General features: G+C 66.6%; 53 protein-coding genes (2 of these 53 only partly in view). 29 read left to right on the forward strand and 24 right to left on the reverse strand.

The window, feature by feature from the left end:
- The 8 genes from ACLD02_RS09070 to ACLD02_RS09105 form a co-directional block, all read left to right on the forward strand.
- Positions 1-589, forward strand: partial view of a bifunctional prephenate dehydrogenase/3-phosphoshikimate 1-carboxyvinyltransferase gene (locus ACLD02_RS09070; protein WP_410298522.1) — the 3' portion only. Its footprint begins 1,670 nt before the window's first position; only the last 589 of its 2,259 coding nucleotides appear in the window; its start codon lies beyond the left edge, outside the window; its stop codon occupies positions 587-589.
- Positions 586-1,257: a (d)CMP kinase gene (gene cmk / locus ACLD02_RS09075; protein WP_203100985.1), complete on the forward strand. Its 672-nt coding sequence runs from the start codon at positions 586-588 to the stop codon at positions 1,255-1,257. Before ACLD02_RS09070 ends, cmk begins: the two co-directional genes overlap by 4 nt.
- Before the next feature lie 211 nt (positions 1,258-1,468).
- Entirely contained in the window at positions 1,469-3,148 is a 1,680-nt protein-coding gene (gene rpsA, locus ACLD02_RS09080) for a 30S ribosomal protein S1 (protein ID WP_203100986.1), read from the forward strand.
- A 67-nt stretch (positions 3,149-3,215) separates the two neighbouring features.
- The gene (ihfB, locus tag ACLD02_RS09085; RefSeq protein WP_203100987.1) at positions 3,216-3,578 is read left to right on the forward strand and encodes an integration host factor subunit beta; all 363 of its coding nucleotides are present in this window, start codon (positions 3,216-3,218) and stop codon (positions 3,576-3,578) included.
- 24 nt (positions 3,579-3,602) lie between these two features.
- A complete protein-coding gene (locus ACLD02_RS09090; protein WP_203100988.1) occupies positions 3,603-3,842 on the forward strand; it encodes a DUF1049 domain-containing protein in 240 nt (79 codons plus the stop codon).
- A complete protein-coding gene (lapB, locus tag ACLD02_RS09095; protein ID WP_203100990.1) occupies positions 3,839-5,017 on the forward strand; it encodes a lipopolysaccharide assembly protein LapB in 1,179 nt (392 codons plus the stop codon). Before ACLD02_RS09090 ends, lapB begins: the two co-directional genes overlap by 4 nt.
- Complete coding sequence (pyrF, locus tag ACLD02_RS09100) at positions 5,014-5,709, forward strand: orotidine-5'-phosphate decarboxylase (RefSeq protein ID WP_410298523.1); 696 nt, start codon at positions 5,014-5,016, stop codon at positions 5,707-5,709. Before lapB ends, pyrF begins: the two co-directional genes overlap by 4 nt.
- A gap of 119 nt (positions 5,710-5,828) precedes the next feature.
- Positions 5,829-6,179 (forward strand): ComEA family DNA-binding protein, encoded by a 351-nt coding sequence (locus ACLD02_RS09105; protein ID WP_238400813.1) that lies wholly within the window; start codon positions 5,829-5,831, stop codon positions 6,177-6,179.
- A 150-nt stretch (positions 6,180-6,329) separates the two neighbouring features.
- Here ACLD02_RS09105 and nth read toward each other — a convergent pair whose 3' ends face one another.
- From nth to rsxA, 8 genes are all read right to left on the reverse strand, one after another.
- The gene (gene nth, locus ACLD02_RS09110; RefSeq protein ID WP_410298524.1) at positions 6,330-6,968 is read right to left on the reverse strand and encodes an endonuclease III; all 639 of its coding nucleotides are present in this window, start codon (positions 6,966-6,968) and stop codon (positions 6,330-6,332) included.
- A 94-nt stretch (positions 6,969-7,062) separates the two neighbouring features.
- A complete protein-coding gene (locus ACLD02_RS09115) occupies positions 7,063-7,593 on the reverse strand; it encodes a glycine zipper 2TM domain-containing protein (RefSeq protein WP_203100996.1) in 531 nt (176 codons plus the stop codon).
- 162 nt (positions 7,594-7,755) lie between these two features.
- Positions 7,756-8,466: an electron transport complex subunit E gene (locus tag ACLD02_RS09120; RefSeq protein WP_203100998.1), complete on the reverse strand. Its 711-nt coding sequence runs from the start codon at positions 8,464-8,466 to the stop codon at positions 7,756-7,758.
- Positions 8,459-9,106: an electron transport complex subunit RsxG gene (gene rsxG / locus ACLD02_RS09125; RefSeq protein WP_410298525.1), complete on the reverse strand. Its 648-nt coding sequence runs from the start codon at positions 9,104-9,106 to the stop codon at positions 8,459-8,461. The genes ACLD02_RS09120 and rsxG overlap by 8 nt, the downstream gene beginning before the upstream one ends.
- Entirely contained in the window at positions 9,103-10,110 is a 1,008-nt protein-coding gene (gene rsxD / locus ACLD02_RS09130) for an electron transport complex subunit RsxD (RefSeq protein WP_410298526.1), read from the reverse strand. The genes rsxG and rsxD overlap by 4 nt, the downstream gene beginning before the upstream one ends.
- On the reverse strand, positions 10,107-12,560 hold the full coding sequence (gene rsxC, locus ACLD02_RS09135) for an electron transport complex subunit RsxC (protein WP_410298527.1): 2,454 nt from the start codon (positions 12,558-12,560) through the stop codon (positions 10,107-10,109). Before rsxC ends, rsxD begins: the two co-directional genes overlap by 4 nt.
- Positions 12,560-13,144 carry an electron transport complex subunit RsxB gene (gene rsxB, locus ACLD02_RS09140; RefSeq protein ID WP_203101006.1) on the reverse strand — a complete coding sequence of 195 codons (585 nt, stop codon included), beginning with the start codon at positions 13,142-13,144 and terminating at the stop codon, positions 12,560-12,562. Before rsxB ends, rsxC begins: the two co-directional genes overlap by 1 nt.
- Complete coding sequence (gene rsxA / locus ACLD02_RS09145) at positions 13,141-13,725, reverse strand: electron transport complex subunit RsxA (RefSeq protein WP_194863958.1); 585 nt, start codon at positions 13,723-13,725, stop codon at positions 13,141-13,143. Before rsxA ends, rsxB begins: the two co-directional genes overlap by 4 nt.
- Positions 13,726-13,953: 228 nt before the next feature.
- On the opposite strand from rsxA, the gene ACLD02_RS09150 reads away from it, so the two are divergent.
- Positions 13,954-14,412: a Spy/CpxP family protein refolding chaperone gene (locus ACLD02_RS09150; RefSeq protein WP_238400814.1), complete on the forward strand. Its 459-nt coding sequence runs from the start codon at positions 13,954-13,956 to the stop codon at positions 14,410-14,412.
- Positions 14,413-14,680: 268 nt separating this feature from the next.
- On the opposite strand, the gene metG is transcribed toward ACLD02_RS09150, so the two are convergent.
- A complete protein-coding gene (metG, locus tag ACLD02_RS09155) occupies positions 14,681-16,705 on the reverse strand; it encodes a methionine--tRNA ligase (protein ID WP_410298528.1) in 2,025 nt (674 codons plus the stop codon).
- Between the two features lie 116 nt (positions 16,706-16,821).
- Complete coding sequence (locus ACLD02_RS09160) at positions 16,822-19,524, reverse strand: 7TM diverse intracellular signaling domain-containing protein (RefSeq protein WP_410298529.1); 2,703 nt, start codon at positions 19,522-19,524, stop codon at positions 16,822-16,824.
- Between the two features lie 182 nt (positions 19,525-19,706).
- On the opposite strand from ACLD02_RS09160, the gene ACLD02_RS09165 reads away from it, so the two are divergent.
- The 4 genes from ACLD02_RS09165 (at position 19,707) to ACLD02_RS09180 (ending at position 23,542) form a co-directional block, all read left to right on the forward strand.
- A complete protein-coding gene (locus ACLD02_RS09165) occupies positions 19,707-21,128 on the forward strand; it encodes an alkaline phosphatase D family protein (RefSeq protein WP_238400816.1) in 1,422 nt (473 codons plus the stop codon).
- A 198-nt stretch (positions 21,129-21,326) separates the two neighbouring features.
- A complete protein-coding gene (locus ACLD02_RS09170) occupies positions 21,327-21,638 on the forward strand; it encodes a DUF2288 domain-containing protein (RefSeq protein WP_203101015.1) in 312 nt (103 codons plus the stop codon).
- 157 nt (positions 21,639-21,795) lie between these two features.
- Positions 21,796-22,842 carry a PA0069 family radical SAM protein gene (locus ACLD02_RS09175; protein ID WP_203101017.1) on the forward strand — a complete coding sequence of 349 codons (1,047 nt, stop codon included), beginning with the start codon at positions 21,796-21,798 and terminating at the stop codon, positions 22,840-22,842.
- A gap of 34 nt (positions 22,843-22,876) precedes the next feature.
- Complete coding sequence (locus ACLD02_RS09180; RefSeq protein ID WP_203101020.1) at positions 22,877-23,542, forward strand: alpha/beta family hydrolase; 666 nt, start codon at positions 22,877-22,879, stop codon at positions 23,540-23,542.
- On the opposite strand, the gene ACLD02_RS09185 is transcribed toward ACLD02_RS09180, so the two are convergent.
- Entirely contained in the window at positions 23,517-23,990 is a 474-nt protein-coding gene (locus tag ACLD02_RS09185) for a hotdog fold domain-containing protein (protein WP_203101022.1), read from the reverse strand. The two genes, ACLD02_RS09180 and ACLD02_RS09185, sit on opposite strands and share 26 nt — an antisense overlap.
- A 180-nt stretch (positions 23,991-24,170) precedes the next feature.
- Here ACLD02_RS09185 and ACLD02_RS09190 point away from each other — a divergent pair, with 180 nt between their 5' ends.
- Positions 24,171-27,059 carry a DUF748 domain-containing protein gene (locus ACLD02_RS09190; RefSeq protein ID WP_410298530.1) on the forward strand — a complete coding sequence of 963 codons (2,889 nt, stop codon included), beginning with the start codon at positions 24,171-24,173 and terminating at the stop codon, positions 27,057-27,059.
- Positions 27,059-27,805 (forward strand): hypothetical protein, encoded by a 747-nt coding sequence (locus ACLD02_RS09195; RefSeq protein ID WP_203101026.1) that lies wholly within the window; start codon positions 27,059-27,061, stop codon positions 27,803-27,805. Before ACLD02_RS09190 ends, ACLD02_RS09195 begins: the two co-directional genes overlap by 1 nt.
- A 104-nt stretch (positions 27,806-27,909) precedes the next feature.
- Here ACLD02_RS09195 and htpX read toward each other — a convergent pair whose 3' ends face one another.
- Entirely contained in the window at positions 27,910-28,806 is an 897-nt protein-coding gene (gene htpX, locus ACLD02_RS09200) for a protease HtpX (RefSeq protein ID WP_410298531.1), read from the reverse strand.
- A gap of 150 nt (positions 28,807-28,956) precedes the next feature.
- Between htpX and ACLD02_RS09205 the strand changes: the two genes are divergently transcribed.
- A complete protein-coding gene (locus tag ACLD02_RS09205; protein WP_410298532.1) occupies positions 28,957-29,850 on the forward strand; it encodes a class I SAM-dependent methyltransferase in 894 nt (297 codons plus the stop codon).
- Positions 29,851-29,926: 76 nt separating this feature from the next.
- Here ACLD02_RS09205 and ACLD02_RS09210 read toward each other — a convergent pair whose 3' ends face one another.
- On the reverse strand, positions 29,927-31,156 hold the full coding sequence (locus ACLD02_RS09210; protein WP_203101030.1) for a pyridoxal phosphate-dependent aminotransferase: 1,230 nt from the start codon (positions 31,154-31,156) through the stop codon (positions 29,927-29,929).
- Between the two features lie 84 nt (positions 31,157-31,240).
- On the opposite strand from ACLD02_RS09210, the gene ACLD02_RS09215 reads away from it, so the two are divergent.
- The 8 genes from ACLD02_RS09215 (at position 31,241) to ACLD02_RS09250 (ending at position 39,869) form a co-directional block, all read left to right on the forward strand.
- On the forward strand, positions 31,241-31,909 hold the full coding sequence (locus tag ACLD02_RS09215; RefSeq protein ID WP_203101031.1) for a DNA-3-methyladenine glycosylase I: 669 nt from the start codon (positions 31,241-31,243) through the stop codon (positions 31,907-31,909).
- A 107-nt stretch (positions 31,910-32,016) separates the two neighbouring features.
- Positions 32,017-33,951 carry a cytochrome c/FTR1 family iron permease gene (locus ACLD02_RS09220; RefSeq protein ID WP_203101032.1) on the forward strand — a complete coding sequence of 645 codons (1,935 nt, stop codon included), beginning with the start codon at positions 32,017-32,019 and terminating at the stop codon, positions 33,949-33,951.
- A 166-nt stretch (positions 33,952-34,117) separates the two neighbouring features.
- Positions 34,118-34,942: a hydroxypyruvate isomerase family protein gene (locus ACLD02_RS09225; RefSeq protein ID WP_203101033.1), complete on the forward strand. Its 825-nt coding sequence runs from the start codon at positions 34,118-34,120 to the stop codon at positions 34,940-34,942.
- Positions 34,942-35,769 carry a co-chaperone DjlA gene (gene djlA / locus ACLD02_RS09230; protein WP_203101036.1) on the forward strand — a complete coding sequence of 276 codons (828 nt, stop codon included), beginning with the start codon at positions 34,942-34,944 and terminating at the stop codon, positions 35,767-35,769. The genes ACLD02_RS09225 and djlA overlap by 1 nt, the downstream gene beginning before the upstream one ends.
- A 107-nt stretch (positions 35,770-35,876) precedes the next feature.
- The gene (locus ACLD02_RS09235; protein ID WP_203101038.1) at positions 35,877-36,116 is read left to right on the forward strand and encodes a YdcH family protein; all 240 of its coding nucleotides are present in this window, start codon (positions 35,877-35,879) and stop codon (positions 36,114-36,116) included.
- Between the two features lie 61 nt (positions 36,117-36,177).
- Positions 36,178-37,167, forward strand: coding sequence for an LLM class flavin-dependent oxidoreductase (locus tag ACLD02_RS09240; protein WP_203101040.1), 990 nt, complete (start codon positions 36,178-36,180; stop codon positions 37,165-37,167).
- Positions 37,168-37,254: 87 nt separating this feature from the next.
- Positions 37,255-39,150: a sensor histidine kinase gene (locus ACLD02_RS09245; RefSeq protein ID WP_203101041.1), complete on the forward strand. Its 1,896-nt coding sequence runs from the start codon at positions 37,255-37,257 to the stop codon at positions 39,148-39,150.
- The gene (locus tag ACLD02_RS09250; protein WP_203101043.1) at positions 39,150-39,869 is read left to right on the forward strand and encodes a response regulator transcription factor; all 720 of its coding nucleotides are present in this window, start codon (positions 39,150-39,152) and stop codon (positions 39,867-39,869) included. Before ACLD02_RS09245 ends, ACLD02_RS09250 begins: the two co-directional genes overlap by 1 nt.
- Positions 39,870-40,101: 232 nt before the next feature.
- Here the strand turns inward: ACLD02_RS09250 and ACLD02_RS09255 are convergent, their stop codons facing one another.
- The 8 genes from ACLD02_RS09255 to ACLD02_RS09290 form a co-directional block, all read right to left on the reverse strand.
- On the reverse strand, positions 40,102-41,394 hold the full coding sequence (locus tag ACLD02_RS09255) for a DUF1835 domain-containing protein (RefSeq protein ID WP_203101044.1): 1,293 nt from the start codon (positions 41,392-41,394) through the stop codon (positions 40,102-40,104).
- A gap of 105 nt (positions 41,395-41,499) precedes the next feature.
- Positions 41,500-41,742, reverse strand: a complete 243-nt coding sequence (locus ACLD02_RS09260) for a hypothetical protein (RefSeq protein WP_203101045.1) — start codon at positions 41,740-41,742, stop codon at positions 41,500-41,502.
- A gap of 140 nt (positions 41,743-41,882) precedes the next feature.
- Positions 41,883-42,749 carry an AraC family transcriptional regulator gene (locus ACLD02_RS09265; RefSeq protein WP_410298533.1) on the reverse strand — a complete coding sequence of 289 codons (867 nt, stop codon included), beginning with the start codon at positions 42,747-42,749 and terminating at the stop codon, positions 41,883-41,885.
- Between the two features lie 11 nt (positions 42,750-42,760).
- A complete protein-coding gene (locus tag ACLD02_RS09270; protein WP_410298534.1) occupies positions 42,761-43,726 on the reverse strand; it encodes an XdhC family protein in 966 nt (321 codons plus the stop codon).
- A complete protein-coding gene (locus ACLD02_RS09275; protein ID WP_203101052.1) occupies positions 43,713-44,336 on the reverse strand; it encodes a UbiX family flavin prenyltransferase in 624 nt (207 codons plus the stop codon). The genes ACLD02_RS09270 and ACLD02_RS09275 overlap by 14 nt, the downstream gene beginning before the upstream one ends.
- Positions 44,323-45,264 carry a LysR family transcriptional regulator gene (locus ACLD02_RS09280; protein WP_203101053.1) on the reverse strand — a complete coding sequence of 314 codons (942 nt, stop codon included), beginning with the start codon at positions 45,262-45,264 and terminating at the stop codon, positions 44,323-44,325. Before ACLD02_RS09280 ends, ACLD02_RS09275 begins: the two co-directional genes overlap by 14 nt.
- Before the next feature lie 20 nt (positions 45,265-45,284).
- Positions 45,285-46,727 (reverse strand): aldehyde dehydrogenase family protein, encoded by a 1,443-nt coding sequence (locus tag ACLD02_RS09285; RefSeq protein ID WP_410298535.1) that lies wholly within the window; start codon positions 46,725-46,727, stop codon positions 45,285-45,287.
- Positions 46,728-46,793: 66 nt separating this feature from the next.
- Positions 46,794-48,218 carry a UbiD family decarboxylase gene (locus ACLD02_RS09290; RefSeq protein ID WP_410298536.1) on the reverse strand — a complete coding sequence of 475 codons (1,425 nt, stop codon included), beginning with the start codon at positions 48,216-48,218 and terminating at the stop codon, positions 46,794-46,796.
- Positions 48,219-48,580: 362 nt separating this feature from the next.
- Here ACLD02_RS09290 and ACLD02_RS09295 point away from each other — a divergent pair, with 362 nt between their 5' ends.
- The 5 genes from ACLD02_RS09295 (at position 48,581) to ACLD02_RS09315 (ending at position 53,015) form a co-directional block, all read left to right on the forward strand.
- Positions 48,581-49,477, forward strand: a complete 897-nt coding sequence (locus ACLD02_RS09295) for a TRAP transporter substrate-binding protein (protein ID WP_238400818.1) — start codon at positions 48,581-48,583, stop codon at positions 49,475-49,477.
- 65 nt (positions 49,478-49,542) lie between these two features.
- The gene (locus ACLD02_RS09300; RefSeq protein ID WP_410298537.1) at positions 49,543-50,112 is read left to right on the forward strand and encodes a TRAP transporter small permease; all 570 of its coding nucleotides are present in this window, start codon (positions 49,543-49,545) and stop codon (positions 50,110-50,112) included.
- A 4-nt stretch (positions 50,113-50,116) separates the two neighbouring features.
- On the forward strand, positions 50,117-51,376 hold the full coding sequence (locus ACLD02_RS09305; RefSeq protein ID WP_203101058.1) for a TRAP transporter large permease: 1,260 nt from the start codon (positions 50,117-50,119) through the stop codon (positions 51,374-51,376).
- An 11-nt stretch (positions 51,377-51,387) separates the two neighbouring features.
- Positions 51,388-52,146 carry an SDR family NAD(P)-dependent oxidoreductase gene (locus ACLD02_RS09310; protein WP_410298538.1) on the forward strand — a complete coding sequence of 253 codons (759 nt, stop codon included), beginning with the start codon at positions 51,388-51,390 and terminating at the stop codon, positions 52,144-52,146.
- Positions 52,147-52,223: 77 nt separating this feature from the next.
- Complete coding sequence (locus tag ACLD02_RS09315; protein ID WP_203101062.1) at positions 52,224-53,015, forward strand: sterol desaturase family protein; 792 nt, start codon at positions 52,224-52,226, stop codon at positions 53,013-53,015.
- A 90-nt stretch (positions 53,016-53,105) separates the two neighbouring features.
- On the opposite strand, the gene ACLD02_RS09320 is transcribed toward ACLD02_RS09315, so the two are convergent.
- The 3 genes in view from ACLD02_RS09320 to ACLD02_RS09330 are tightly spaced (at most 36 nt apart) and all read right to left on the reverse strand, a layout consistent with a single transcriptional unit that may run on beyond the window.
- Entirely contained in the window at positions 53,106-54,746 is a 1,641-nt protein-coding gene (locus ACLD02_RS09320; protein WP_410298539.1) for a thiamine pyrophosphate-binding protein, read from the reverse strand.
- Positions 54,743-55,738, reverse strand: coding sequence for a TAXI family TRAP transporter solute-binding subunit (locus ACLD02_RS09325; RefSeq protein ID WP_410298540.1), 996 nt, complete (start codon positions 55,736-55,738; stop codon positions 54,743-54,745). The genes ACLD02_RS09320 and ACLD02_RS09325 overlap by 4 nt, the downstream gene beginning before the upstream one ends.
- Positions 55,739-55,774: 36 nt before the next feature.
- Positions 55,775-55,910, reverse strand: the end of a protein-coding gene (locus tag ACLD02_RS09330; protein ID WP_410298541.1) for a TRAP transporter permease. The gene runs 1,832 nt beyond the window's last position; only the last 136 of its 1,968 coding nucleotides appear in the window; its start codon lies off the right edge, out of view — the gene reads right to left on this strand; its stop codon occupies positions 55,775-55,777.

The following is a 55,910-nucleotide window of genomic DNA, read 5'->3' on the forward strand; positions in this document are numbered from 1 at the left end:
CGCCAGCATCGCCGAGGGCGCCGAGGTGACCCTGCCGCATGTGGGCGTGAACCCCACCCGCACCGGCGTGATCGATATCCTGCGCCTGATGGGCGCGGACATTCGCCTGGAAAATCAACGGGATGCGGGCGGTGAGCCGGTGGCGGACCTGGTCGTGAAAAGCGCCCCGCTGAAGGGCATCGTGATCCCCGAGGAACTGGTGCCCCTGGCCATCGACGAGCTGCCGGCGGTGTTCATCGCCGCCGCCTGCGCCGAGGGCGAGACCGTGCTGCGTGGCGCCGAGGAGCTGCGCGTGAAGGAATCCGACCGCATCCAGGTGATGGCCGATGGCCTGGCCACCCTGGGCGTGGAACACGAAGTGTACGAGGACGGCATCCGCATCGTCGGTGGCGCCTATGGCGGCGGCGAGGTGGAATCCCACGGCGACCACCGCATCGCCATGAGTTTCGCCATGGCGGCGCTGCGCGCCTCGGCGCCGATCACCATTCACCATTGCGCCAACGTGGCCACCAGCTTCCCCGGCTTCGCCGAGCTGGCCCGGTCCGCCGGGCTGGCCCTGGACGTGCGCGCTCCTCAGGAGAGTCAATGATTCCAGTCATCACCATCGACGGCCCGGTATCCTCCGGCAAGGGCACCGTGGCGCGGCGGGTGGCCGCCCGCCTGGGCTGGCATCTGCTGGATTCCGGTGCCCTCTACCGGGTGCTGGGGCTGCACGCGGAGCGCCGTGGCGTGCCCCTGGACGACGAGATGCGCCTGATCGACCTGGCCGAACAGTTGCCGGTGGAGTTCCGGGAAGGCGAGGGCGATACCGCGGTGTTGCTGCAGGGCGAGGACGTCAGCCAGCTGATTCGCGAGGAGCGGGTGGGCGAGCTGGCCAGCCAGGTGGCGGTGCTGCAGCCGGTGCGCGACGCCCTGTTCGCCCGCCAGCGGGCCTTCGCCCAGCGCCCGGGGCTGGTGGCCGACGGCCGTGACATGGGCACCGTGGTGTTTCGCGACGCCCCGCTCAAGGTGTTTCTCACCGCCAGCGCCGAGGAGCGCGCCCGGCGGCGCCACGCCCAGTTGAAGGAAAAGGGCTTTGGTGCTACCCTCGCCACCCTTATCGAGGACATCCGTACCCGGGACGAGCGCGATATGAAGCGCGCCGTGGCGCCGCTCAAGCCGGCCCCGGACGCGGTGGAAATCGATTCCACCGAGCTCAGTGTGGAGCAGGTGGTGGATCGTATTCTCGATGAAGCCGCTGCCCGGTCGCTGACCTGACGGCACCGGTGGTCCAGATTACCCCGTAGGAGCGGCTTCAGCCGCGATACCGTGCCCGCCGGCCGGTTTCGCGGCTGAAGCCGCTCCTACAATGGTGTTCTGATTTTATCAAAACAGGCTGCCCGGTTTCTGACAGTAAACCAGCTTGGAACCGCGGCCTTTTACGAATAACCCATGTCTGCTGGTTGGCATGTGTATCACGAGATTATCCATGACTGAATCTTTTGCCGAACTTTTCGAAGAAAGCCTCAAGGACCTGGACGTTGCCCGCGGCTCCATCATCAAAGGCACCGTGGTCTCCATCGACAGTGACTGGGTCACCGTCAACGCCGGTCTGAAGTCCGAGGGCATCATTTCCCGCAACGAGTTCATCAGCGAGAGCGGTGAACTGGAAATCGTCGAAGGCGACGAAGTGGAAGTGGCCGTCGACGCCATTGACGATGGCATGGGCTTCACCCGCCTGTCCCGCGAAAAAGCCAAGCGCGCCGAAGTATGGGCGGAGCTGGAAGTGGCATTCGACAAGGACGAAATCGTCAAAGGTCAGATCTCCGGCAAGGTCAAGGGTGGCTTTACCGTCGATATCGGCCCGATCCGCGCGTTCCTGCCCGGCTCCCTGGTGGACATCCGTCCGGTACGCGACGTTACCCACCTGGAAGGCAAGGACCTGGACTTCAAGGTCATCAAGCTGGATCCGAAGCGCAACAACGTGGTGGTTTCCCGCCGCGCAGTCATGGAAGCCGAACACTCCGCCGAGCGCGAAGCGCTGCTGGAGTCCCTGCAGGAAGGCATGGTGGTCAAGGGGATCGTCAAGAACCTCACCGACTACGGTGCGTTCGTGGATCTGGGCGGCATCGACGGCCTGCTGCACATCACCGACATGGCCTGGAAGCGCATCAAGCATCCCAGCGAAATCGTCGAAGTGGGCCAGGAAATCGAGATCAAGGTTCTCAAGTTCGACCGCGAGAAAATGCGCGTGTCCCTGGGCCTCAAGCAGCTGGGCGAGGATCCGTGGCACGACATCGTGCAGAAGTACCCGGAAGGCTCCAAGGTCCGTGCCCGCGTCACCAACCTGACCGATTACGGCTGCTTCGCCGAGATCGAGGAAGGCGTGGAAGGCCTGGTTCACGTGTCCGAGATGGACTGGACCAACAAGAACATCCATCCGTCCAAAGTGGTCGAGATCGGCGACGAAGTGGAAGTGATGATCCTCGATATCGACGAGGACCGCCGCCGTATTTCCCTGGGTATCAAGCAGTGCATGTCCAACCCGTGGGAATCCTTCGCCGAGAACTACCAGAAGGGCGACCGCATCAGCGGCAAGATCAAGTCCATCACCGACTTCGGCATCTTCATCGGCCTGGAAGGTGGTATCGACGGTCTGGTGCATCTGTCCGACATCTCCTGGGAAGAGCAGGGCGAGGAAGCCGTGCGCAACTTCAACAAGGGCGATGAACTGGAAACCGTGGTTCTGTCCATCGATGCCGAGCGGGAAAGAATTTCCCTTGGAATCAAGCAGTTGACAGACGATCCGTTTGCTCAGTATGTTGCTGCCAATGAGAAGGGCAGCATCGTGAAGGGCACGGTGACGGAAGTGGACGCCAAGGGCGCCACCGTGGAGCTGGCCGAGAACGTGGAAGGCACCCTGCGTGCCAGCGAGATCAGCCGCGACCGCGTCAGCGATGCGACCCAGGTTCTCAACGTGGGCGATGAAGTGGAAGCGCGTATCACCAACGTCGACCGCAAGAACCGGGCTATCAACCTGTCCGTGCGTGCCAAGGACCAGGCACAGGATCGTGAAGCCATGGACAACCTGCAGAATCAGGACGCCAATGCACCCAAGACCATTGGTGATCTGATCAAGCAGCAAATGGAAAACAGCAACGAGTCATAATGGCTCCTCCCGGGGGCCGGCCACTGGCCGGCCCCGCTGGGCAGGGAGCCCAGGGGAGTAGGTTGCAATGGCGTCAGCGTTAACCAAGTCGAAACTGATTGCCCGTATTGCCAAAAGAAATGAGCATCTGTCTCCCAGGGACGTGGAGCTGGCCGTTAAACACCTCATCGAAGTCATGGCCGATACCCTCTCCGAGGGAGGTCGTATAGAAGTTCGCGGCTTCGGCAGTTTTTCCCTTCATTTCCGTGCCCCGCGCCTGGGTCGCAACCCCAAGACCGGCGCCAGCGTGAACCTGCACGGGAAATACGTTCCGCATTTCAAGTCCGGCAAGGAATTGCGTGAACGGGTCAATGAATCCATGCTTGATCATCCCTCCGGTAGCGATCAGGACGACCGGGATCATCCCCGTGGTGAAGCGGCCAACGGCTGATCCATCCGGGCAGGACGAAGTGTGATGCGAAATCTCTACCGTATTTTTCTGATTCTGGTCTTGCTGGCGGTGTTCGGCCTGGCCTTTCTGTTCGTGACCGTGAATACCCAGCCCGTTACCCTGTCGCTGCCGGTTTCCGGCCTGCAATGGCAGGTGACCCTGGGCGCGCTGGTGGTGCTGTTGCTGGCCGCCGGTCTGCTGCTTGGGCTGGTGACCGGACTGGGCCTGCGGGGTATGCGTGGTCTGTTCGGGTCCCGTTCATGAGTGAACCGCTTTGGCTCATTCCGCTGTTCTTCTTCGCCATCGCCACCGGCTTCTACCTGGGGCGGCGGGAAGGTAAACGCCGCCAGCGCCGGCGGATGGAATCGCTTTCCCAGGAGTACGTGGCCGGCCTCAACTTCCTGCTCAACGAAGAGCCGGACAAGGCGGTGGAAGCCCTGCTCAACAGCCTGGAAGTATCCGACCAGACCCTGGAAACCCACCTCAGCATGGCGCGGCTGTTCCGCAAACGCGGTGAGTTCGACCGCGCCACCCTGATTCACTCCCACCTGTTGGAGCAGGGCGAACTGCCGCGCCCCACCCAGGAGCAGATCCAGCTGGAGCTGGCCGAGGACTATCTCGCCGGTGGTCTGTTCGACCGCGCCGAGGAGGTGCTGCTGGAGATGCTGGATCAGGATTGCGAAAAGCGCGAGCCGGTGGTGCGCCAGCTCACCCACCTCTACGAACAGGAGCGGGACTGGAGCAGCGCTATCTCCATGGGAGAGCAACTGGTCAAGAGCGACCCCAAGATCGCTCCGATCCTGGCCCATTACTGCTGCGAGGAAGCCGACGCGCAGATCGCCCGTGGCGAGTTCACCCCGGCGCGCCGCATGCTGCGCCGGGCCCTGGGCTTCGACAAGCAGTGCGTGCGCGCCAGCGTCGTTCAGGGGCGCCTGGAAATGCGCGAGGAGCAATGGAACGAGGCCATCGACGCGTTCAAGCGCATTTGGAAACAGGACCCGGATTTCTTCGACGAAGTGCTCGACGAGCTGCGCCAGTGCTACCAGCACCTGGAAAAGGAAGAGGATTTCATCAAGCTGCTCGCCGACATCAGCGCCGAACGGCCCTCCACCGCCCGGGTGCTGCTGCTGTCCGAGCAACTGCGTGAACGCTACGGCGACCGCGAGGCGGCGGATTTCATCGCCGACTACATGAAGGCCAACCCCTCGGTGCGCGGTCTGCACCGGATCATCGACATGAACCTGCAGGGTTCCGCCCAGGGCGAGGCCCGCGAGCACCTGGGCATGCTCAAGGAACTTACCGAGCGGCTCACCTCGGACAAAACCGTTTATCAATGCCGCCGCTGCGGCTTCCAGACCCCGCTGCTGCAATGGCGCTGCCCGAGCTGTCGCCGTTGGGGCACCATCAAACCCCGCTCCGAAGGAGGCAGCCAATCGTGACCGCCGACAGCCCCATCATCGTCGCCCTGGACTACGCCGAGCCCGAGGCCGCTCTGGCCATGGCCGACCGGCTGGACCCGGCCCGGGTCCGGGTCAAGGTGGGCAAGGAGCTGTTCACGCGGGGTGGCCCGGCGGTGGTGGAGGCGCTGCGTGAGCGCGGCTTTCAGGTGTTTCTGGACCTGAAATTCCACGATATTCCCAACACCGTGGCCGGCGCCATCCGCGCCGCCGCCGATCTCGGCGTGTGGATGGTCAATGTGCACGCCAGCGGCGGCGGGCGCATGCTGGACGCGGCCCGCGAGGCGCTGGCCGGCCTGGCCACGCCACCGCGTCTGATCGCGGTCACCGTGCTGACCAGCCAGACCGACGAAGACCTCAGGGAAATCGGCCTGACCGACAGCGCCGAGGCGCAGGTGCGCCGGCTGGCGACGCTGACCCGCGACCATGGCCTGGACGGCGTGGTGTGCTCGGCCCGGGAGGCCGTCATGCTGCGAGAGCTGTGCGGGTCGGACTTCGACCTGGTGACGCCGGGCATCCGCCCGGCGGGCAGCGCCGGCGACGATCAGCGCCGCGTGGTGACGCCCCGGGAAGCCCGGGACCTGGGCGTAAGCCACATGGTGATCGGTCGTCCCATCACCCGTGCGCAAAATCCTACGGCGGTGGTGGACGAGATCCTACACAGTCTTTCCTGAAACACGCGCAGAAACTCACAGCATTCGCTGACAGCCAGTCTCCGTCTTCTTTCCTACAGTGAAGTGGCTTTTACGCAAACCCACTTTTCAAGGAAATGGAAAAGGAAGAAAGGAGAATCATGATGCGATTTCTGATCAATGGATTGACCCTGCGCGGCGCCGCGCCCATGCGACGGCTGGCCTTCACCCTGATGCTGGGCATGCTGCTGGTGACCGGCGCGCCGTTGGCCCAGGCTGCTCCGGAGGCCCCCGCCGCCAGCGCCGGTGCCGCCGCCAGCGCGCCGGTGAACCTCAATACCGCCAGCGCCGAGGAGCTTCAGGCCCTGCGTGGCGTGGGCCCCAAGACCGCCGAGCTGATCGTGCGCTGGCGGGAGGAGGAGGGCCCGTTCCAGTCCGTGGAGCAGTTGCTGGCGATCAAGGGCATTGGCGAGAAGACCCTGGCGCGCCTGCGCGACCAGATCACGCTCTGATCGGCGACACCCCGCTTTAGCGCGGAAACGCCCTCCCTGCGAGCTCTCCGACGATTTCCGCGTGTCCGGCCTCCCTGCCCCGGGGTGGCCGGCTTTTTCGTTGGCGTGGGCCAGCACGCGGTGGAAGCGGCTTCAGCCGCGATCATCGGCTTAAGCCGGGCGTTGGGAAAGGGGAAACTCGCACAGGTCGGCGATGATGCATTCCCCGCATTTGGGTTTGCGCGCGGTGCAGGTGTAGCGACCGTGCAGGATCAACCAGTGGTGACAGTCGCGCTTGAACTCCTCGGGCACCACCCGCAGCAGGCGCTGCTCCACCTCCTGCACGTTCTTGCCCGGGGCGATGCGGGTGCGGTTGCTGACCCGGAAGATGTGGGTGTCCACGGCGATGGTGGGTTCGCCGAAGGCGGTGTTGAGCACTACGTTGGCGGTCTTGCGCCCGACCCCGGGCAGGGCCTCCAGGGCGGCCCGGGAGCGCGGCACCTGACCATCGTGCTGGTCCAGTAACTGGTCGCACAGCTTGATGATGTTCTCGGCCTTGGAATTGAACAGGCCGATGGTCTTGATGTACTCCTTGAGCCCGTCCACGCCCAGGGCGCGGATCGCCGCCGGGGTGTTGGCCACCGGGAACAGGCGCGCGGTGGCTTTGTTCACGCCCACGTCGGTGGCCTGGGCGGACAGCACCACCGCCACCAACAGTTCGAAGGCGGAGGCGTAGTGCAGCTCGGTGGTGGGTTCCGGACGCTGGTCGCGCAGCCGGCGGAAAATCTCGGTGCGTTTCTCGCGGTTCATAATGACGTTTGGCGCCTGGGGCGGGTCGGCGAAAACGCGCAGTATAACCGGGAAGGGCAGGGGCGGCGATGCCGCCCCGGGGGTGGGGCGTCGTTCAGTCGGTGATCACCTGGCCGTTTTCCACCGGCAGACGGTCGCCGGGTTCGTCGTCCATGCGCACGGTATGGGTCTGGCCGTCCAGGCGATAGGTGACGTTGTAGCCGTTTTTCTCGGTGCGGGTGTTCATCACCGTCTCGCAGCGCTCCTCGGTGGTGGTGTAGGTGTTGCCTTGCTGCATCCGCTCCTGGGTTTTGTTGCCGGCGTAGCCGCCGGCGATGGCGCCCGCCGCGGTGGCCGCGTCCTTGCCGCTGCCGCCGCCGAACTGATGGCCGATGACGCCGCCCACCACCGCGCCGATCACGCTGCCGGCGACCTGGTGCTCATCCTTGACCGGCTTCTGGCGCTGCACCGTGACCTGCTGGCAGCGTTGCTCCGGCTCCTGATAGCTCTTGGTGGCCGGTTCCACCTTGACCACTTCCGCGTAGCGATCAGCGTCACCGCTGATCGCCTGGTAACCGCCGTAGCCGACGCCGACCACCGCCAGGGTTCCGACCACGGCCAGTGCCACGGTTGCTGGTGTATTCATCGCAGCCTCCTTTTTTCTTCATGGCTTGGCGGATGTTTTAACCGAAACCGGGCGTGAAGGTTGTATAAGGTCGTTAAAAAAGGCGCGCGCCATCGCGGCTTAAGCGGAACGCGGTCGTGGTAGGAGCGACTTCAGTCGCGATAAGGCCGGCGACAGGCTCACCTACACCTTTCCGGTGGTGCGTACCCGGCGGCTGGCTTTAGGCGCCTCCGCTTGCCGGGCCTTGCGGGCTTCCTTGAGGCGGCGGTCGATGACGTTCTTGCCGGCGATGATCAGGCCCAGGCCCAGGAAGGCCCCGGGCGGCAGCACGGCAAGCAGGAAGCCGGGGTAGTCGGGCACCACCTCCAGGCGCCAGCCGGCGGCGGCGGGGCCGAACAGAAGCTGCATGTTGTCGAACAGGGTGCCCTGGCCGAGCACCTCGCGCAGGGCGCCCAGGATCACCAGGATCACCAGGAAGCCGGCGCCCATCATGAAGCCGTCCACCAGGCTGGGCAGCACCGGGTGCTTGCTGGCGAAGGCGTCGGCGCGGCCCAGCACGGTGCAGTTGGTGACGATCAGCGGGATGAAGATGCCGAGGATTTCGTAAAGCTCGAAGGTGAAGGCGCGCATCAGCATCTCGATGATGGTCACCAGGGCGGCGATGATCATCACGAAGGCGGGCAGCCGCACGGCGTCGGTGACGTAGCCGCGAATCATCGACACCGCGCCGTTGGAGCCCATCAGCACCACCAGGGTGGCCAGCCCCAGGCCCAGGGCATTGACCACGGTGCCGGTGACCGCCAGCAGCGGGCACAGACCGAGAATCTGCACGGTGGCGGGGTTGTTGGTCCACAGGCCGTCCCGGGTGATTTTCTTGTAGTCCACGTCAGCCATCACAGGTCTCCGTGTCGTGGGGCAGGGCGGGGGCGGCGAACAGCTCGTCGCGGTGGGTGTGGAAATAGCGCAGCGCCCGGTGCACGGCGCCGACCACGGCGCGCGGCGTGATGGTGGCGCCGGTGAAGCTGTCGAAGTGGCCGCCGTCCTTTTTCACCGCCCAGCCGTCCTGGTCCGGATTGTCCAGGGAGGTGCCGTTGAACGACAGTATCCAGTCCGACTTGCGGCGTTCGATTTTGTCGCCCAGGCCCGGGGTTTCATTGTGCGGTGGTACCGCGCGCACGCCCAGGATGCGACCGTCCATGTCCACGCCGACGATCAGGTTGATGGCGCCGCCGTAGCCGTCCGGGGCGGTGGCTTCCAGCACCGCGCCGCTGGGGGCGCCGTCGCGGCGGGCCCGGTAGAGGGTCTTGTCGCCGCGCCCGAGCAGTGGGTCGCGGGCCGCCACCCGGTCGTCGAGCAGCACGTTGTCGTGGTGGTCGGCGGGCATCACCTGGGCCAGGGAGCCGATCAGCGCCTCCTGGCGGTTGCATTCCACCCGTGCCAGGGTGGCCTGGTTGGTGAGCGCCAGGGCGGCGGCGGTGCCGATGGCGAACAGCCCCAGGATCACGGCGTTGCGGGTCACGGCCTGGCGGATCATGAGCGGGCTCCCTTGTGCCCGTAGGCCCGTGGCCGGGTGTAGTAATCGATGAAGGGCGCCGCCAGGTTGAGCAGCAGCACCGCGAAGGCCACCGCGTCCGGGTAGCCGCCGAAGGTGCGGATTACCCAGATCAGCACGCCGATCAGCAGGGCTTGGACGAAGCGGCCCAGGCGGCTGGTGGCGGCGCTCACCGGGTCGGTGGCGATGAAGAAGGCACCTAGCATGGCGCCGCCGGAAAACAGGTGGAACAGGGGGCCGGCGAACCGCGCCGCGTCGATCTGGTGGGCGATCAGTGCCGGCACGCCGAGGCCGGCCAGGAACGCCACCGGAATGTGCCAGCCGATCACCCGGCGCGCCAGCAGATAGAGACCGCCGATCAGGAACGCCAGGTTCACCCATTGCCAGCCGCGACCGGCCAGCACGCCCTGGAGGATGCCGTGCTCCGCCAGGGCGCCGGCGTCGCCGGCCCAGGTGCGGAAGGTGTCCAGCGGGGTGGCGCCGCTGAAGGCGTCCGCCGGTGTCTGGCCGAGGAACAGGGAGAGGCTGTCCGCCAGGGTCGGCGCCTGGCCCGGGGCGATCCACTGGGTCATGGCCACCGGGAATGAAATCAGCAGCAGCACATAGCCCACCATGGCCGGGTTGAACGGGTTCATGCCGAGCCCGCCATAGAGCTGCTTGGCCACCACGATGGCGAAGGCCACGCCGATCAGCGTCAGCCACCAGGGTGCCGTGGGCGGCAGCGCCAGCCCCAGTAGCACGGCGGTAACCAGGGCGCTGCCGTCACGCAGATGGAAGCCCACCGGCTTGCCCCGGGCACGCAGGAACAGGGCCTCGGCGGCCAGCGCCACGGCGGCGGCCCAGAGTACGTTGAACAGCACTCCGGCGCCGAACTGCCAGACCAGCACCGCCAGACCGGGCAGGGTGGCCAGGATCACCCGGCGCATCACCGCGCCGGTGTCGGTGCGTTCCCGGGTGTGCGGGGAGGGGGCGTTGATCAGGCTCATTGGTCGTCCTCCACCAGCCCCTGTTCCTGCACCGCCTGTTTCAGGGCGCGACGGGCCACCTGGGCTTCTTCGTCCAGGGCGCGCAGTTCGCCGTCCAGGGTTTCCAGGGTGTCGGCGTCGGCGGTGTCGCGCAGCCGGGCCAGTTCGTCCGCTTTCTGGCGCAGCGCGGTTTCGGCGCGGGCCGCTTCCAGCTTGAGGGTCTTGAGGTCCTTGCCGGTGTGGGCGCGGATGTCCGCCTTGGCTTCCTCCACCAGGGCGTTGAGGGCGTCGCGGCAGTGGTCGGCCTTGGCCTTGAGCTTGTCCACCTTGGCGGCCAGGGCGTCCAGCCGCTCGCGGTCGTCGTCGCCGGCGTCGCGCTCGGTCCGCTCCAGAGCGGCGTGGGCTTCCTTGTACTGTTTGTGGGCCATGTTGTAGGCGGTCTTCAGGGCCTTGAGGCGTTTCTGGCGTTTGGCGGCGGCCTCCGGGTCCGCCTCCGGCGCCGAGGTGGTGGCGTCCCCGGTGGCCGGGGCGTTGTCCTGTGCCTTGCCAGTGGGCGCCAGTTTCACCACCGCGCCGGGGTTGGCCGCCTTGGCGTCGCGCAGCTCCGCCTTTAGGCGGTCCGCTTCCGCTTTGAGGGTGTCCGCCTTGGCGCGCAGATCGTGGGCGTTGTCGGTACCCTCAGCCTCGGCGGCCTTGGCCGCCTTCACCGCGGCCTTATAGGCACCGGAGGCCTCGCCCACGGCCTTCTTCAGGTCGGCCAGTAGATCCGTGGGCGCCGGTACCGGGGCGCCGGCCTTGGCGTCGCGCAGCTCCGCCTTGAGGTGGTCCGCCTCGGCCTTGAGCTGGTCGGCCCGGGCGCGCAGCTCGGCGGCGTTGTCCGTTTCCTGGGCCTCGGCGGTCTTGGCGGCTTTTACCGCCGCCTTGTAGGCGCTGGAGGCCTTGCCCACCGCTTTCTTGAGATCCGCCAGGCGGCGGTCGTCGCCGGCCGGGGCGGCGGCCTGCTTCTGGCGGTTGGCCTCCAGGCGCGCCCGGCGGCGGGCTTCCTTCTCTTCCCGTTCCTTCTCCAGGCGTGCCTGGCGGGCTTCGAAGCGCTCCCGGGCGCGGTCCGCCTTGAGCTGTTCGGCGGCCTGGTGGCGGATTTCGCCCTTGGCATAGCGGTAGTACTGCACCAGGGGGATGTGGCTGGGGCACACATAGGCGCAGGCGCCGCACTCGATGCAATCCATCAGGTCGTGCCGTTGGGCGCGCTCGAAGTCGTCGCTCTTGGCGTACCAGTACAGCTGCTGGGGCAGCAGGCTGGCCGGGCAGCTTTCCGCGCAGGCGCCGCAGCGGATGCAGGCCTGCTCCGGCGGTGGCTCGGGCAGCTCCTCCAGGGTGGCGGCGATCAGGCAGTTGCTGGTCTTGACCACCGGCACCGCCGGGTCGTGCAGGGTGAAGCCCATCATCGGGCCGCCCATCACCAGCCGGCCCAGGCGTTCGCCGTCCACGCCGGCGTGGCGCAGCAGGTCGCGCACCGGGGTGCCGAGCAGGGTTTCGTAGTTGCCGGGCCGGGCCACGGCGTCGCCGGTCACCGTTGTGACGCGGCGGATCAGCGGCTCGCCGTCGTGGGCCGCCCGCTTGATCGCCCAGGCGGTGCCCACGTTCTGGCACACCACGCCGCATTGGGCGGGGAGCGCGCCGCTGGGCACCTCCTTGCCGGTGAGCAGTTGGATCAGTTGTTTCTCGCCGCCGGAGGGGTACTTGGTGGGCACTACCCGCACTTCCATATCGGAGCCGGCGCAGGCGGCGCGCATGGCGGCGATGGCCTCGGGCTTGTTGTCCTCGATGCCGATCAGGGTGTGCTGGGGGTTGAGCAGGTACTGCAGCAGGCGGATGCCGCCGGCGATCTCATCGGCCCGTTCACGCATCAGGCGGTCATCGGCGGTGATGTAGGGTTCGCACTCCACCGCGTTGATGATCAGTTGCTCCACCCGCTGCTGGTCGCCCAGGGTCACTTTCACGGCGGTGGGAAAGCCGGCGCCGCCCAGGCCGGCCACGCCGGCCTCGCGCAGCAGCGCCACCAGGCCGTCCGGGCCCAGGGCCGCCGGGTCCGCCACCGGGCGGCGTTCGATCCAGCGGTCCTCGCCATCCGGTTCCATGACAATGCAGAGCGCGTCCATGCCGGAGGGGTGTTGGATCGGGCGCGGGCCGATTGCCACCACGGTGCCGGAGGTAGGGGCGTGCAGGGCGGCGCTCACCGCGCCCACCGGCTCGGCGATTTTTTCACCCTTGAGCACCCGGTCGCCTTCCGCCACGCAGGGTTTGGCCGGCGCGCCCAGGTGCATATTCAGCGGCAGCACCAGTTGCGCCGGCAGCGGGCCAGGCTGGATCGGGGTGCCGTTGGAACGGCCCTTGTGCTGCGGTGGGTGGACGCCGCCGGGGAAGTCGAATACCGGTGCGGGTGGGCGCGCTTTACCAAACAGACCGAACATCACAGGTTGACCACCTCGATACGCTCTTCCGGCCGCCGGCCGATGCCGGCGGGACGATCCCAGCTCCAGGTGGCCAGGGTGGTGGCCCGGGGCAGCATGTCGATGCAGTCCACCGGGCACGGCTCCACGCACAGGTCGCAGCCGGTGCATTCATCGGCGATCACGGTGTGCATCTGTTTGGCGGCGCCGACGATGGCGTCCACCGGGCAGGCCTGGATGCACTTGGTGCAGCCGATGCATTCGTCCTCGCGGATAAAGGCCACCCGATCCTCGCCGGCGTCCTCGGCGCCGTCGTCGTCCAGGGGCAGTACCTCGCGGCCGAGAAGGTCGGCGAGGGCCTCCACGGTGGTCTCGCCGCCCGGCGGGCAGCGGTTGTGCTCCTCGCCCTCGGCGATGGCCTCGGCGTAGGGGCGGCAGCCGGGGTGGCCGCACTGGCCGCACTGGGTCTGTGGCAGCAGGGCGTCGATCTGGTCGACGATCGGGTCGCCTTCCACCTTGAACTTTTCCGAGGCGAAGCCCAGGGCGGCGCCGAATACGGCGGCCAGGGCCAGCAGGGCGGCGATCGCGATCAGCACCGTGGTCATAACTTGATCAGCCCGGAAAAGCCCATGAACGCCAGGGACATAAGCCCGGCGGTGATCAGGCCGATGCTCGGGCCGCGAAATGCCTCGGGCACGTCGGCCACGGCGATGCGCTCGCGCAGGGCGGCGAACAGCACCAACACCAGGGAGAAGCCCAGGGCGGCGCCCAGCCCGTAGGTCAGCGAACTCATGAAGGTGGCGTCGGCCTGGCGCACGTTGAGCAGCGCCACGCCCAGCACCGCGCAGTTGGAGGTGATCAGCGGCAGGAACACGCCCAGCACCCGGTACAGCAGCGGGCTGGCTTTCTTGACGAACATCTCGGTGAACTGCACCGCCACCGCGATCACCAGGATAAAGCTGATGGTGCGCAAGTATTCCAGGTCGAAGGGCACCAGGATGTAGGCCCAGGTCAGGTAGGACAGCACCGAGGACAGGGTCAGCACGAAGGTGGTGGCCAGGGACATGCCCATGGCGGTTTCCACCTTGTTGGACACGCCCATGAAGGGGCACAGGCCCAGAAACTGGACCAGCACGAAATTGTTCACCAGCACCGCGCTGATCAGGATCAACAGGTATTCGGTCATGGGTGGCGTCGTTCTTGGGCTTCCGAGGGCGCGAGTTTAGCAAAATTTTCCGTTTCCGAGTGACCCCCGGGACACCGCGCCATGACTGGGGCGCACCGGTGAGTGGGTACTCCGGGAGCGGCCCGGGTCGGCAATTCGCGGGGAACGGGGGTGAAGAACCGTTGCCTGATCCGGTAGGGTGGTCCTCTCGCGGATCACGGATCCTGTAAAGACTGAATGGAGAACACTATGACGATCGTTAAGCGACTGAGCATCACGCTGCTGATGGCACTGGGTCTGGGGGGCATGGTCCACGCCCAGCAGGCGCCGTCCCAGGCGGATCGCGTTGATCAGCTCGACCAGATCGTGGGGCTGAGCGACGATCAGAAATCGGAGATGCGTGAATTCATGCAGGAGTCCGAGAGCAAGATCAACAGCAAGCGCATGGAAGCCCAGGAACTGCAGCAATCCCTGAGCGAACAGATCGGTCCCGGCTATGACGAAGGCGACATCCGTGATCAGGCGGAAGAGCTGGGCGACGTGACCGGCGACATCGCCGCCGAGACCGTGCTGCTCCAGGCCCGCATCCAGGACACCCTCACCGAGGAACAGCGTGCCACCCTGGAAGAGCGCGCCCGCCAGCAGCGTGAGCAGATGCGCCAGATGCAGCAGCAAATGCAGCAACAGCAGCAGGGCCAGCAAAAATAAACCCGACGCTGACACGCTGACCAAAGGAGCGGCCCCCGGGCCGCTTTTTTTATGGTCGCTTTTTATGCGCGCTTCAGACAGTCGGGGAGCCGGACTCTCCATCCGGGCCGCGTCTCGTCGTGGTCCCCCTTCCGGGAACGCCGCGAGTACGTCCCTGTAGGCTCCCGGTTTGACATCCTGTCAAACAGGGTCCCGGAAGGGGGACCACGACGAGACGCTACGAGGTAGCATCCCGCGCGGCTCCGTAGGTTGAATATCGCGGCAGGAGCTAGCGGACTTCCATGCCCGGTTCGGCGCCGCTGTCGGGAGACAGCAGGAAGATGTCGTCGCCGCCGGGGCCGGCGGCCAGCACCATGCCTTCGGAGAGACCGAACTTCATCTTGCGCGGCGCCAGGTTGGCGACCAGCACCACCATCTTGCCTTCCAGTTCCTCGGGCGCGTACTTGGCCTTGATGCCCGCGAACACATTGCGCTGGCCCAGCTCGCCCACGTCCAGGGTCAGTTGCAGCAGCTTGTCGGCGCCTTCCACGTGTTGGGCCTGGACCACGCGGGCGGCGCGCAGCTTGACCTTGAGGAAGTCGTCGATGGTGATGGTGTCGTCCCCGGTGTCTTCTTCCTGGTTGGCGCCGTTGTCGGCCGGGGCCGCCGGGTTGGTGTCCCGGGAGTCCGCCAGCATGGCCTCGATGTGGCCCATGTCGACCCGCGCCATGAGTGGCTTGAACTTGTTGATCGGGTGCTCGAGCAGCAGCTTGTCGGCGTCCTGCCAGGTCAACGGCTCGATGTTGAGGAACGCCTCGGCCCGTTCCGCCAGGCCCGGCAGCACCGGCTTGAGGTAGAGCGCCAACAGGCGGAATACGTTCAGAGCGGTGGTGCAGATTTCCAGCACCTCGCGGTCCTTGCCTTCTTCCTTGGCCAGGCTCCAGGGGGCCTTGTCGGCGATGTAGCCGTTGGCGTGGTCGGCCAGGGCCATGATCTCGCGCATCGCCTTGCCGAACTCGCGCTGCTCGTAGAAGGCCGCGATATGGGCGGCGGCTTGCTGCGCTTCCTGCACCAGCAGCGGGTTGTCCGGGTGGGCACTGAGGGTGCCGCCGAATTTCTTCACGAAGTTGCCGGTGCGGCTGGCGATGTTGACCACCTTGCCGACCAGGTCGGTGTTCACCCGCTGGGCGAAGTCTTCCAGGTTGAGGTCGAAGTCATCGACCCGGCTGTTGAGCTTGGCGGCGAAGTAATAACGCAGATATTCCGGGTCCAGATGGTCCAGGTAGGTGCGCGCCATGATGAAGGTGCCGCGTGACTTGGACATCTTGGCGCCGTTGACGGTGACGAAGCCGTGGCTGTAGATGGCGGTGGGTTTGCGCAGCCCGGCGCCTTCCAGCATGGCCGGCCAGAACAGGCCGTGGAAGTTGATGATGTCCTTGCCGATGAAGTGATACAGCTCGGCGCTGGAATCCGCTTTCCAGTATTCGTCGAAGTCCCAGCCTTCACGGTCGCACAGGTTCTTGAAGCTGGCCATGTAGCCGATCGGTGCGTCCAGCCAGACATAGAAGTACTTGCCCGGGTAGCCGGGAATCTCGAAACCGAAGTAGGGCGCTTCCCGGGAGATGTCCCAGGGCTGCAGGTCTTCCATCCATTCCTGCAGTTTGTTGGCGACCCCTTCCTGGAGCGAGCCGGAGCGGGTCCATTCGCGCAGCATGGGCTCGAACTGGGGCAGGTCGAAGAACAGCTGCGTGGTCTGTTTTTCCACCGGCGTGGCGCCGCTCACCGCGGAGTAGGGGGCGATCAGCTCCGACGGTGAATAGGTGGCGCCGCACACTTCGCAGTTGTCGCCGTACTGGTCCTCGGCGCCGCATTTCGGGCAGGTGCCGCGCACGAAGCGGTCGGACAGGAACATGCCCTTTTCCGGGTCGTAAAGCTGGGTGATCTCCTTTTCAATGATGTAGCCGGCGTCCTTGTTGCGCTGGAAGATCATCTCGGAGAACGCCCGGTTTTCCGGGCTGTGGGTGCTGTAGTAGTTGTCGAAACGGATCTGGAAATCGGCGAAGTCCCGTTCGTGGCTTGCCTTCACCTCGGCGATCTGCTGCTCCGGGCTGATGCCCTTTTCCTCCGCCTTGAGCATGATGGCGGTGCCGTGGGCGTCGTCGGCGCACACATAGGTGCATTGCTGTCCGCGCAGCTTCTGGAAGCGGACCCAGATGTCGGTCTGGATGTATTCCAGCAGGTGGCCCAGGTGAATCGGGCCGTTGGCGTAGGGCAGGGCGCTGGTGACCAGGATCTTGCGGGGTTGTTCGCTCATGGGGCCTTCAGTCTTCGACGGGAAATCAGGCCCGCTATGATACTGGCCCCGACGCGCGGTTGAAACTGCCAGGCCGGATCGTGGCTGAAGCCGCTCCTACCGAGTGTTGGGGCGGGTCAGCCGCCGCTCATGGCGCGGTTGCGCTGCAGCGCCTCCAGCACCTGGTTGCGCGATACCGGCTTGCTCAGGTAATCGTCCACGCCGGCGTCGCGGGCCTTTTGCACGTAGTCACCGGTGGCGTGGGCGGAAAGGGCGATGATCCAGCACGGGTCCACGTCCAGCCGGGTTTCCAGCAGGCGGATCTCGCGGGTGGCGGCGTAGCCGTCCAGCACCGGCATTTCGCAGTCCATGAAGATCACGTCCCAGTTGCCCGGGCTGGATTCCATGCGCCGTACCGCCTGGCCACCGTCGGTAAGCAGGGTGGCTTGGATGCCGATCGAGCGCAGGATGCTGTCGATCACCAGCTGGTTGACGGCGTTGTCCTCCACCACCATCACATTGAGCCGCGACAGGCTCGGGTGGCCACGGGGGGGAGGCGCCACCACCGGGTTGGTCGCTTCCTCGCGCTCGCGCAATTGGGTGCACAGGCTGTGCTTGAGGGCCCGGGACGACACCGGCGTTTCCACCAGCAGCAGGTCGCCGGGCAGCTCACCGGTGATCTCCGCGCCGGTGGCCTGCAGGATCAGCAGCGGTGGATTACCGAGCCGCTCGCGGATCACCTTGAGATCCTCGCGGCGGGCCAGGTTGGCTTCCGAGGCGAGCAGCAGGTCCGCCGACGCTTCGTCGGCGTCCAGGCCGGCCAGGGCCTGCTCGCAATCGGCGTATTCCTGCACCGTCAGGCCCCAGCGGGTCATCAGTTGCGACAGGCTCAGGGCCAGGGACGGATCGTTGTTGATCATCAGCACGCGGTGGCCGGTGAGGGCCTTCTCCGGTCGCGCCGGCTCCCGGGCCACGGTGGGCAGGGTTACCCAGAAGGTGGCGCCCCGGCCCAGCGAACTGGACACGCCGATCTCGCCGCCGAGCAGTTCGGTGAGCCGCTTGCAGATGGTCAGGCCCAGGCCGGCGCCCTGCTGGCGGTGGCGGCCGCCGCGGCTGGACTGGCCGAACACCTGGAACAGATTTTGTTGCTGGGCCTCGTCCAGGCCGATGCCGGTGTCCACCACCTCCAGCATGATCACGCAATGGCCCTGTTCGTCCGGTGGCTGGCGCACGCCCAGGTGCAGTGCCACCTGGCCCCGCTCGGTGAACTTGTAGGCGTTGCCAAGCAGGTTGGTGAGGATCTGCTTGACCCGGATCGGGTCGGTGCGGATGCGCCGGGGTACCCGGGAATCGATGTAGGTATACAGCGACACACCGCTTTGCGTGGCGCGCACCGCGAACAGCCGCACGCAGTCATCCAGCAACTGCTCCAGATCCACGTCCTGGTATTCCAGCTCTAGCTTGCCGGATTCGATGCGTGAGTAGTCGAGAATGTCGTTGATCACCGTGACCAGGGACTGGGTGGACTGGTGGATGGTGTCCACGTACTGGGCCTGCTGGCCGCTCAAATCAGTGCGCCGCAGCAGGTCGGTCATGCCGATGATACCGTTCATCGGCGTGCGGATTTCGTGGCTCATGGTGGCCAGGAACTCGCTCTTGGCCTGGTTGCGGGCGCCGGCCTTGAAGGCGTCCATCTCGGCGATGGCCTTGTCGCGCACCGACAGCGCGTGGGCCTCCTTGAGCCGGTTGATACGGCGCGCCAGGGCCAGCGACAGCAGAATCACCTCCAGGAACACGCCGACTTGCAACAGGTTCTCGGTGAGGTCGGTGCGTGGCAGCACGCCGTACTTGTTTAGCGACATGGCCGCCGCGCCGACAATGAAGCACAGCCAGGCCAGGGTGAAGATACGCGCGTCCGGGTCGCCGGCGGCGCTGCGCAGCAACCCGGCCAGCAGGATGCTGAAGTCCATCGCCAGCACCGCCAGCACGGCCACCGGAATCAGCCACTGGCGGCTCACGAACGGCGCCGCCAGCAGCAGCACCACGCCGGTGGTCACCAGCCCCTTGAGCAGGCGCGCCAGTGGCGGCGCCCGGGCCGGCAGATCAAGGAAATGCAGGGTGAACAGCGACGGCAGGATCACCAGCACCGGCAGCAGGTAGTGCAGCACGTACTGGCTGAGCAGCGCCGAACCGGGCCACAGGTACTTCTGCGCGTAGCCGTGCAGCACCGCCATGAACAGGGTGATGGCCAGGGACCAGAGCACGTACAGCAGATAGGCCCGTTCGCGGATCGAGAAGAACAGCGACAGGTTATAGAGGATCATCACCAGCATGCCGCCGAAGAACACGCCCTGGACCAGGGTGTGGCTGAGCAGCGACTGGTCGTAGGCGGACTTGCTCATCAGCCGCAGGGGCAGTTGAATGCTATGAGGCGACGATACCTTCATCAGCACGGTACGCTCGGCGCCGGGGGGCAGGTCCAGGGGAAACGCCGGCAGCGCTTCCGGTGCCGGGCGCACGTTGAAGGGGCGGTCCATGCCGCTGCGGTAGTCGGCCACCACCCGGTCGCCGTCGAGCACGTGCACGTCCAGCTCGCCGAGCATGGCATACTCCACCACCAGCCATTCCCGCAGCGGCTGGTCGGAGGCGTTGCGCACCGGCAGGCGGAACCAGCACTGGTCGGCGGTGAAGCCCAGGTTGGGCATGCCGGTGGCGCGCCGCCAGGGCCAGGCGTCCGGGTCGCTTTTCAGGGCTTCCAGAGCGGGGGACTGTTCCGGGGGCGAACAAAAATAACCGAGGGCCGCGTAAGGTCGCAGAGTGTCGGTCTGGCCGTCGATCACGGCGCTTTCCTGGCTCCACGCGGGGGCGGGAAGGAGCCCGATCAGGAGTGTCAGTACGGCGAACCGCAGAAGGTAAGAAACCGCGTCCTGCATCAAAATAAAGGGTATCCCGTCGTTGGCCTTTATGGATGCTAGCAGCGCGCATGCGGGGGCTCAATCAGCGATGGCCCGGGGAGGGAACCTTGACCACACCTGTCGCACCATTCGCGGTGGGGCCGATCGTCGGCACCGCCGGTCGCACCCATATCCGCATCCTCGGCGTGATGCCGTCCGCCGCCCTGCCGGCCGGCCGCAAAGCGCCCCATGGCCGCATCCGCTGGCGGGCGGTGGGCGAGCCGCACTGGCGCGGGCCCCGGCACTTCCGCATCAACGGTAATTTCGACAGCAGCGGCGTGGTGGTGCTGCGCGATCTTCGTCCCGGCACCCGCTATGAATACCAGGCCGGCTATGTGGACAAGGCGGACACCGTCGACACCCAGCTCGACTGGCACCGCCTGCCCCTCGGGCACTTTCGCACCGCGCCGGAGGACGACTGGGCGCCGGTGAGTTTCCTGTTCGGTTCCTGCTGCTATCGCTTCGTCGGCCTCGATCACGAGGTGGAGGACGATCGCGCCGACCGTATCTTCGACGTCATGGGCCGGCAGACCGCCGACCGGCATACCGACTTCGTCATGTACGCCGGCGACCAGGTCTACGCCGACGCCACCTGGAAGCTGGGCGCCGCCTCCTCCCAACAGCAATACTTCGACCTCTATCGGCAGAGCTTCGGCCAGCCCAATATCCGCCGGCTGATGGCCAATCACAACCACCATATGATCCTCGACGACCATGAGATCGAGAACAACTGGCCGGCGCGGGCCAACCCGGATTTGTGGACCAGCAAGTACCCGGCGGCCATGAAGGCCTACCAGATCTATCAGGCTTCCCATTCCCCGGCGGTTCCCCTGAACGCCGCGGGCAGCCGCCTGGACCGGGATCCGGAGCGGCTCTGGTATCGCTTCCGTTGGGGCTGTGCCGATTTCTTCCTGATGGATCTGCGCACCGAGCGCGCCCTGAGCCGCTGGCCCTGGCAGCGCGACATTATGTCCCGGGAGCAGGAGGAGGCGGTGCTGGCCTGGCTTAACGACAGCCCGGACCGGGTCAAATGCCTGGTCTCCTCGGTGCCGCTGTTTCCCGAACAGCGCTGGCCGTTTCGTGGCGAGGACAGTTGGGAGGGCTTCCGCGCCCAGCGCCAGCGGCTGCTGGACGGCATCCGCGCCAGTGGCGCGCGGCGGCTACTGGTGCTCAGCGGCGATGTACACGCGTCCCTGTACGCGCGCCTGGACGGCTTCGGCAAGGCGCCGCTGCACGCCTGGATCTGCTCCGGACTGTTCTGGCCCACGGCGTTGATGGCGTTCCGCTGGTACCGGCCGATGATCCGCGATAACCACCGCCTGCGCGGCCTGTGGAAGCCGTCCCTGGGCAAGGTGCGGGTACCGGGGCCGGTGTACAGCCGTGACGCCTTCTCCCGGGTCAGCCTGGACGAGCGGGGCGCGCGGCTGGAGCTGTTCGACCGGGATGGCGACCTGGTCCCCGATGTCGGCGCGAACATACAGTGGGAATAGCGAATTTCCTACACGAATCAGAGCAAATGTCTGATCGATAACCGGCGTCGCCGCTCTTATAGTGGTTTTGCAAGGACGCGAAAGAACAAGGAAGTTCATTCGGCCCGGTACAGCCCCGCCCGCCCTCCCCAGGCGGGCGTTTCTTTTTGCGGCCCTGGTCCCCATAATGGCGCCCCCGCCAACCCCGGAGGACCCGCCATGGCCGACACCCGCGACACGGACATCCTCAAAGCCAAGCTCAACCAGGAAACCGCCCGCGCCCATTGGGCGGAATTGCAGCCGTTTTTTGCCCGGGGCCAGACCGTGGCCGTGGCCGGCGACCTGGACCTGATCGAGGTGGCGGTGGCGTTCGCCGAGGACCGGGCCGGGCAGCTCCAGCAGTGGCGTGCCCAGGGGCGCGTGGACGGCGTCCAGGACGAACAGGCGCGGGCCTGGTTCGAGGCCGGCCAGGAACTGTGGACCGTGGTGGTGATGCCCTGGGTGCTGGTGCAGCCGGTGCGCCCGCACTGAGCACCGCCCCGACCAATCGCGACTGAAGTCGCTCCTACAGGGGAGCCCCCGTAGGAGCGACTTCAGTCGCGATCCCCACCGCTCCGGGGGGTAACACGTTGCAGTCCCGTCCGCCCTGGATATACTGTCCATAAGAACAGTATTCCGGAGCTTTCCCATGGCCACCAGCACGTCCAATCGTGGCACCCTGAACCGGCGCCCCGGCCGCTTCGCGGTGACTCACAGCGAGCATGACGAACCGGCGGCGGCGCGGCCCACCCGCTATCATCGGGAGATCGCCCGCTCGATTCTCACCCGCAACCAGAGCCCGGACCTGCATTTCGACACCAGCCTCAACCCCTACCGGGGCTGCGAGCACGGTTGCATCTACTGTTTCGCGCGTCCCAATCACGCCTATGTGGATCTATCCCCGGGGCAGGACTTCGAGAGCGAGATTTTCTGCAAGGACAACGCCGCCGAGGTGCTGCGCGATACCCTGCGCAAGCCCGGCTACCAGTGCCGTCCCCTGGTCATCGGCACCGCCACCGATCCCTACCAGCCGGTGGAGCGGGAGCGCCGCATCACCCGGGAGATCCTGCAGGTGCTCAGCGAATGCCGGCACCCGTTCAGCCTGATCACCAAGAGCGCCCTGGTGCTGCGCGACCTGGATCTGATCGGCCCCATGGCCCGGGAGGGGCGCGCCTCGGTGGCGGTGTCGGTGACCACCCTGGACAACCGCCTCAAGGGTCAGCTAGAGCCCCGCGCCAGCGGCGGCCGGGAGCGGCTGCGGGCGGTCCGTGAGCTGGCCCGTGCCGGGGTACCGGTGACGGTGCTGGTGGCGCCGCTGATTCCCTTCATCAACGACCATGAAATGGAGGACATCGTCGAGCAGGTGGCCGCCGCCGGCGCGCGCAGCGCCGGCTATGTGATCCTGCGTTTGCCCCACGAACTGGGCGGGCTCTGGGAGGAGTGGCTGGAAACCCACTATCCGGACCGGGCCGGCAAGGTGATGGCCACGGTGCGGGAGCTGCACGGCGGCGCCGTCTACGACAGCGCCTGGCATCATCGCCACCGGGGCCAGGGGCCCTGGGCGCAATTGCTTTCGCGGCGTTTCCGCACCGCCTGCCAGCGCGCCGGTCTGGCGCCCCGGGAAGCCTTCACCCTGGACACCGGTGCTTTCCGGCCACCGGGGCTGGCCGGGCAACTGCATTTGTGGGACGGTTAGCGGCCCCGATTCACCACCCCCGGAGAGCCCCGATATGACCGATGTTTCCACGCCGCTGTGGAATCGACCCGAGGGCCCGATCCGGGCCACCCTGGTTCTGGCCCACGGCGCCGGCGCGCCCATGGACAGCCCGTTCATGGCGCGCATGGCGACGTTGTTGGCGGAGCGGGGCGTGGCGGTGGCGCGCTTTGAATTCGACTACATGGCACGGCGCCGGGAGGAAGGCGTGAAGGCGCCGCCGGACCGGGCGCCGAAACTGCTGGCTCGCTTCCGGGCGGTGCTGGAGGCGGTGGCGGCGGACACCAGCGGCTCGCTCTGGGTGGGAGGCAAGTCCATGGGCGGGCGCATGGCCACGCAATTGCTGGCGGCGCCGAGGGCGCCCGGGGACACGGTGGCGCCCGCCGGGGCGGTGGTGTTTGGCTATCCGTTCCATCCGCCGGGCAAGCCCGAGCGCACCCGGCTGGATCACTTCCCGGACCTGGCCGGGCCGGTGCTGATCTGCCAGGGGGAGCGGGACCCGTTCGGCAAGCGCGAGGAGGTGGCGGGCTATGCACCGGCGGCGGCGGTGACCCTGCACTGGGTGTTCGACGGCGACCACGACCTCAAGCCGCGCAAACGCAGCGGCGGCGACCATGACGCCAACCTGGCCGCCGCCGCCGACCGCGCCGCTGCCTTTATGAGCGGGCCGGCTTCTCGGTGACCCAGAGGTGGATGGTGCCTTCCACCACCGGGGTGCCATCGGCGCGCCGGGCGGTCACCGCCACCGGCACGTCCGGGCCGTTCTCCCAGGCGCCGGCTTCCACCTCCGCCACGGCGCTGATGTCGCTGTCCGCCTTGGCGGTGTAGCGCACGTCCATGCCCTTGGGAATCCAGCGCAGGTGCTTGGGAATGGAGGCCTCCGCCATGGCGCCCATGGCCGCTTCCAGGGCGTTGCAGATGGCGATCACGTGCACGGTGCCGATGTGGTTCTGCACCGCCTTGCGTTTCTTGAAGGTGACCCGGCAGTAGTCGGGGCGCAGTTCCTCCACCAGGGGGCGCACGGTGCCAAAGTAGGGCGCCTGTCGGGCGAACAACCGCGAGAACAGGACCTTGCCCTTGGGCAGGCGGGCGGTGCGTTGATAGAGCTTGAGCAGGTAATTGTCGCTCATGGAAACCTCCCGATCGGAAAGCGCCCATTGTCGTCGCCGTTGGAACACGGGCAATGGCCGGCGAGGCACCCCGGGGCGGGCGCCGGGGACCATGTCGGGCCGTCTGGCGACGACCAGGCCGGGGCATGGCGGTGAGTTGGGTGTTAGGATACGGCGTTCTTCGAATAAGGAAGGTGATCCATGCAGACACCGGCTCGGTGGTGGCGCTCGCGGGGCTGGGGCGCCCGCGTCCTGGCGATCCTGGCGGCGCTGTACGTGCTCTACGCCCTGGTGGTGTTTTTCCTGTTGCCCGGCTGGGTCCGGGACCAGGCCCGCGAACGCCTGACCGGGCTGCTGGACCGGGACGTGACCCTGGAGCGGGTGGCGCTCAACCCCTTTACTTTGTCGCTTACCGCCGAGGGTTTCTCGGTGGCGGACCCGGACACCGGAACCCTGGCCCGTTTCGACCGGCTCTACGTTAACGGCGAGCTGTGGGCCTCCCTGTTCCACTGGCGTCCCTGGGTCGGTGACCTGGACCTGGATGGTCTGCGCGTGCGCCTGCGTCGCGAGGCGGACGGCACCCTTAATCTGGATGACATCATCGCCCGCCTGAGCCAGGACGATCCGCAAGCCGACGACGAGCAAACGCCGGAGCAAGATCAGGAAACCGGCCCGCCGGCCTTCACCGTGAGCCACCTGAGCTTGAGCAACGGCGGCGTGGACCTGATCGACGCCGCCGGAGAAGAGCCGGTGACCCTGGCCCTGCCCATGGCCTTCACCATCGACGATCTGACCACCCGTGGGGTCGGCGAGGACGACAACCGCTATCAGTTGCGCGTGGAAGGCCCGGACGGCGGCACTCTGGACTGGGATGGCCGCTTCCATTTCGCGCCGTTCAGCGTCGATGGCCGGCTGCGCATGGACAAGGTTGATCTGGTCGCCTTTGGCCAACTGCTGGCCCCCCATTTCCGCTTCGCGGTACCCGCCGGGGTGCTCGGTCTGGGCGCGGATTACCGGTTCAGCGCCGAACCCGGCCAGGGCCTGACCGTGGACAACGGCGAACTGACCCTCGACGGCCTGCGCATCCGCCCCCGGGACGGCGACGAGGACAGCCTGGTGGTACCGGAACTGGCGGTCACCGGCGTCGCCCTGGACACCGCCGGGCGCACCCTCACCGTGCCCGAGGTGACGGTGCGCGAGCCCGCCGCCCGGGCGGTGCTCACCGACCAGGGCCTGGATCTGGCCACCCTGTTTCTGCCCGAGGACCCCAAGCAGGCGGAGCGCGCCAAGGAGGAGGTGCGCGAGCGCGCCGAGGATACCGCCGAGGAGTTACGCCAGGGCGAGGGGGACTGGCGCATCCGCCTGGACCGCTTCGCCGTGGAAGGCGCCGCCGCTGTGTTCCGCGACACCACCCTGGCCACGCCCCGGGAACTGACGCTCACCGACGGCGCCCTCACCGTGAGCGATTTCCGCCTCGACCAGGAAGGGGTGCGCTGGCAGTGGCAGGGCGATACCAAGGTGCTGGAGAGCGGCACCCTGAGCCATTCCGGAGAAGGCCGGCTGGCGCCCCTGGATCTGAAAGCGCGGCTCAAGGTCGAGGGGCTGCCCCTGGCCACCCTGTCCCCCTGGGTGCGGGCGGCGATGCCGATCACCGTGGATAAGGGCCGCGCCGGCGGCGATCTGAACCTGGCGGTGAGCGGCGACACGCCCACGGTGCGGCTCACCGGCCGGGCCAGCGTGGCGGACGGCGCCCTGTCCGAGAACGGCCGGCGGTTCCTGTCGGTGGCCAACCTGAGCGCCGACGGGCTGGACCTGAACACCGGCACCGAGCAAGTGGCTATCGATGGCCTGGCCGCGCGCGGCCTGAACTTCCTGCATGTGCTTGACGGCCAGGGCCGGAGCCTGGGCGCGCGCCTGGCCGGCGATGATGGTGGCGCCGAGGAGGGCGCCGCCTGGCGGGTACGGCTGGGCCGGGTTTCGGTGAAGGATTCACGGCTGGCGCACCAGGACCTGACTCTGTCGCCGGAATATCAGGTCACCGTGGAGCAGTGGCAGGGGCACATGGATGGCTTCGACAGCGCCGGCGGCCGCGCTGGGCTGGAGACCCGGGGCGAGGTCAATGGTACCGCCACCCTGACCCTGAAAGGCACCGTGGACGCCAACCCGGTGACCCTGGATCTGGATGGCAGCCTGAAGGGCTACGGCATGCAGACGCTGACTCCGTTCACCGCCCGCTACCTGGGCTTTGGCGTTGATCGTGGGCGCCTGGACGTGCAGTCCCGGGTGAGCCTCAAGGGCGAGCGCCTGGACAGCACCACCGAGGTGGCCGCCGATGACTTTTACCTGGGCGAGCGGGTAGCCAGCGATCAGGCCATGGACGTGCCGGTGAAGCTGGGGCTGTCGGTGTTGCGCGACGGTTCCGGCATGATCCGCTTGCCGGTGAGCCTGTCCGGGGATCTGTCGGACCCGGATTTCAGTGTCGGCGGCTTGGTGTTCCGGGTTCTCCGCAACGTGTTGGTGAAGGCGGCCACGGCGCCGTTTTCCATGCTCGCCGGCCTGGTCGGCGGCGGCGACGGTGATCTGGAATACGTGCCCTATGCCGCCGGCGAGGACCGGCCCGGGGCGCAAACGCGCCAGGCACTGGAGACCCTGGCCCGGATTCTTGAGCAACGCGGCAACCTGATCCTGGTGCTCACCGGCGAGACCAACGACGAGGACCGCCGGGCCCTTGGCGAGGCGGAGCTGGTGGACGAGATGGGCGGTGACTGGCGCGGCCTGGACACGGCGCTGACCGGGCAGGAGGGCCGTGAGCGTATCCTGGAAGCCTACCGGGACCGGCTTGACGCGGACCCGGCCGGGCTCGGCGACGATGACACCGAGCGCGCCCGCCAGGCCTGGCGGCGTCTGCTGGAGCAGGCCGCCGAGGCGGTGGACGGCGACGCCCTCGCCGACCTGGCGGCGACCCGGGCGGAGCGGGCGCGCCGCCTGCTCACCGGCGAGCTGGGCGTGGACGCGGAGCGCGTGCGCATGGCGCGGTCGCGCCCGGACGGTGACCGGGCCGGCGTGGCCCTGGGCGCCGAGGGCCTCTGATGGCGGTGATCTGGGAACGGCGCGAAAATGGCGTGCTTTATCAGGTGCGCCGCCAGGGCGCCTGCATGAGGTTGTTCGCCAACGGCGTCCAGCACTCCGAGTTCCACCCCAAGCGGCTGGTCACCGGCAGCGTCTGGGACCTGCTGTGGCTGCCGGCGTTGCTCGGCGACCCGTCGCGTCTGCGGCGGGTATTAATCCTGGGCCTGGGTGGCGGTTCCCTGGTGCCGCCGCTGCGCGCGCTGCTGGCGCCGGAGCGGCTGGTGGCGGTGGAACTGGACGCCCACCATCTGGCGGTGGCCCGGGAGGTGTTCTCGGTGGTCCAGCCCGGCGAGCGGACCGTGCTCGGCGACGCGGTGGCCTGGCTCAAGGCCTACGACGGCGAACCCTTCGATCTGATCATCGAGGACCTGTTCGCGCCGGACAACGAAGCGGTGAGCCGGGCGGTGCCGGCGGATCGGGACTGGCTGGCCATGCTGGAACGTCACGTCAGTGACCATGGCACCCTGGTGATGAACTTCGGTGATTACACCGAGTACCGCGTCAGCCACGCCGCCGACGCCGCCACCATGGCGCCCTGGGGCAGCCGTTTCCGGCTCTCCTGCGCGGATTGCCACAACGCGGTGATCGCCTTCACCCGGGAGCCGGCGCGCAGCGTTCATCTGCGCCGCCGGATACAGGACCACCCGGAGTTGGGCAAGGCCCTGCGCAAGGGCAGGCTGGATTATCACATCCGCCAGCTCGATTAGCGCCCATCGCGGTTATCGCGACTGAAGCGGAACGCCGCCCGGCCGCTCCTACAGCAATAGGAGCCGTAGGAGCGGCTTCAGCCGCGATGGGCGCGCAGCGTCGTTCAGCCGTACCGTTTTTCGCTAAGCGCCTGGATGCGGTCATCCAACGGCGGGTGGGAACGGAACAGGGCGGCCAGACCATGGCGCACGCCGCCGTTGATGCCGAACGCCACCAGGGAATCCGGCATCTGGTTGGGCACCTCGGATTCCGCCCTGAGGCGCTGCAGGGCGCCGATCATGTCGCGGCGGTCGGCGAGCTGGGCGCCGGCCACGTCGGCGCGGTATTCCCGGCGCCGGGAGAACCACATGACGATGGTGCTGGCGGCGATGCCGAAGATGATCTCGGCGATGAACACCACGATGTAATAGCCAAAGCCCAGGCCGCCATTGCCGTCGCGGCGCAGGAAGCTGTCCACCACCGAGCCCACCACCCGGGCGGCGAAGATCACGAAGGTGTTCACCACCCCCTGGATCAGGCTCAGGGTGACCATGTCGCCGTTGGCCACGTGACCGATCTCGTGGGCCAGCACGGCGCGTACTTCTTCCGGGCGGAAGCGTTGCAGCAGGCCCTGGGACACCGCCACCAGGGCGTCGTTCTTGTTCCAGCCGGTGGCGAAGGCGTTGGATTGCTGGGCCGGGAACACGCCCACCTCGGGCATCTTGATGCCGGCCTTGTCGGACAGCTCGCGGACCGTGTCCAGCAGCCATTTCTCGGTGCTGTTGGACGGCTGCTTGATGGTCTGGACCCGCGCCGACCATTTCGCCATGGGTTTGGAAATCAGCAGCGACACGAACGAGCCGGCGAAGCCGAACACGGCGCTGAAGATCAGCAGATTTCCCAGATCCAGGCCGGTGCCGCTTTGCGCCAGGTAGGAATTCACGCCCAGCAGACTGAGAGTGATGCTGGCGACCACGATGACCGCCAGGTTGGTGAGCAAAAACAGCGCGATGCGCATCATGCCGAAGGTTCTCCCACAAATCGAACGAAGGTCTTCAAATTCAGCTTCTCAATGGGGGCGCGGCGGTTGTGTTCAAGCCCGGCGACGGCGATACTCGCCGCCTTTGAACCGTCCCTGATCCGCCCAATGACCCCACCGAATGTAGACCTATTGACGCCGTTTCTGGTTCCCCCGGACGACGCCCGGCACCGTCTTTTTCACGGCCGTGGCAAGACCGTGCCGGGCTGGGAAGGGCTGACCCTTGACCGGTTCGCCCCGATCCTGGTGGCCACCCTGTTCGACGATTATCCGGAGCCGCTGCGCGCCGCCCTGGAAGCGCGCCTGATCGAGGCGCTGCCGGCCCTCGGTTGCGACACCCTGGTATGCCAGCACCGCCATTGCCGCCCGGCGCAAACCCGGGTGGCGCACGGCGCGCTCCCCGCCACGCCCTGGGCGGAGGAGGCCGGCCTGCGCTATCGGCTGGATTTCGAACGCGGCCAGAATCTCGGTTTCTTCGCCGACATGGCCCCGGGCCGTGCCTGGCTGCGCGAACGCGCCCGGGGCAAGCGGGTGCTGAATCTGTTCAGCTTCACCTGCGCCTTTTCCGTGGCGGCCCTGGCCGGCGGCGCCGAGCGGGTGGTCAACATCGATCTGTCGCGGCCGGCCCTGGCCCTGGGCCAGGCTAACCAGCAAGCCAACGGCTTCGGCGACGCCGAGGCGCACTACCTGCCGCACAATGTGTTCCGCAGCTGGAAGAAACTGCACAGCCTGGGCCGCTATGACCTGATCGTGGCGGACCCGCCCAGCGCCCAGAGAGGCAGCTTTCAGGTGGAGCGGGACTACGCCAAGGTGCTGCGGCGGCTGCCCAAGCTGCTGGCGCCGGAGGCGGAGTTGCTGATCTGCCTGAACGCGCCCTGGCTGGACAGGGAGTGGCTGGAGGCCCTGGTGGCGGACAACCTGCCCGGTGCCGCCCTGGAAGGCATGCTGCCCGGCGCCCCCGGCTTCGACGAAGCCGCCGAGCCGGCGCTCAAGGCGCTGGCCTACGGGTACCGGCGTAGCCGCTGAACTGCAAGCGGCAGGCCGTGCCCGCGTCCCGGATAGAAACCGCCCGCATCGATTTCCCGCCAAAGCGCGATGAACCTTATTTCTTGCGGATGCGGTCCAGGTATTCGGCGATGCGGCCGATGGAATCCTGCAGGTCGTCCAGGCGCGGCAGGAACACCACCCGGAAGTGGTCCGGGTTGGGCCAGTTGAAGGCGGTGCCCTGAACCACCAGCACTTTTTCCTGGCGCAGCAGGTCGAGCACGAACGCCTCGTCGTCCTGGAACGGGAACACCTTGGGGTCGAGCCTCGGGAACAGATACAGCGCCGACTTGGGTTTCACGCAGCTCACCCCGGGGATGCTGTCGAGCATCTCCCAGGCCATGTCGCGCTGGCGGCCCAGGCGGCCGGTGGGCAGCACCAGGTCGCTGATGCTCTGGTAGCCGCCCAGGGCCGCCTGGATGGCGTGCTGGCTGGGCACGTTGGCGCACAGGCGCATGCTGGCCAGCATGTCCAGACCCTCGATGTAGCTCTCCGCCCGGTACTTGGCGCCGGAGATCACCATCCAGCCGGCGCGGAAGCCGGCGGCCCGGTAATTCTTGGACAGGCCGTTGAAGGTGATGCACAGCAGATCCTCGGCCATGGAGGCGATGGAGGTGTGCACCTCGCCGTCGTAGAGGATCTTGTCGTAGATTTCGTCGGCGAAGATGATCAGGTCGTGTTCCCGGGCGATCTTCACCATTTCCTGAAGCAGGGCGGGGTCGTAGTTGGCGCCGGTGGGATTGTTCGGGTTGATGATCACCAGCGCCTTGGTGCGGTCGGTGATCTTGGCGCGGATGTCGTCCAGGGCCGGCTGCCAGTCCTGCTGCTCGTCGCACAGGTAGTGCACCGGGTTGCCGCCGGACAGGCGCACGGCGGCGGTCCACAGCGGGTAGTCCGGCGCCGGCAGCAGCACCTCGTCGCCGTTGTTGAGCAGCGCCTGCATGGCCATCACGATCAGCTCGGACACGCCGTTGCCGATAATGATGTCGTCCACCGTCACGTCCGCGATGCCCTTGGTCTGGGTATACTGCATCACCGCCTTGCGGGCCGGGAACAGACCCTTGGAGTGGCAGTAGCCGGTGGAGTCGGGCAGGTTGTGAATCACGTCCTGCAGCAGTTCCTCCGGCGCCTCGAAACCGAACGGGGCCGGGTTGCCGATGTTGAGCTTGATTACCCGGTGGCCTTCATCCTCGAGCCGGTGTGCTTCGCGCAGCACCGGGCCACGAATGTCATAGCAGACATCGTGCAGTTTGTCGGATTTGCTGACCGTGGTTCGATTGCCGCTCATGAAACTCGTCCTGGTCCGGGTAAAGACCGGAATTCTACAATGGCGCGAAAATACTGTATATGAAGCGGTCATGAGAGGAAGCCGATGATTGAATTCAGGGACCTGATGGCGCTGGCGGTGAACCGCAAGGGCGGCGTCAAGCAGGTCGAGGCGCAACTGCCGGCGGTGAAAACGCCGGCTCAGTTGCGCCAGCCCGACGATGCCTTCTATTTTTCCGCGCTGACCCGGCGTATTTTCCGCGCCGGTCTCAAGCACTCCCTGGTGGACGCCAAGTGGCCGGCCTTCGAGGAGGCGTTCTTCGGCTTCGATCCGGACAAGCTGGTGCTGATGCCCGACACCATGCTCGAACAGCGTATGCAGGACACCCGCCTGATCCGCCACTGGGGAAAGATGAAGGCGATCCGCCACAATGCCCAGTTGATCCTGGACCTGCGCCAGGAATACGGCTCCGTGGGTGCCTGGCTGGCGGACTGGCCTGGCGACGACACCGTGGGCATGTGGCAGTTGCTCAAGAAACGCGGCAAGCAGTTGGGGGGTAACTCCGGCGCCGCTTTCCTGCGCATGGTGGGCCGCGACACCTGGTACCCCACCGGCGACGTGGTGGCGGCGCTGAAAAGCCACAACATCATCGACAAACCGCCGGCCAGCCAGCGCGACCAGCGCGCCGCCCAGGCCGCGTTCAATCAATGGCAGGCGGAATCCGGCCGGCCCCAGGCGCACATCAGCAAGATTCTTGCCTTCACCGTGGGTTGAGCGGGCCGGGCACGGGTCTCGTTACAAACAAAACTTTTTGACAGGAAGTGCCCAGGGTAGGAACATAAATAAGAATTATTCACTTTAAAGCAGTGGAAACCGGTTTCATGACCCATCTCAATCGGCGCCCCCGGGGCGTCTTTTTGTTGTTGTCCCTGTTCGCGTTGTCCCTTTCCACCCTGACGGTCACGGCCCGGGCCGCGGATCAAACCGCCCTGGTGCAGTTGGTGGAATACGTGGGCGCCGATTACATCAACGCCGTGCAGGACGGGGAAATCGTCAGCGACGCGGAATACGCGGAGATGGACGAATTCACCGCGTTGCTCAGCGAGGGCATCGAAGGCCTGCCCGAGGCCGAGGGCAAGGACGTGCTGCTGGGCCAGGCCCGGGACCTGGAAGCGGCGGTGGACGAGAAAGCCCCGGAAGCGCGTATCCAGAGCCTGGCGCAGAAGATCCGCGGCTCCCTGGTGGACGTCTACGGCCTGCCGGTGGTGCCCAAGACGGCGCCGGACATGGCCGCCGCCGAGTCGCTTTACCAGACTCATTGCGCCGCCTGCCACGGCCCCGAGGGTCTCGGCGACGGCCCCGCCGGCGCGGCCCTGGAGCCGGCCCCCACGGATTTCCATGAGCGTGCCCGCTACATGGGGCGCTCGGTGCTGGGCCTGTACACCACCATCACCGGCGGCGTGGACGGCACCGGCATGGCCGCCTACCAGGATCAGCTCAGCGACGCCGAACGCTGGGCGCTGGCGTTCTACGTGGGCGGCAAGGCGGTGTCCGCCGAGGAAGCCGAGGCCGGCAAGCAGGCCCTGGCGGACAATCCGGAACTGAAAACCGACATGAGCCTGGATACGGTGATCGCCAAGGCGCCAGCGGATGCCCGCGATGCCTACGGCGATGACGCTCTGGCGGCAATGGGCTACCTGCGCAGCGAGCCGAATGTCCTGTTCAGCCAGAACCGGTTCGTGGAGATCAGCGCCGCCAAGCTGCGCGAGGCCGATGACGCCTATGCCGCCGGTGATCGGGCCGCCGCCCGCTCGGCGGCGCTGTCCGCTTACCTGGACGGTTTCGAGATGCTGGAATCGCAGATCGCCGCCCTCGACAGTGGCTTGATGCGCGACACCGAACGGAAGTTCATGGCGGTGCGGGAAGCGATCCAGGAAGGTGACTCCGCCGACGAGGTTAGCGCCCGCATCGCTGATGCCCTGGAAGGGCTCGGGCAGGCCGCCGATGCTCTGGGCGGCGACGGCCTGAATGCCGCCGCCACCTTCTCCGCCAGCTTCTTCATCCTGTTCCGCGAGGGGCTGGAAGCGCTGCTGATCGTGGCCGCGCTGCTGACCTTCACCCGCAAGGCCCGCGCCACCTCCGCTACCCGTCATATCCACTTCGGTTGGGTGGCGGCCATCATTGCCGGCATCGCCACCTGGTTCGCCGCCTCCACGGTGATCAACTTCACCGGCGCTTCCCGGGAGCTCACCGAAGGCGTCGCCGGTCTGGTGGCCGCGGTGATCCTGTTCTACGTGGGCTTCTGGATGCACAGCAATTCCAGCAGCCAGAAGTGGCTGGGCTATCTGAAGGGCAAGGTGGACACCGCCCTCGGCAGTGGCACCGTCTGGACCCTCACTTTCGTGGCGTTCATCTCCGTGTACCGGGAGATGTTCGAGACCATCCTGTTCTATCAGGCGCTCTGGACCCAGGTCACCGAGGCCACCCAGCCGTTCCTGCTGTACGGCATGGGCGCCGCGCTGCTGGGTCTCGCGGTGGTGTGCGTGCTGATCTTCCGGCTTGGCATGAAGCTGCCCCTGGGGCTGTTCTTCAAGGCCACCAGCCTGGTGCTGCTGGTACTGTCGGTGATTCTGCTCGGCAAAGGCATCGCCGCCCTGCAGGAAGCAGGCATGCTCAACTCCAACTATCTGCCGGGCTGGCCGACGCTGTCCTGGATCGGTTTCTTCCCGACCCTGCAGGGTGCTCTGGCCCAGGCGGTGGCCGTGGTGCTGGCGGTGCTGGCCTGGTGGCGCTCCGGACGCAGCGCCACCGCCTAGCGGCCCGCCGGGGCATCGCGGCTGAAGCGGAATGCCGCCCGGCTGCTCCCGCGCCTGCTATCGCGTAGGAGCTGCTTTAGCCGCGATCCGGCTCCGGCGCCGCGATAGCGCTTGTCATTAAGGCCGGGCGCGTTAGGCTGGGGCTCCCCGACTCGGATCGAGCCCCATGCCGCGCATCGCCGCCAACCTGTCCCTGCTGTTCACCGAACGTCCCTTTCTGGAGCGCTTCGCCGCCGCCGGCGCGGCGGGCTTCCAGGGGGTGGAATTCCTGTTCCCCTATGACTGGCCCATGGCCGCGGTGAAGGCCGCCCTGGACGACAACGGCCTGGAGCCGGTGCTGTTCAACCTGCCCGCCGGTGACTGGGGCGCCGGCGAGCGTGGCCTGGCCGGGCTGCCGGGCCGGGAGGCGGCGTTCCGCGATGGTCTGGAGCGGGCCCTGGATTACGCCGAGGCGCTGGACTGCCCGCGCCTGCATGCCATGGCGGGCATTCCCGGCGATGACATGGATCGTGCCCGCGCCCGGGACACCCTCATCGCCAACCTGGCCTTCGCCGCCGAGCGCTGCGCCGAACGGGGCCGGGTGCTGACCCTGGAACCCATCAACAGCCGTCTGGACATGCCCGGTTACCTGATCGACACCCCGGCCAGCGCGCTGGCGGTGATCCGCGCGGTGGACCGGCCTTCACTGCGCCTGCAGTACGATCTCTACCATGCCCGGGTGATGGGCGAGGACCTGTTCGCATCCCTGGCCGCCTGCATGCCGTGGATTGAGCATGTGCAGTTCGCCGATTGCCCGGGGCGTCACCAGCCGGGCACCGGCACGCTGCCTCTGGCGGCGCTGCTGGCGCATCTGGATGCCCTCGGCTATGGCGGCTGGGCCAGTGCCGAATATCGCCCGAGCGGCGCCACCGAGGAGGGACTCGACTGGCTGGCGAACCTTCGCCAGGATTCGGAGTCCCTTTCTGTCAACGACAAAGGAGAGAGGCGTTAATGAGAAGCTGGGGCGGCAAGATCATCGTCGGCCTGCTGGGCATGCTGGTAGGCGGTCCCATCGGCCTGATCGTCGGTTTGCTGATCGGCCATTTTCTGGATCGCGCCGTGGAGCGGGTACGCGGCTTCAACCCGTTTCGACCCTACGCGCCGGGCGAGAAGCAGGCGCTGCAGGACGCGTTGTTCTCGGCGGTGTTCTCGATCATGGGCCACCTGGCCAAGGCGGATGGCCGGGTCAGTGAGCAGGAGATTGGCCAGGCCGAGGCGGTGATGACGCGCATGCGGCTGAACGCCGAGCAGCGGCGCCGGGCCCAGGAGGCATTCCGGCGCGGCAAGGCGGATGATTTCCCGCTGGATGGCACGGTGGCGGAGTTTCGCCAGCAGGTGCGTCACCGCCGCCATCTGGTGGTGGTGTTCCTGGAAATCCTGCTGCAGACCGCCCTCGCGGACGGCGACCTGCATGCCGAGGAAGAGCGCATCCTGTATCGGGTGGCCGCCGGGCTGGGCGTGCCGGAGGCGCAGTTCCGCCAGATTCTCAATATGATCCTGGCCCAGGCCCGTTTCGGCGGCGCCGGAGCCGGCGCCGGCGGTGGCGCGGCGGATGTGTCGCGGCCTTCGTTGAGCCAGGCCTACCAGGTGCTGGGCGTGGCCGAGTCCGCCTCCGACCAGGAGATCAAGAAGGCCTACCGCAAGCTGATGAGCGAGAACCACCCGGACAAACTGGCCGCCCGGGGCGTGCCGGAGGAGATGATCCGCGTGGCCACGGAGAAGACCGCCGAGATCAGCAAGGCCTATGAGATGATCAAGGAATCCCGGGGTTTCCGCTGAGACGGAGACGGGTGACAAGCCGGCCCCGGCGATAGTAATTTGGACAATCGTGACACTGATCGCGCGGCGCCGCCCGGCGCCGCCCAGACGCGGAAGGAGTAGCCGCCATGCTCGGAGAGTCGCACAGCATTCACCACGAATTTCCCGAACACCACGAGCGCATCGACGCGCTGATGAAGGAGGAACAGGCGTTCCGTGACAAGGTGGAGGAGCACGACCGCCTGGACAAGACCATCCGTGGCCTGGAGCTGCGCGAAAACCCCATCGCCGACCGTGACCTGGAGGCCATGAAGGCCGAGCGCTTGCACCTCAAGGACCAGATTCTGCGCCGTCTTAACGGTGGCTAACCTTTAAAACCGGCTCGTCACCCCCACCTGGGAAGGCATTCATTCCGGCTCGGGAGGCCCGATGACTGCCTATTCCATTCTTGATCTCGCCCCGATCCTGCGTGGCGGCGACGCCGGCCAGGCGTTGCGCAACTCGCTGGATCTGGCCCGCCACGCGGAGCAGTGGGGCTACACCCGCTACTGGGTGGCGGAACACCACAACATGCCCGGCGTGGCCAGCGCCGCCACCAGCGTGGTGATCGGCCATATCGCCGCCGGCACCCAGCGCATCCGCGTGGGCTCCGGCGGCATCATGTTGCCCAACCACGCGCCCCTGGTGATCGCCGAACAGTTCGGCACCCTGGCGGCGCTGTTTCCGGGTCGCATCGACCTGGGCCTGGGCCGGGCGCCCGGCACCGACATGGAAACCGCCCGCGCCCTGCGCCGGGATCTGAACAGCAACGCCATGGAATTCCCCAACGACGTGGCGGAGCTGCAGGCCTACCTGGACGATCCGACCCCGGAACAGCGGGTACGGGCGGTGCCCGGCATGGGCAGCAAGGTGCCGTTGTGGCTGCTTGGCTCGAGCCTGTTCAGCGCCCGCCTGGCGGCGCAAATGGGCCTGCCGTTCGCGTTCGCCTCGCACTTCGCCCCGGAAGCCCTGGAAGAAGCGCTGCATGTCTACCGCACCCACTTCCAGCCCTCCGAACAGCTCGACAAACCCTACGCCGCCGCCGGTATCAGTGTGTTCGCCGCCGACAGTGACGAGGAGGGCGCCTTCCTGGCCACCTCCATGCAGCAGCAGTTCGTCAATCTGCGCCGGGGGCGGCCAGGACCGTTGCCGCCGCCGGTGGAAAACATGGACGAGGTGTGGTCGCCGATGGAAGCCCACGGCGTGCGTCAGGCGATGAAATACGCCATGATCGGTGCCCCGGAAACGGTGGGCCGGCGGCTGCGCGAATTCCGCGACCACACCAACGTGGATGAGCTGATCATCACCGCCGGGATTTTCGACCATGAGAAACGGCTGCGCTCGTTCGATATCGCCGCGCGGCTCTGTCGGGACCTGTAAGCAAGGCGACGGGTCCCCAGGGGGGAACCGTCCTTGAATGTTCCACGCCGGCCCGGGCCGCCACTTTGGTGGCCCGGGCTTTGTCTGATGGTGTGGCTGGCGTGCTCGATCGGCGCGCCGGCGGCGGCGTCACCGGCCCGCCTGGGGCCGGATCTTCCCTATACCTGGGTGGCCGACCCCGGCGGCGAGGCCGGGCCGGACGATATGCTGCCAGCGCTGCGCGAGGGCGCCCCACGGCAGGGGATTTTCTCGCGCGGCTACACGCGCACGGTGTTCTGGGTACGGGTTGTCCTGCCGCCGGAACAGGCCGCCGACGGCGAACGCTGGCTGGAGCTCAAACCCAACTTCGTCGACGATATCCGCCTGTTCCTCCGCCCCCTGGGGAGCGATGGCCCGTGGCGCCAGCGCCGCGCCGGCGACACCTTCGACGGCCCCATCGGCGACATCGACCACCGTTTCCCGCTGTTCGTTCTGCCGCCGGACGAGCATGGCTACGAAATGCTGTTCCGTGTCGCCAGCAGCAGCGCCGTGATGCTGCAGATGAATGTCTGGCAACCCCGGGAATTCCTGCCCGCGGCGGCCCGCGCCACCACTTTCTGGAGCTTCTACTTCGGGCTCGCCACCCTGTCGGCGTTATTGGCGCTGGTATTGGCGGTGGTGTTGCGCACCCGCTTGCTGTGGTCGGTGACCGGGATGTCCGCCGCCTACGTGCTGGTGGCCTGTATCCAGGGCTACGTGGCCTGGCTGATCCCGGATATCGGGTGGCGCCTGCAGCATTACCTCACCGGCGTGCTCACCCTGTCGGCCTATGGGTTGTTGCTGTGGATGGCCTCGGAGGCGTTGCAGTTACGCCGACGGCTGCCGTGGGCCCATCGCATGCTGATGCTCGCCTGTGCGGTGACCGTGGTGTTGTTACTGAGTGTGCCGCTGGACTTCTATGGTGCCGCGATCCGTTTTCAGATGCTGGTTTATCTGAGCACCTGCGCGGTGTTCGTGACCGCCTGCCTGTACGTGTGGTGGCGGGACCGTTTCCGGTTGTCTTCGGTGCTGTTGGGCCTGAACCCGCTGATCTGCATCCTCGCCAGTTTGTTCGGTCTGTTCACCACCGTGGGCTGGATCGCCTTTCGTCAGGAGATCTATGTGGTCTGGCAATACGCCCTGATCGTGAACATGCTGGTGGTCACCGGGCTGGCGGTATATCAGGTGCGCATCAAGCGTTACCGTGAGCGGGAACGCTTGCAGCTGGCCCGCGCCCTGGAACTGGAGCGCGAGGCGCGTTTCAATCAGCGCCAGTTCATGGGGCTGGTGGCCCATGAGTTTCGCACGCCGCTGGCGATCATCGCGGCGAGCCTTCAGAATCTGCGTTATCTGGGGGTCTCCGATCCGCGCCAGCTCAGCCGCTACGACAAGATCGACCGCGCCACCGACCGGTTGGTGCAACTGACCGACAACTGCCTGGCGGACGCGCGGCTGGACGCCGATGATCTGTGGCTCGACCGGCGCCGCCTGTGTTTGCTGGAGCTGGTCACCGAAGCGGCCTCCCTGGTGGGCGCGGCGGGCCACCGGTGGCGCTTGACCCTGGACGGGCAGCCGCCGCCGGCGGGGGAGCGCTGGACCGGAACCGCCTGGCTGGACCCGGCGATGATGCGCATCGCCCTGTCCAATGTGATCGATAACGCGGTGAAATATGGCAACGGCGGGCCGCGAGTCGATGTGAGCCGGCATGCCGACCACTGGAGCGTGGCGATCCGCGATCAGGGGTCGGGCATCGCCGAGGACCGGGTACCGGTGATCTTCGAGCGTTACCGCCGCGCCGCGCCGGCGGAGCACAATCACCGGCGTGGTGTCGGCCTGGGGCTGTATGTCAGCCGCCGCATCGCCCGCGCCCATGGTGGCGACCTGGTGCTCGCCGACAACGGCGATCACGGTTGCTGTTTTTTGTTCACCCTGCCATTGCCACCGGAGGAGGAGGCATCGCACTGATGGACGCGGCCTTTCCCAGACTCGCCATCGTCGAGGACAACGACGACCTGCGCGAGGAATTGCTGTTTTTTCTACGCCACAACGGCTACGCCGCCTGGGGCGCCGACAGCGCCGAGGCGTTCTGGAAGCATCTGCACCGCAACCCGGTGGACATCGTGCTGATCGACCTGGGCCTGCCCGGCGAGGACGGTTTCGGCGTGATTGAATATCTGCATGAACTGGGCGGATACGGGCTGGTGATCATCACCGCCAAGGGCGGACAGCAGGAAAAGCTGCGCGCGCTTAACCTGGGCGCCGATCTGTTCCTGGTCAAACCATTGAATTTTTCCGAATTGAACCGGGCATTGACCACCCTGGCCCAGCGTTTGCGCGGCGAGGCCGGCGGCGACCCGGCGCGGGTGCGGCATGGCGATGGCGCCGGCGGTTGGCGCCTGGATGCCGCCGCCGGCCGCCTGGCCGGCCCCGACGACCGTCAGCTCGCGCTGTCCCAGCAGGAAACCGAGTTGTTGAGGATTCTGCTGCGCGGCAGCCATCAGGTATTCAGCAAGGAAGCGCTGCACGATCTGATGTTCTCCCATGCGCCGCACCCGGATACACATCGTATCGATGTGATTCTCAGCCGCCTGCGTCGCAAGGCCCGAGAGGGCAATATCGATTTGCCGATCCGCTCCATTTTCGGCCGTGGCGTGGTGTTCACCGGGACCCCGCGCGACGGCTGAGAGGTTTGAGAGAAATGAGACTGACATCGCTTCGCCATCATCGGGATACTGGCGTCACGATGTTGGCGTGTGATTGCGCCGTCGATGTCGGTTGGGAGCGAGGACGTGTCTCAAGGGGGAATACCTCGCCAGGGGTGGTGGCGCTGATGGAAGGCGTCGCCGCCGGGGCCGGTGATATCGCGGGGGGCGGTATCACCGGCATTGGATTCTCGAACCACCGTGCCGCCCGGGCTCAGAGCGAATTGGCCGGGCGCCGCTGCGGCCTGCCGTTGGCCTTGTTCAAACACCAGCTTTGCCGGTCGCCGTCGATCGGCACGCCACCCACCCAGCGCCGGGGCGGATGGCTATCCAACCAGTTATTGTGGCCGCTGAGCACGGCATGGCCGTGGTGGGTGATGGACAACTCCCGTTCCGCCCAGGGCTGATCCGCGTCGCCGTGTTCCTCCAGCACCGGCGTCGGCCCGGACAACAGTGGCCGCAGCATCCAGTGGAACAGGGTGTCGCCGAGGTACGGCAGCGGCTCCCGTTCCAGCATCAGGTCGCGAAAGATCTCCCCGGCGGGCTTGGGGCCCCGTTCGGCCACCAGTTGCACGGTGAGCTGTTCACTCAGGCCCAGACCGGTTTCCTCGTCCGGCAATTCCAGCAGATGGCGGCGCAGGGCCCGCCCCAGCATGGGCAGCGCGGTGGTGTTGCGCTGGCTGAGCCGGTCCAGGGCGTCCGGGGTATCGGCGCTGATCGCCCGCCAGGCTCGCCGGCCCAGCACCAGCAGCGGCTCGTCCACGGCGCGCCGTTGTTGCCATAGCCAGCCCAGCACCTCCGGCGCCAGTTGGCCCAGGCCCACGAAGCGCGCCACGCCGGGTATCGCGTCGGTGGCCACCAGTTCCACCCGCACCCTCGGCCAGCGCCGGCCGAAGTGATCCAGGATGTAGGCCAGGATCAGCTGGTCGTAGCTGTCGTGCTCGAACCACAGCACCACCCGCTGGTTGCCGTCGGCGTCGTCCAGATCCTGGTATTCGCGCTGCTGGCGGGACAGGGTCCGTTCCGCGTCCAGGGTCAGTGCCTCGGCGAGAAAGTGGGCGCGGGCTTCGATGAAACGATCCCGGGGCAGGCGCCGCACCGGTCCGATGCAAAACGGATCGGCGAAGGTGAGGCAGCGGCCATGCAGGCCGCAGAGGGGCAGGGCGTCGCGCAGATCGTCCCCGCAGCGGATGTGCACCGTGGTCCGCTCGCCATCCAGTTCATCACCGGCGCGGCGGGCGGCGGCGTCCAGTTCACCGACATGCTGTTCGAAGGCGTTCCAGTCGGGGAAGCCCATTTCCCGGGACACCGTCTGCAGGGCGTCCCTCATCTCCAGGGGCGCCGCCTCCGGGGTGACCCGGTGCAGGGCCAGGCGGGCCAGGGAGCGGCTGTCGCCGCCGTGCGCCGCCTCGTACAGACGGCGGGCATCCGCCACCGGATCATCCAGATGGAAGCGGCCGTTGCTCAGCGAGGTGTCGTCCCGATCGACGGTGGCGGACGGCGTCATGATGGTCTCCGGTTCAATGCATGAATAACGGTTGACCATCGTGGCGCCCGGGTCAATGAACAAGCCGTGAGGAAACGGCCCCAGAGCGCTGATTTTATGGAGTTTTTACTCGCGGCCCTCGGGGGGCGCGATTTCCAGCAGCCGGTAACCGGCCGCTTCCAGAGCGCGCAGGCTGGCGTCTTCCTGCCAGCGGTATTCGTCCGGCAGGCTCAGGGGCATGCCCAGTTGCGGCCGGACCAGGCCGGCCGCCAGGTCCTCGGTGGGTTTGCGCGGGTAGGACACCGCGTACACATTGCACCGTCCGTCGGGGGCCTCCACCGTGACCGCCCAATACCGTCCATTCATCATGTTTGCTCTCCTTGCGCCCCGCGCGCCGGTTTCCTCACCGGACGCTCATGGGTGCAAGGTGCCATCGGTCCGGCCGCTTGTCTGTCATCCTTCGCTGATCGTTACGTAGGAAATGACGTACAGCAGAATCGCAAAAAGGCTTACAGCGCGCGCTCAAGGGCGCCGTAGCTGTCGATCACGCGTCGGTATTGGCTGGGCGCGGCGCCGATGTGTTGTTGAAAAAAGCGGGTGAAATGGCCCTGTTCGGAGAAACCCAGGTCCTCGGCAAGCTGGCCCAGGGTGCCGGTGCGTTCCGTTTCCAGCCAGGTGAAGGCACGCCGCATGCGGGTGTCGTTGAGCATCAGCATCGGAGACATGCCGGTATCGCGCCGGAACAGGGTGAAGAAGTGAGCCCGCGACAGGTTGGCGGCGCGGGCGGCGTTGGCCAGGCAGTCCGGGTCGTCCACGTGATTGCGCAGGTAATCGCAGGCGCGGCGGATACGGGTGTCCTGGAAGCCGAGCCGTGACGCGGCGCCCAGCCGGCGCAGTTGGCGCCACTCGGAGTGGTCCTCGATCAGTTCGATCAGAAAATCGAACAGCAGCGATTCGATGCGTTCGCGGGGCACCAGCTCCGGCGAGTAGGCCTCGGCGATCAGATAGTCCGCCAGCCTTCGGTTCTTGCTGTTCAATTCGATGCCGCACTGGGTGAAAAAGCCCGGGTGGGCGCTCAGCGCCAGGGAATGCTGGATCTCCGCCAGCCAGGCGGGCTCGATGTAGAGCGCCAGGATCTGGGTGGGGCCGGCGCCGGCCTGGTGGTCGTAAAAATGTGGCTGCCAGGCGTTCACCAGCACCGCGTGACGGTCGGTGAGCGGTACCCGCCGTCCATTGACGTTGAAGAAGGTGTCCGCCCCCGCCGCCTTTACCAGTACGTGGCATTCATGGTGGGAGTGGGTCACCAGGGTATGGTCCATGTCGAGCAGGGCGACGCGCCCGAAGGACCCGTGAAAAACGCGCTGTGCAATGGACATCTCACTTCTCCTCAAAGGGCGTCGCGGCGCTTGCCGCGATAGACGCGCAGGATATCGGCCATTACCGCCAGAGCGATTTCCGCCGGCGTCTTGCTGCCCAGGTTCAAGCCGATGGGCATGTGGATGCGTTCGATCTGCTCCCGGGTCAGGCCTCCGATCCGGCGCAGCCGCTCGGCGCGTCGTTCCGAGGTACGTTGCGAGCCCATGGCGCCGATGTAGAACGCCGGAGTGCGTACCGCCTCCATCAGGGCCAGATCGTCGATGCGTGGATCGTGGGTAAGCGCCACCACCGCGGTGGTTTCGTGGCAGCCGCCGGCGGCGATGAATTCGGAGGGCATCACCGGGCGCACCGTGATGTCGCCGGTAAGCAGGCCCTGTTTGTCCTCGCGCGGGTCGCAGGCGATCACCTCGCAGCCCAGTTCCACGGCGAAGCCGGCGCACACTCGTGCCACCGGCGATACCCCGGCGAGCAGCAGGCGCAGCACCGGGCCAATGCGAATCTCCACCCGCTCGCCGAGCAGTCGCGCCGCCTCGCCGCCCTGATCCGGTGACAGATCCAGGGTGCCCCGGGTCAGATCGATGTGGCGCACCCGCCGGTGCTGGCCGAGCAGGGTGTAGCGCAGGGTGGTGAGGTGCTCGATCCAGTCCGGCGTGGCCGGACGCCGCTCCACCAGCACCAGCAGGCTGCCGCCGCAGGGCAGTTGCAGCCGTTGACGTTCATCCTCGCTTTGACCGTAACGCACCACCTGGGCCGGCGCCGGGAAATCGTTCCGTGCCAGGCCCTCGAGAAATTCCTCTTCCACGCAGCCCCCGGACAGCGAGCCCACATGGGCGCCGTCGGCGCGGGCCACCAGCATCGCCCCCGGCGAGCGCGGCGCCGATCCATAGGTGGACAGCACCGTGCACAGCCACACCGGATGGCCGTCGCCGGCCCAGGCCAGGGCCTGCTCGATCACCTGCAGATCAAGGGGCTGCATGGGTGACCCCGGTGTTTCCCGGGCCGTTGTCGGTGTCGCGCCAGCGGCGCACGATGCCCAGTTCGATGTCGAACAGATCCAGCACCCGGCCGAGACTGTGATCGACCATGTCGTCCAGGGTTTTCGGCAGGGCGTAGAAGGCCGGCACCGGCGGCGCGATCACCGCGCCCAGCTCGGCGAGTTCGGTCATGGTGCGCAGGTGATTCCGGTGCAGCGGCGTCTCGCGCACCATCAGCGCCAGCCGGCGCCGCTCCTTGAGAATCACGTCGGCGGCCCGGGTCAAAAGGGTGGAGGTGACGCCACTGGCGATCTCCGACATCGAGCGCATGGAGCAGGGCGCCACGATCATGCCCAGGGTTTTGTAGGAACCGCTGGCGATGGCGGCGCCGATGTCCTGGTTGGAATAGCACACCGAGGCCATCGGCTTGAGGTCCGACCAGGACAGACCGGTTTCGTGAGAGACGGTGATCAACGCCGACTTGCTGACCACCAGATGGGTCTCGATCGGCGTGTCGCGCAGCAGCTCCAGCAGGCGCACGCCGTAGATCGCCCCGGACGCTCCGGAGATGCCGATGATCAGACGTTGCGGGCGGGCTTCAGTCGAGTTCATGGTCGGTGGCGCCTTCCTTGTAGAAATGAATGGCATCGAGCCCGGTGGCCAGGGTCTTGCCGATGATGTCCACGAACAGGCGGGCCGCCGGCGACAGCGGGCGGCGGCTGTCGTGCACGCACACCATGCTGCGGTTGAGGCCGGGGCGCTCCAGCGGGTAGGCGCGCAGAGCGCCTTCCTCCAGGCCCTGGCGCAGCACCGTGGCGGGCAGGATGCTGACGTAGTCGCCTCGACGCAGAAAGCTCTCGATCACGGTGAGGTCGTCCAGTTCCAGATCCGGGCTTACCTCCAGCCCCAGCGCCGCCAGGGACTGGTCGATGACGATGCGCAGGCCATGCAGCCGCGAGGGCAGCACCAGCTTCAGTTCGCGCAGCGCCGCCAACGGTACCGGGGTCGGCACCCGCAGCCGGTTGGCGGCGCCGGTGGCGACCAGCAGTTCCTCGTCCACCAGGTCGATGCGGGTGAGGCGTTCCTGCTGGAAACTCTGGTTGATGACGGCGAAGTCCAGATCCCCGGAGAGCACCCGGTCGATCAGGTTCTGGCTGTAGCCGTAGCTGACCTGGAGCTCCACGTCCGGGTGGTGTTCGACGAAGTAGGCCAGGGTGCTGGCCAGGGCCTGGTTGGCCGCCGAGGCGATCAGGCCAGCGTGGATGCGTCCGCTGATCTCGCCGTTGCGGTGGATCAGGGTCTGCCGTGCCTCCAGGAGCTGGCCGAGCAGCGGCATGAACAGCCGGTAGGCCTGCTCACCGGTCTCGGTGGGGATCATGCCCTTGGAGGTGCGTTCGAACAGTGGCTGGCCGAGTTCCTCCTCCAGCTTGGAAATCTGCATCGACAGGGCCGGTTGAACAATGTTGAGCCGCTGGGCGGCCCGGGTCACCGACCCTTCCTCATACAGACAGGTGAAGTACTTTAGCTGGCGTAGCTCCATGGCGGCCTCGGCGCTTGGATTCAGACCGTTCCGACGTTTTGATAGACGTGCTTGAGCTCGGTGAAATCCATCAGCGCGTCGAAGCCGTGCAGCCGGCCGAGGCCGCTCTTGCGATAGCCACCGGTCTCCGCCTCGGCGAACAGCTTGTTATGGTCGTTGATCCATATTGTACCATCACGGAGTGCCCGGGCCACGCGAAGGGCGCGGGCACCGTCCCGCGTCCAGACACTGGCGGAGAGTCCGAACTCGGTGTGATTGGCGCGCGCCACCGCTTCCGCCTCATCCTCGAAGCTCTCCAACACCAGTAATGGCCCGAATATTTCCTCCTGGCAGAAAAACGCGCCGCTGTCGCGATGGTGAATCAGGCTGGGGGTCAGAAAGGCACCGTCCCGCAATGTGGGATCATCCGGTCGGCCGCCGGCCAGGATCACCTGGTCGCAGCTTTGCTGGGCCTGATCCATCCGGCCGGCCACCAGGTCCCGGGCCCGGTGGTCGATCAGCGGGCCGATGCGGCTGTTCGGGTCCAGGCCGTGGCCCAGGGGGAGGGCGGCCAGGGCCGCGCCAAGCGCCTTTTTCATCGCTTCCAGGCGGCTGGCGTGCACCAGCACCCGGCGGGCGGCGGTGCATTGCTGCCCGGAGATGATGGTGGCCGCCGCCGCCAGTTGAGGGGCGATGGCCTCCACGTCCGCGTCCTCGAACACCAGGCAGCAGGATTTGCCGCCCAGTTCCAGGGACAGTTTCTTCATGGTCGGCGCCGCGTCCTGCATGATGCGGGTGCCGGTGGCGGTGGAGCCGGTGAAGCTGAGCACGTCCACCCGGGGGCTGGCCACCAGATGGGCGGCGCCGGCGTGGCCGCTCTCGGTGAACAGATTGACCACGCCGGCGGGCAGGGCGTCCTGGGCCAGCAGCGGTTCCAGGATGGCGGCGTTGAACAGGGCCGTTTGCGCCGCCGGCTTGATCACCGTGGTGCAGCCGGCGGCCAGGGCCGGCGCCAGGGCGCGAATCAGCAGTACGCCGGGGGCGTTCCAGGGAATGATCAGGCCGGCCACTCCGGCGGGTTCGCGGAACAGGGTGGAGAATTCCCCGGGCGCCACTTCCATGGCCGCGCCGGGATTATGCCGGGCCAGGCCGGCGTAATAGAGAATCTCCGAGATGGCGCCGCCGATCTCGCCCCGGGACTGGGCCAGGGGCTTGCCATTCTCGCGGGTAAGCAGCTCGGCCAGTGCCTCCCTGCGCGGCTCCAGAGCGGCGGCCCAGGCCAGCAGTACCTGTTGGCGCAGGCGAGGATTCTGGGCCCAGCCTGGCTGTTCGAAGGCGTTCGCGGCGGCCTCCACCGCCGCCCGGGCCTGGGCTTCACCGCCTTCGGCGAACGCGCCCAGGCGCTCGCCGCTGGCCGGGTCCAGGCTGTCCACCCAGCCGTCGCCGTCGCGCCATTCGCCGTTGATGTAGTGTCGTGCCTGCATGTTGTTGTTCTCCTCTGACGGTGCAAAAAAACGGCCGCCACCCGTAGGCGGCGACCGGCACCGAGGTTAACGGGAGGGAATCAGTTGTTGTTGCCAGTCGTCGCCGGCGGCCCGGCTCACCGCGTCCAGATCCACGTCTTCCTCGCCGGGTACGCGGATGCGCTTGAAGCGCATGGGCGGTGCGTCCAGGGGCACGGTGGCGTCGAAGCCCATCTTCGAGCCGACGCCGTCGCGGGTGGAGGGGTCCAGCTTGGAGCCCTGGCTGTCGTGCACCAGCACCAGGTCGCGGTCGGCCTGGAAGCGGGTGGCCACCGCCCATTCCACTTCGTTGGGGTCGTGAATGTTCACGTCGGTGTCCACCACCACCACATGCTTGATGTCGTAGTGACCGCCGAGGGCGCCGAGAATCACGTTCTTGCCTTCGCCCTCGGAACGCTTGTCGATCTGTACATAGAGGTGATAACGGCATACGCCGCCACGGGCCAGATGCACGTCGCGCACCGACGGGAAGCTGCGCTGCAAATGCGCCTGCATGGTCGCCTCGCGGGGAATGCCACCCAGCAGCAGATGCTCCAGGCCGCCGCCGACAATGGTATGGAACATGGGCGCTTCACGGTGGGTGATGGCGTCAACCTCGATCACGTGACGCTCGGCGCGCTCGCCATAGTACTGCGGGAATTCACCGAACGGGCCTTCCTCCTCCCGGGCGTTGGCCAGCAGTCGTCCCTCGATAACGATCTCGGCGTCGGCGGGCACGCGGATGCGGTTGGTGACGCATTGCGCCACCTTAAGCGGTTCGCCATGCAGCGCCCCGGCGATTTCCAGTTCGTCATGGTCCAGCGGCACGATCGCCTGGGACGCCATCAGGGTGAGGGGGTCGTTGCCCACCACCACCGCCACTTCCAGATCCTCGCCGGCGCTCTCCGTCTCCTGGAAATAGGCCAGAGTGTGGCGCGGCAGCAGCAGAGCGCCGAGCCGGTTGGCGCTGCTCACCTGCAGCCGGTGGATGGACACGTTCTGCACGCCGGTGCGCGGGTTGCGGCTGATCAACAAACCGGCGGTGATGTAGGCGCCGCTGTCGTGCTCGTTGTGGGTGGGGATCGGTAACAGGCGGTTCAGATCCACGTCCCGGTGCACCACCTGCTGGCAGACCGGCGTGCTCACCTCCCGCCAGGGAATCGGGTTGAGGCTGGCCTCCTGGAAGCGCGCCAGCACTTCGGAGGGCGCCACGCCCATGGCCTCCGCCATCCAGTCGCGGTGCGACAGCAGCCCGGAGATCACCGGGATGTCGTGGCCGCCGGGGCGGGGAAACAGGGAAGCACTGCGGCCGTCGAGCCGGTTGGCGATGGCCGCCACTTGAAAGCGCAGGTCCGTGCCCGGCTCGATCACGCTGAGCCGCCGGCTCTGCTGCAGATGGTCCAGCCAGCCGCGCAGGCTGGCGCCCACGGGCGGCGTGGTGGTGTCGACGGTGTTGGAAGGCATGGAGGGCATGTCGGCGTCCCTTTGTCGGTTTTTGTTTGAACGCCATGCTATAAGCCGGACCGATGCCTTCCTATTAAGCATTTCTGATGCGCTTCATCAGCGCGCGAGATACGTCCACGGTGCCATCCTGTGTCCCGTAATGTGGGATGAAACCCCGGGGCCGATCCATAATGTTCGGTGATTGGACGGATCATTATAAGTTAATGGGCGGCTTTCAGGGCGCTGTGATAGCGTCCTTTCAGATCAGGAAATAACTAAAAACAAATACTTGCAGAAAAAAAGGTAGTGCGATGAATACAACAACCCTTTGCTTTCGAGCCTTGATCTGTGTGGCCGTCCTGGCATTTAGCACGGTAGTCGGCGCCAAGGAATTGAAACTCGGATTGATCGTGCCCGGCGACCACGCCTGGAGTCAGGCCGCCCGGGAGATGGGCAAGGAACTGGAGCAGCGCACCGACGGCCGTTACAGCGTCACCTTGTTCCCCGCCGGCCAGCTCGGCAGCGAAGCGCAAATGCTGCAACAGATGCAGACCGGCGCGCTGGATATGTCGTTCATGACCGTGGCCCAGGTGGTCAACCGGGTACCGGAATTCGGCGCTCTGTTCGCGCCCTATCTGGTGGAAAACGAAAAGCAGGCGGATCAGCTACTCAAAGGACCCGCCGCCCAGGGGCTGCTGGAAAAGCTGCCGGTCAAAACCGGCACCGTGGGCCTGGGCTATGGCGTGGCCGGCATGCGCATGATGCTCAACGCCTTCCCCTCCGATAACGTGGCCGCCCTGGATGGTCGCAAGATTCGCATCACGCCGTTTCCGCCGGTGCAGGATTTCTACCGCTTGCTGGGCGCGGTCTCCACGCCCATGCCACTCACCGATGTGTACGATGCCCTGGCCAACGGCCAGGTGGACGGCGTCGACGCGGACCTGGAACTGGTCTGGAAACTGCGTCTCTACGAACGCGCCAAAACGCTGCTGCTCAGCGGTCATATGATGTTCCCGGTGGTGGGCTTGGTATCCGGCCGCACCTGGGCCGGCATGAGCGAGGAGGACCGTGATGTTCTCCGCGAACTGACCCGCAAGCACCTGGGCGGGCTGGCCGCTTACTACATGGCGTTCGGCGAGAAAACCCGCGCCGACATCGAAAGCGAAGGCGTCAAGGTGGTGGAAGCCGGTCCCGACTACTTCGGCGACAAACTGGATCAGTGGGAAGAGATCTGGACCAAGAAGGCCCCGGTCCTGTCCGAGCTTCGCAAGGAAGCCGGGCAACTCTGAGCCCGCCCGGGCCGTCGCCCCGGCGGCCCGGTTTCCGAAAGAATCACCGTCAGGAAACCCCCGTTATGATTCAGGCGTTAAGCAACGGGTTCGCCCGTGTGGAACGTGGCGCGGTCCGTCTTCTTGTGGTCGCCCTGCCAATCATGATTCTGGTGAACGTGTTCGGTCGCTTCTTCAAGGCACCGATTTTCTGGCTCGATGAACTGGCCGTGCTGATGATGGTGTGGCTGGCGATGCTGGGTCTGAGCATCACGCTGAAGAGCCGCGATGCGGTGGCGGTGACGCTGCTCACCGGCGCGGTGCCGCCCACCGCCCGCAAGGTGCTGCAGCTGACCTCCGACGTGGTGGTGCTGGGGTTCTGCGTGGCGCTGATCGTGCTGTGCTACCGCTGGTTCAACCCGCTGCTGTTGATCCACAGCGATTTCAATATCGAGACCTTCGCGGCGGACAGTTTCAACTACATCTATCAGGAGCCCACCGAAACCCTGGGCGTGCCCAAGTTCTGGTTCTGGCTGATCCTGCCGGTGGTGTCGGTGACCAGCAGCGTGCACGCCCTGGCCAACCTGCTGCGCACCTGCCGGACCCCGCGCTCGGAGTTCGTCGATCCTCCCGAAGCACACCCGGTGGCGGAGTAACTCCATGGTAGCCGTTATTTTTCTTGTTCTGCTTTTTATCGGCGTGCCCATCGCGCTGGTGCTGGCGGTCAGTGCCATGGCCTACATCGTCAGCAGTGACAACGCGGTGCTGTTTCTGTCCTACCCGCAGCAGTTTTTCGGCGGGCTCAGTCAGTACGGCCTGCTGGCCATTCCGCTGTTCATGCTGGTCGGCGAACTGATGAACGAAGGCGGGCTGACCCGCCGATTGGTGGCCTTCGCCTCGGTCTTTCTCGGTTCCATCCGCGGCGGGCTCGCCTATATCAATATCCTGGCGAACATGATGTTGGCGTCCATCGTCGGCTCCGCCAACGCCCAGGTGGCGGTGATGTCCCAGGTGATGGTGCCGGAAATGCACCGCAAGGGGTACGACCGCAGTTTCGCCACCGCCACCACCGCCGCCGGGGCCTTGCTGGCGCCGGTGATTCCGCCGTCCATGCTGTTCGTGATCTTCGGCGTGCTGGCGCAGATCTCGATCGGCGATCTGTTTATCGCCGGCATCGTCCCCGGTCTGCTGATGGCGGTGGGCTTCATTCTGGTCATCGCCGTGCTCGGCTTTATTCATGAGTACCCGAAGAACGAGCGGCTGACCTTGCGCCAGGCGCTGCGCAACGTGGTGGCCAGCATTCCGTCGCTGAGCGTGCCGGTGGTGATGATCGGCAGCATTGTCGGCGGCCTGGCCACCCCCACCGAGGCGGCCGCCGTGGGCGCCGCCATGGCGGTACTGGTGGGCCGCTTTGCCCACGGCGAGATGAAGACCGACCGCATGGGCGACATGCTGTTGCGCGTGGCCATCAACAGCGGCGTGGTGCTGGCTCTGGTGGCGGCGGCGGCGGTGTTCGGCTGGGTGATCATCTACGAACAGCTGCCCCAACGGCTGGGCGAGCTGATGCAAAGCATGACCTCCGACCCGTTCGTTTATTTGCTTTTATTGATGGGCCTGTTGCTGATGGTCGGCATGGTGCTGGACGGCATCGCCGCCCTGATCCTGCTGGTGCCCATCGTGCTGCCGGTGGCGCAGTCCGTGTACGGCATCAATCCCTATCACCTGGGCGTGCTGATGTGCATCAACCTGACCCTGGGGCTGCTGACGCCGCCGGTGGGCGCGGCCCTCTACGTGGCTTCCCGGGTCACCGGTTGCAAACCGGGTGACATCATCAAGGCGCTGTTGCCGTTCCTGCTGGTGACGGTGCTGGTGCTGCTGCTGATCACCTGGATGCCCGATCTGGTGACCGCCTTCCTATAAGGAGAACTGTTATGAATCGTATGAAAGACAAGGTCGTCATCGTCACCGGTGGCGCTCAGGGTATCGGCGCCACCTACGCCCGGGCGCTGGCGGCGGAGGGCGCCGACGTGGCCATCGCCGACGTGCTCGACGGCAGTGCCGTGGCCGCCGAGATCGAGGCCGGCGGGCAACGGGCCCTGTACATCAAGACCGACGTCACCGACCAGGCCCAGGCCCGGGCCATGGCGGAAACCGTCAAGGAACGGTTCGGTCGCATCGACGTGCTGGTCAACAACGCGGCCATCTATGCTTCCCTGCAAATGCGGCCCTTCGACGAGATCGACCTGGACGAATGGGACAAGGTGATGGCGGTGAACGTGCGCGGTCCCTTTGTCTGTGCCCGCGCGGTGGCGCCGATGATGAAGGCGCGGAACTACGGCCGCATCATCAATATTTCTTCCGGCACGCCGTTCAAGGGCACCCCGGGGCTGCTGCATTACGTCACCTCCAAAGGCGCCATTCTGACCCTGACCCGGGGCCTGGCCCGGGAGCTGGGTGAGTTCGGCATCGCCGTCAATACGCTGGCCCCCGGGCTGGTGCTCAGCGAAGGCGTGATCGCCAACGAAGCCATGCGCGACACGCTCACCGCGCCGGTACTGGCCAGCCGAGCCCTCAAGCGCGACCAGATGCCCGAGGATCTGATCGGGCCGCTGCTGTTTCTCGCCTCCGACGACAGCGCCTTCATGACCGGCGAGACCGTGGTGGTGGACGGGGGCTCGGTGATGCACTGATCTTCGCCGGGGCCACCCGGCACCCCCACGCCTCCGCCATCAATAAGTATTCCAACAAACCACGATTGGAGCGGACCATGAAACCGAGTAGAGAAGAGGTCATTGTCGAGAAGTCCCACGCTTTCCGTGAGCAGTACCGGGCGGCCACGCCCGCCTGGTACCGGGGCGAAATGCACCTGGCGTTCACCCTGGTCTTTACCTTCGGGGTGATTCTGTTTTGCGCCACGCGCCTGCACGACACCACCTGGCCGGAATGGCTGTTGGTGGTGGTGCCCATGCTGCTGTTCGGCAACTGGGCGGAATGGGCCGGGCACCGCTACCTGCTGCACAGCCCGCGCAGCCTGTTGAAATCCGCCTACAAACGCCATGTGGCCACCCACCACCAGTTCTTTTCCCACCGGACCCTGGATTATCACGGCCAGCGCGACTGGCGGGCGCTGCTGTTTCCCCCGTTCGCGCCGGTGCTGTTCGTCGGCGCCGCCGTGCCACCGGCGCTGTTGCTCGGCGTGCTGTGGTCCGCCAACGCGGGGTACATCGCGGTGCTGACCATGGCCGCGTACTTTCTTATGTACGAAGGCCTGCACACCGCTTCCCACCTGGAACATCCGATTCTGGATCGCCTGCCACTGGTGAACACGGTGCGGCGCATGCATGTGCTGCACCACAATCCGGACTTCATGCACACCCAGAACTTCAACCTGACGTTTCCGCTCTGCGATGCGTTGTTCGGCACCAGCGACCTGAACAAGGGCGTGATCGGCACGCTCTTCAACGGCATGTCCGATGACGCCCGCAAACCGGAGATTCAGGAAAAGCTGGATGCGCAGAAGAAGCCCCGACCGGAGCGGGGCGCACCGGCGGGGGAGTGATCCCGGCGCATGTGGCGGATCGCGGCTGAAGCCGCTCCTACGGTGGGTGCATGCACCGTAGGAGCGGCTTTAGCCGCGATCACCACCGGCTCAGGGTTTAAGAATCGACGGATCGATGGGCAGCTCGATCAGAAACGGCCGGTCCGCCTCCAGGGCCCGTTCAAACACCGCCGGAAAATCCTCGCTGTCTTCCACGCGCTCCGCCTCGGCACCGAAGGAGCGTGCCAGGGTGACCAGATCCGGGTTGACCAGATCGGTGCCGTAGCGCCGGCCCGGATACTGCCTTTCCTGGTGCATGCGGATGGACCCGTAGGAGCCGTTGTTGACCACGATGACGATGACGTTGGCGCCGTATTGCACGGCGGTGGCCAGTTCCTGACAGGTCATCAGAAAACAGCCGTCGCCGGCGAAACACACCGCCGGCCGTTGCCGGTCGGCGAGCTTGGCGGCGATCGCCGCCGGCAGGCCGTAGCCCATGGAGCCGGAGGTGGGCGCCAGGGCGCTGCCCAGGGCGCGGAACGGATAGAAGCGATGCACCCAGAGGGTGTAGTTGCCGGCGCCGTTGCTGACCACCGCCTCCGGCGGCAGCCGTTGGCCGAGCCATTGCACCACCCGGGCCAGTTGCATGGGGGCGGGGGATTCGGTGGGCGTTGCCCAGTCCCGGTACACCTGACCGGCCCGTTCCAGCCAGGCGCGGCGTTTGTCGTCCAGCGGCCGGTCGGCGCGCAGGGCGACGGTTTCGGCGAAGCCGCGCACGCCGGCGCAGATCGCCAGATCGGTGTGATAAACACGCCCCAGCTCTTCCGGCTGCGGGTGCACATGGATCAGTTGCTGGTGGGGGCGGGGCACCTCCAGCAGTTGATAGTGGCGGGTGGTGATGTCGCCGAGCCGGGTGCCCACCGCCAGGATCAGATCCGCGTCCTCGATCAGCGCCGCCAGGGCCGGGTTCATGCCCAGCCCGGCGTCACCGGCGTACAGGGAGTGGCTGTTGTCGAAGCGGTCCTGGCGCCGGAAGCCGGTGACCACCGGCACGCCGTGGGCCTCCGCGAAGCGGCGCAGTTTGTCGTGGCTTTCGCTGTCCCAGCCGGAGCCGCCGAACACCGCCAGCGGGCGCCGCGCCGCCGCCAGCCGGCGTTCCAGGGCGCGCACGTCGCGCACCGCCGGATAACTCTGCGCCGGCGTTACCGGGGCGGTGTCCACCGCCGAGACCGATTCATAGAGCAGGTCCTCGGCCAGGCCGATCACCACCGGCCCCTGTCGGCCGGAACGGGCGGTGGCGAAGGCGCGGCCCAGATACTCCGGCAGCCGCTCACTGTGCTGCAGGTCGACGGCCCACTTCGCCACCGAACCGAACAGCGCCTGCACGTCCACTTCCTGCCAGGCCTCGCGCTCCTGGAAGCCGCTCGGCACCTGGCCGACGAACACCAGCAGCGGCGTCGAGTCCTGGGACGCCACGTGCAGGCCGGCCAGGGCGTTGGCGCTGCCCGGCCCGCGGGTCACGAAGCACACTCCGGGCCGGCCGGTGAGCTTGGCATGGGCCTCGGCCATCATGGTGGCGCCGCCTTCCTGACGGCACACCACCAGTTCGATGTCCGGGGCATCATGGAGGGCGTCCAGCACCGGCAGAAAGCTTTCGCCGGGCACCGTGAACACCCGGTCCACGCCGTTGCGGCGCAACAGGTCGACGATCACCTGGCCGCCGGTGCGGCCTTGCGCGCTGGCGGTGGTCATTGTGCTTGCGCCGCTTCCTGGTAGTACTTTTGGGCGCCCGGGTGCAACGGTACCGCCAGGTTTTCATCGGCGGCGGAACCGTCCACGGTCCAGCCGGACATGGAACCGAACGAGCGCTGTACACTCTCGCGGCCTTCCATGATCGCCTTGGTGATCCGGTAGGCCTCTTCTTCCGGCATGTCCGCGTTGGCGTAGATGGAGGTACTGAAGCCCACGCCCTTGACCGGCTCGCTCTGGCCCTCGAACAGGTCCGCCGGCATGGTGGCCGGGGTGAAGCCGTATTTTTCCAGGTAGGCGATGGCGTCGTCGCTAAGGCTCAGGAAGCGCTGTCCGGGGGTGATCGACAGCTGTGAGGTGTTGGGGTGGCCGGCGGTGGTGATGCCGATGATCATGTCCAGTTTACCGTCGCCGAACTGGTCCTGAAGAATGCTCAGGCTGGAGCGGCTGACGCTGCCGCCGAAGGATTCGATGTCCTCGTAGCTGAGGTCGTTGGCGGCCAGAATCAGCCGCGCGATGTACTCATTGAGGCTGCCCTGGGGGCCGGTGCCGATGCGCACCGCCAGCTTGTTTTTCTTGATGTCGGCGAGGCTTTTGATATCGCTGTTCTTCTGCACGGTGACGCGCTGGTAGTACTGATCCAGGCCGCCCACCAGGCCACGGATATTGTCGATTTTGTTATCGAACGGGCCGAAGCCGCGCTCCGCCCAGGAGGCCACCGGCGGGAAGATCAGCGCCACGTCGGTGCGTTTGGCGGTGAGCAGCTTGGTGTTGGCGATGGCCATCGGCGTGCCGAGGATGTCCACGGTGGAGCCCTGCGGCAGGCCGTTGAGCATTTCCGTGCGCAGGGCGCCGGCGTAGGCGTACCAGGTGGTGCCGGTGGGGCCGGCGGCGAATTTCACCTTGACCGGATCGGCGGCCTGCGTCGCGCCGGTCAGGGCGAGCAGGGCCGCGAACAGGGCGGGAGCGAGAGAGCGGAAGCTGAGATGTCGCATTTTTTGTTCTCCTGATAATAAAAGTTGAGTCGAACGTTATTCTTGCCGGGCGGTGGATACGGATGCCGTGTCGGCTGCGCGCCGGCGCCACAGTTGCCCGCCCAGCACCACCGCGAGCAGCACCAGGCCGACCAGCGAAGCGGTCAGTTTGGGCGTGATCAGCAGCACCGCG

It is taken from the genome of Alloalcanivorax sp. C16-2 (genome assembly GCF_046507615.1).
GTDB classification, from domain to species: Bacteria; Pseudomonadota; Gammaproteobacteria; order Pseudomonadales; family Alcanivoracaceae; genus Alloalcanivorax; species Alloalcanivorax marinus_A.

What these genes read in the sequence shown, in the direction of transcription:
- ihfB (WP_203100987.1), top strand. Translation starts at nt 3,216, where the DNA reads ATGGCGTCAGCGTTAACCAAGTCGAAACTGATTGCCCGTATTGCCAAA.
- cmk (WP_203100985.1), top strand. Translation starts at nt 586, where the DNA reads ATGATTCCAGTCATCACCATCGACGGCCCGGTATCCTCCGGCAAGGGC.
- ACLD02_RS09290 (WP_410298536.1), bottom strand. Translation starts at nt 48,218, where the DNA reads ATGCCCTCCATGCCTTCCAACACCGTCGACACCACCACGCCGCCCGTG.
- rsxG (WP_410298525.1), bottom strand. Translation starts at nt 9,106, where the DNA reads ATGATCCGCCAGGCCGTGACCCGCAACGCCGTGATCCTGGGGCTGTTC.
- djlA (WP_203101036.1), top strand. Translation starts at nt 34,942, where the DNA reads ATGAGAAGCTGGGGCGGCAAGATCATCGTCGGCCTGCTGGGCATGCTG.
- ACLD02_RS09180 (WP_203101020.1), top strand. Translation starts at nt 22,877, where the DNA reads ATGACCGATGTTTCCACGCCGCTGTGGAATCGACCCGAGGGCCCGATC.
- ACLD02_RS09265 (WP_410298533.1), bottom strand. Translation starts at nt 42,749, where the DNA reads ATGTCCATTGCACAGCGCGTTTTTCACGGGTCCTTCGGGCGCGTCGCC.
- nth (WP_410298524.1), bottom strand. Translation starts at nt 6,968, where the DNA reads ATGAACCGCGAGAAACGCACCGAGATTTTCCGCCGGCTGCGCGACCAG.
- ACLD02_RS09250 (WP_203101043.1), top strand. Translation starts at nt 39,150, where the DNA reads ATGGACGCGGCCTTTCCCAGACTCGCCATCGTCGAGGACAACGACGAC.
- ACLD02_RS09175 (WP_203101017.1), top strand. Translation starts at nt 21,796, where the DNA reads ATGGCCACCAGCACGTCCAATCGTGGCACCCTGAACCGGCGCCCCGGC.
- ACLD02_RS09105 (WP_238400813.1), top strand. Translation starts at nt 5,829, where the DNA reads ATGATGCGATTTCTGATCAATGGATTGACCCTGCGCGGCGCCGCGCCC.
- ACLD02_RS09285 (WP_410298535.1), bottom strand. Translation starts at nt 46,727, where the DNA reads ATGCAGGCACGACACTACATCAACGGCGAATGGCGCGACGGCGACGGC.
- ACLD02_RS09275 (WP_203101052.1), bottom strand. Translation starts at nt 44,336, where the DNA reads ATGAACTCGACTGAAGCCCGCCCGCAACGTCTGATCATCGGCATCTCC.
- ACLD02_RS09220 (WP_203101032.1), top strand. Translation starts at nt 32,017, where the DNA reads ATGACCCATCTCAATCGGCGCCCCCGGGGCGTCTTTTTGTTGTTGTCC.
- rpsA (WP_203100986.1), top strand. Translation starts at nt 1,469, where the DNA reads ATGACTGAATCTTTTGCCGAACTTTTCGAAGAAAGCCTCAAGGACCTG.
- ACLD02_RS09300 (WP_410298537.1), top strand. Translation starts at nt 49,543, where the DNA reads ATGATTCAGGCGTTAAGCAACGGGTTCGCCCGTGTGGAACGTGGCGCG.
- ACLD02_RS09190 (WP_410298530.1), top strand. Translation starts at nt 24,171, where the DNA reads ATGCAGACACCGGCTCGGTGGTGGCGCTCGCGGGGCTGGGGCGCCCGC.
- ACLD02_RS09210 (WP_203101030.1), bottom strand. Translation starts at nt 31,156, where the DNA reads ATGAGCGGCAATCGAACCACGGTCAGCAAATCCGACAAACTGCACGAT.
- ACLD02_RS09280 (WP_203101053.1), bottom strand. Translation starts at nt 45,264, where the DNA reads ATGGAGCTACGCCAGCTAAAGTACTTCACCTGTCTGTATGAGGAAGGG.
- ACLD02_RS09150 (WP_238400814.1), top strand. Translation starts at nt 13,954, where the DNA reads ATGACGATCGTTAAGCGACTGAGCATCACGCTGCTGATGGCACTGGGT.
- lapB (WP_203100990.1), top strand. Translation starts at nt 3,839, where the DNA reads ATGAGTGAACCGCTTTGGCTCATTCCGCTGTTCTTCTTCGCCATCGCC.
- ACLD02_RS09225 (WP_203101033.1), top strand. Translation starts at nt 34,118, where the DNA reads ATGCCGCGCATCGCCGCCAACCTGTCCCTGCTGTTCACCGAACGTCCC.
- ACLD02_RS09215 (WP_203101031.1), top strand. Translation starts at nt 31,241, where the DNA reads ATGATTGAATTCAGGGACCTGATGGCGCTGGCGGTGAACCGCAAGGGC.
- ACLD02_RS09120 (WP_203100998.1), bottom strand. Translation starts at nt 8,466, where the DNA reads ATGGCTGACGTGGACTACAAGAAAATCACCCGGGACGGCCTGTGGACC.
- htpX (WP_410298531.1), bottom strand. Translation starts at nt 28,806, where the DNA reads ATGATGCGCATCGCGCTGTTTTTGCTCACCAACCTGGCGGTCATCGTG.
- metG (WP_410298528.1), bottom strand. Translation starts at nt 16,705, where the DNA reads ATGAGCGAACAACCCCGCAAGATCCTGGTCACCAGCGCCCTGCCCTAC.
- ACLD02_RS09305 (WP_203101058.1), top strand. Translation starts at nt 50,117, where the DNA reads ATGGTAGCCGTTATTTTTCTTGTTCTGCTTTTTATCGGCGTGCCCATC.
- ACLD02_RS09090 (WP_203100988.1), top strand. Translation starts at nt 3,603, where the DNA reads ATGCGAAATCTCTACCGTATTTTTCTGATTCTGGTCTTGCTGGCGGTG.
- ACLD02_RS09260 (WP_203101045.1), bottom strand. Translation starts at nt 41,742, where the DNA reads ATGATGAATGGACGGTATTGGGCGGTCACGGTGGAGGCCCCCGACGGA.
- ACLD02_RS09270 (WP_410298534.1), bottom strand. Translation starts at nt 43,726, where the DNA reads ATGCAGCCCCTTGATCTGCAGGTGATCGAGCAGGCCCTGGCCTGGGCC.
- ACLD02_RS09310 (WP_410298538.1), top strand. Translation starts at nt 51,388, where the DNA reads ATGAATCGTATGAAAGACAAGGTCGTCATCGTCACCGGTGGCGCTCAG.
- ACLD02_RS09320 (WP_410298539.1), bottom strand. Translation starts at nt 54,746, where the DNA reads ATGACCACCGCCAGCGCGCAAGGCCGCACCGGCGGCCAGGTGATCGTC.
- ACLD02_RS09245 (WP_203101041.1), top strand. Translation starts at nt 37,255, where the DNA reads ATGGTGTGGCTGGCGTGCTCGATCGGCGCGCCGGCGGCGGCGTCACCG.
- ACLD02_RS09170 (WP_203101015.1), top strand. Translation starts at nt 21,327, where the DNA reads ATGGCCGACACCCGCGACACGGACATCCTCAAAGCCAAGCTCAACCAG.
- rsxA (WP_194863958.1), bottom strand. Translation starts at nt 13,725, where the DNA reads ATGACCGAATACCTGTTGATCCTGATCAGCGCGGTGCTGGTGAACAAT.
- rsxC (WP_410298527.1), bottom strand. Translation starts at nt 12,560, where the DNA reads ATGTTCGGTCTGTTTGGTAAAGCGCGCCCACCCGCACCGGTATTCGAC.
- ACLD02_RS09115 (WP_203100996.1), bottom strand. Translation starts at nt 7,593, where the DNA reads ATGAATACACCAGCAACCGTGGCACTGGCCGTGGTCGGAACCCTGGCG.
- ACLD02_RS09195 (WP_203101026.1), top strand. Translation starts at nt 27,059, where the DNA reads ATGGCGGTGATCTGGGAACGGCGCGAAAATGGCGTGCTTTATCAGGTG.
- rsxD (WP_410298526.1), bottom strand. Translation starts at nt 10,110, where the DNA reads ATGAGCCTGATCAACGCCCCCTCCCCGCACACCCGGGAACGCACCGAC.
- ACLD02_RS09240 (WP_203101040.1), top strand. Translation starts at nt 36,178, where the DNA reads ATGACTGCCTATTCCATTCTTGATCTCGCCCCGATCCTGCGTGGCGGC.
- ACLD02_RS09315 (WP_203101062.1), top strand. Translation starts at nt 52,224, where the DNA reads ATGAAACCGAGTAGAGAAGAGGTCATTGTCGAGAAGTCCCACGCTTTC.
- ACLD02_RS09255 (WP_203101044.1), bottom strand. Translation starts at nt 41,394, where the DNA reads ATGACGCCGTCCGCCACCGTCGATCGGGACGACACCTCGCTGAGCAAC.
- ACLD02_RS09325 (WP_410298540.1), bottom strand. Translation starts at nt 55,738, where the DNA reads ATGCGACATCTCAGCTTCCGCTCTCTCGCTCCCGCCCTGTTCGCGGCC.
- rsxB (WP_203101006.1), bottom strand. Translation starts at nt 13,144, where the DNA reads ATGACCACGGTGCTGATCGCGATCGCCGCCCTGCTGGCCCTGGCCGCC.
- ACLD02_RS09235 (WP_203101038.1), top strand. Translation starts at nt 35,877, where the DNA reads ATGCTCGGAGAGTCGCACAGCATTCACCACGAATTTCCCGAACACCAC.
- ACLD02_RS09185 (WP_203101022.1), bottom strand. Translation starts at nt 23,990, where the DNA reads ATGAGCGACAATTACCTGCTCAAGCTCTATCAACGCACCGCCCGCCTG.